Origin of the sequence: Streptomyces sp. NPDC091387 (assembly GCF_044756945.1) — a bacterium.
Lineage (GTDB): Bacteria > Actinomycetota > Actinomycetes > Streptomycetales > Streptomycetaceae > Streptomyces.
Genome location: NZ_JBIVTZ010000003.1, coordinates 168,936 through 226,606 on the forward strand (window position 1 = coordinate 168,936; position 57,671 = coordinate 226,606).

The 57,671-nt window shown below is 71.1% G+C and carries 47 protein-coding genes and 2 pseudogenes (1 of these 49 only partly in view); 34 read left to right on the forward strand and 15 right to left on the reverse strand.

Going from position 1 to position 57,671, the window contains the following annotated elements; all coding sequences use genetic code 11:
* Positions 1–144: 144 nt before the first annotated feature.
* The 4 genes from ACIQM0_RS07630 to ACIQM0_RS07645 all read right to left on the reverse strand — a co-directional run bounded on the left by ACIQM0_RS07630 (position 145) and on the right by ACIQM0_RS07645 (position 5,817).
* Positions 145–2,556, reverse strand: coding sequence for a DUF3488 and DUF4129 domain-containing transglutaminase family protein (locus ACIQM0_RS07630; RefSeq protein WP_401284399.1), 2,412 nt, complete (start codon positions 2,554–2,556; stop codon positions 145–147).
* A 10-nt stretch (positions 2,557–2,566) separates the two neighbouring features.
* On the reverse strand, positions 2,567–3,952 hold the full coding sequence (locus ACIQM0_RS07635; protein ID WP_401284401.1) for a DUF58 domain-containing protein: 1,386 nt from the start codon (positions 3,950–3,952) through the stop codon (positions 2,567–2,569).
* Positions 3,952–5,001, reverse strand: coding sequence for an AAA family ATPase (locus ACIQM0_RS07640; protein ID WP_401284403.1), 1,050 nt, complete (start codon positions 4,999–5,001; stop codon positions 3,952–3,954). The genes ACIQM0_RS07635 and ACIQM0_RS07640 overlap by 1 nt, the downstream gene beginning before the upstream one ends.
* 252 nt (positions 5,002–5,253) lie before the next feature.
* Positions 5,254–5,817, reverse strand: a complete 564-nt coding sequence (locus ACIQM0_RS07645; protein WP_401284405.1) for a beta-class carbonic anhydrase — start codon at positions 5,815–5,817, stop codon at positions 5,254–5,256.
* Between the two features lie 401 nt (positions 5,818–6,218).
* On the opposite strand from ACIQM0_RS07645, the gene rsmH reads away from it, so the two are divergent.
* The 16 genes from rsmH to ACIQM0_RS07725 all read left to right on the forward strand — a co-directional run bounded on the left by rsmH (position 6,219) and on the right by ACIQM0_RS07725 (position 24,222).
* The gene (gene rsmH / locus ACIQM0_RS07650; protein ID WP_385028965.1) at positions 6,219–7,184 is read left to right on the forward strand and encodes a 16S rRNA (cytosine(1402)-N(4))-methyltransferase RsmH; all 966 of its coding nucleotides are present in this window, start codon (positions 6,219–6,221) and stop codon (positions 7,182–7,184) included.
* Positions 7,185–7,233: 49 nt separating this feature from the next.
* Positions 7,234–7,836 carry a septum formation initiator family protein gene (locus ACIQM0_RS07655; protein WP_401284407.1) on the forward strand — a complete coding sequence of 201 codons (603 nt, stop codon included), beginning with the start codon at positions 7,234–7,236 and terminating at the stop codon, positions 7,834–7,836.
* Between the two features lie 4 nt (positions 7,837–7,840).
* Entirely contained in the window at positions 7,841–9,826 is a 1,986-nt protein-coding gene (locus ACIQM0_RS07660) for a peptidoglycan D,D-transpeptidase FtsI family protein (RefSeq protein ID WP_401284409.1), read from the forward strand.
* Positions 9,827–9,844: 18 nt separating this feature from the next.
* The gene (locus ACIQM0_RS07665; RefSeq protein WP_401284411.1) at positions 9,845–11,563 is read left to right on the forward strand and encodes a UDP-N-acetylmuramoyl-L-alanyl-D-glutamate--2,6-diaminopimelate ligase; all 1,719 of its coding nucleotides are present in this window, start codon (positions 9,845–9,847) and stop codon (positions 11,561–11,563) included.
* 4 nt (positions 11,564–11,567) lie between these two features.
* Complete coding sequence (gene murF, locus ACIQM0_RS07670) at positions 11,568–12,974, forward strand: UDP-N-acetylmuramoyl-tripeptide--D-alanyl-D-alanine ligase (protein ID WP_401284412.1); 1,407 nt, start codon at positions 11,568–11,570, stop codon at positions 12,972–12,974.
* Positions 12,971–14,041, forward strand: coding sequence for a phospho-N-acetylmuramoyl-pentapeptide-transferase (gene mraY / locus ACIQM0_RS07675; RefSeq protein ID WP_123469991.1), 1,071 nt, complete (start codon positions 12,971–12,973; stop codon positions 14,039–14,041). Before murF ends, mraY begins: the two co-directional genes overlap by 4 nt.
* A complete protein-coding gene (gene murD / locus ACIQM0_RS07680; RefSeq protein WP_401285073.1) occupies positions 14,038–15,465 on the forward strand; it encodes a UDP-N-acetylmuramoyl-L-alanine--D-glutamate ligase in 1,428 nt (475 codons plus the stop codon). The genes mraY and murD overlap by 4 nt, the downstream gene beginning before the upstream one ends.
* A gap of 115 nt (positions 15,466–15,580) precedes the next feature.
* The gene (gene ftsW, locus ACIQM0_RS07685; RefSeq protein ID WP_401284414.1) at positions 15,581–17,023 is read left to right on the forward strand and encodes a putative lipid II flippase FtsW; all 1,443 of its coding nucleotides are present in this window, start codon (positions 15,581–15,583) and stop codon (positions 17,021–17,023) included.
* 6 nt (positions 17,024–17,029) lie between these two features.
* A complete protein-coding gene (gene murG / locus ACIQM0_RS07690) occupies positions 17,030–18,124 on the forward strand; it encodes an undecaprenyldiphospho-muramoylpentapeptide beta-N-acetylglucosaminyltransferase (RefSeq protein WP_123469986.1) in 1,095 nt (364 codons plus the stop codon).
* A 50-nt stretch (positions 18,125–18,174) separates the two neighbouring features.
* Entirely contained in the window at positions 18,175–18,969 is a 795-nt protein-coding gene (locus ACIQM0_RS07695) for a cell division protein FtsQ/DivIB (RefSeq protein ID WP_401284417.1), read from the forward strand.
* A 275-nt stretch (positions 18,970–19,244) separates the two neighbouring features.
* Positions 19,245–20,459 carry a cell division protein FtsZ gene (ftsZ, locus tag ACIQM0_RS07700; protein WP_363021379.1) on the forward strand — a complete coding sequence of 405 codons (1,215 nt, stop codon included), beginning with the start codon at positions 19,245–19,247 and terminating at the stop codon, positions 20,457–20,459.
* The gene (pgeF, locus tag ACIQM0_RS07705; RefSeq protein WP_401284419.1) at positions 20,456–21,214 is read left to right on the forward strand and encodes a peptidoglycan editing factor PgeF; all 759 of its coding nucleotides are present in this window, start codon (positions 20,456–20,458) and stop codon (positions 21,212–21,214) included. The genes ftsZ and pgeF overlap by 4 nt, the downstream gene beginning before the upstream one ends.
* A 6-nt stretch (positions 21,215–21,220) precedes the next feature.
* Complete coding sequence (locus tag ACIQM0_RS07710; RefSeq protein ID WP_401284421.1) at positions 21,221–21,940, forward strand: YggS family pyridoxal phosphate-dependent enzyme; 720 nt, start codon at positions 21,221–21,223, stop codon at positions 21,938–21,940.
* A gap of 125 nt (positions 21,941–22,065) precedes the next feature.
* Positions 22,066–22,671, forward strand: coding sequence for a cell division protein SepF (locus tag ACIQM0_RS07715; RefSeq protein WP_145763010.1), 606 nt, complete (start codon positions 22,066–22,068; stop codon positions 22,669–22,671).
* A gap of 71 nt (positions 22,672–22,742) precedes the next feature.
* Complete coding sequence (locus ACIQM0_RS07720; protein ID WP_363021382.1) at positions 22,743–23,027, forward strand: YggT family protein; 285 nt, start codon at positions 22,743–22,745, stop codon at positions 23,025–23,027.
* 49 nt (positions 23,028–23,076) lie between these two features.
* Positions 23,077–24,222: a DivIVA domain-containing protein gene (locus tag ACIQM0_RS07725; RefSeq protein WP_401284424.1), complete on the forward strand. Its 1,146-nt coding sequence runs from the start codon at positions 23,077–23,079 to the stop codon at positions 24,220–24,222.
* A 252-nt stretch (positions 24,223–24,474) separates the two neighbouring features.
* On the opposite strand, the gene ileS is transcribed toward ACIQM0_RS07725, so the two are convergent.
* Positions 24,475–27,624 (reverse strand): isoleucine--tRNA ligase, encoded by a 3,150-nt coding sequence (gene ileS / locus ACIQM0_RS07730; RefSeq protein WP_401284426.1) that lies wholly within the window; start codon positions 27,622–27,624, stop codon positions 24,475–24,477.
* Between the two features lie 573 nt (positions 27,625–28,197).
* On the opposite strand from ileS, the gene ACIQM0_RS07735 reads away from it, so the two are divergent.
* From ACIQM0_RS07735 to ACIQM0_RS07750, 4 genes are read left to right on the forward strand one after another with little or no spacing between them, the layout of a single operon-like run.
* A complete protein-coding gene (locus ACIQM0_RS07735) occupies positions 28,198–28,968 on the forward strand; it encodes a TraR/DksA family transcriptional regulator (protein ID WP_401284427.1) in 771 nt (256 codons plus the stop codon).
* Positions 28,969–29,025: 57 nt separating this feature from the next.
* Positions 29,026–29,679 (forward strand): signal peptidase II, encoded by a 654-nt coding sequence (gene lspA, locus ACIQM0_RS07740; RefSeq protein WP_401284429.1) that lies wholly within the window; start codon positions 29,026–29,028, stop codon positions 29,677–29,679.
* A gap of 23 nt (positions 29,680–29,702) precedes the next feature.
* Positions 29,703–30,644: an RluA family pseudouridine synthase gene (locus ACIQM0_RS07745; RefSeq protein WP_401284431.1), complete on the forward strand. Its 942-nt coding sequence runs from the start codon at positions 29,703–29,705 to the stop codon at positions 30,642–30,644.
* A complete protein-coding gene (locus ACIQM0_RS07750) occupies positions 30,641–31,123 on the forward strand; it encodes a GNAT family N-acetyltransferase (protein WP_385034453.1) in 483 nt (160 codons plus the stop codon). Before ACIQM0_RS07745 ends, ACIQM0_RS07750 begins: the two co-directional genes overlap by 4 nt.
* A gap of 366 nt (positions 31,124–31,489) precedes the next feature.
* Here ACIQM0_RS07750 and ACIQM0_RS07755 read toward each other — a convergent pair.
* A pseudogene (locus ACIQM0_RS07755) lies at positions 31,490–33,103 on the reverse strand (glycosyl hydrolase family 95 catalytic domain-containing protein); the annotation flags it as partial.
* Between the two features lie 220 nt (positions 33,104–33,323).
* On the opposite strand from ACIQM0_RS07755, the gene ACIQM0_RS07760 reads away from it, so the two are divergent.
* Positions 33,324–34,910 carry a Na+/H+ antiporter gene (locus ACIQM0_RS07760; protein WP_401284433.1) on the forward strand — a complete coding sequence of 529 codons (1,587 nt, stop codon included), beginning with the start codon at positions 33,324–33,326 and terminating at the stop codon, positions 34,908–34,910.
* Between the two features lie 40 nt (positions 34,911–34,950).
* Here the strand turns inward: ACIQM0_RS07760 and ACIQM0_RS07765 are convergent, their stop codons facing one another.
* Positions 34,951–36,072 carry a mechanosensitive ion channel family protein gene (locus ACIQM0_RS07765; RefSeq protein ID WP_401284435.1) on the reverse strand — a complete coding sequence of 374 codons (1,122 nt, stop codon included), beginning with the start codon at positions 36,070–36,072 and terminating at the stop codon, positions 34,951–34,953.
* Positions 36,073–36,109: 37 nt separating this feature from the next.
* Between ACIQM0_RS07765 and ACIQM0_RS07770 the strand changes: the two genes are divergently transcribed.
* Positions 36,110–36,688: a dienelactone hydrolase family protein gene (locus ACIQM0_RS07770; RefSeq protein ID WP_363021577.1), complete on the forward strand. Its 579-nt coding sequence runs from the start codon at positions 36,110–36,112 to the stop codon at positions 36,686–36,688.
* Positions 36,689–36,751: 63 nt separating this feature from the next.
* On the opposite strand, the gene ACIQM0_RS07775 is transcribed toward ACIQM0_RS07770, so the two are convergent.
* From ACIQM0_RS07775 to ACIQM0_RS07785, 3 genes are all read right to left on the reverse strand, one after another.
* On the reverse strand, positions 36,752–37,567 hold the full coding sequence (locus ACIQM0_RS07775) for a DsbA family protein (protein WP_401284437.1): 816 nt from the start codon (positions 37,565–37,567) through the stop codon (positions 36,752–36,754).
* A gap of 49 nt (positions 37,568–37,616) precedes the next feature.
* Positions 37,617–38,348, reverse strand: a complete 732-nt coding sequence (locus tag ACIQM0_RS07780) for a hypothetical protein (protein WP_401285077.1) — start codon at positions 38,346–38,348, stop codon at positions 37,617–37,619.
* 68 nt (positions 38,349–38,416) lie between these two features.
* The gene (locus ACIQM0_RS07785; RefSeq protein ID WP_401284439.1) at positions 38,417–39,742 is read right to left on the reverse strand and encodes a DUF2252 domain-containing protein; all 1,326 of its coding nucleotides are present in this window, start codon (positions 39,740–39,742) and stop codon (positions 38,417–38,419) included.
* Positions 39,743–39,958: 216 nt separating this feature from the next.
* On the opposite strand from ACIQM0_RS07785, the gene dnaE reads away from it, so the two are divergent.
* A complete protein-coding gene (gene dnaE, locus ACIQM0_RS07790; RefSeq protein WP_401284441.1) occupies positions 39,959–43,495 on the forward strand; it encodes a DNA polymerase III subunit alpha in 3,537 nt (1,178 codons plus the stop codon).
* 96 nt (positions 43,496–43,591) lie between these two features.
* On the opposite strand, the gene ACIQM0_RS07795 is transcribed toward dnaE, so the two are convergent.
* Positions 43,592–43,771 carry a hypothetical protein gene (locus ACIQM0_RS07795; protein ID WP_123469948.1) on the reverse strand — a complete coding sequence of 60 codons (180 nt, stop codon included), beginning with the start codon at positions 43,769–43,771 and terminating at the stop codon, positions 43,592–43,594.
* 278 nt (positions 43,772–44,049) lie between these two features.
* On the opposite strand from ACIQM0_RS07795, the gene ACIQM0_RS07800 reads away from it, so the two are divergent.
* The 6 genes and pseudogenes from ACIQM0_RS07800 (at position 44,050) to ACIQM0_RS07825 (ending at position 49,513) form a co-directional block, all read left to right on the forward strand.
* On the forward strand, positions 44,050–45,357 hold the full coding sequence (locus tag ACIQM0_RS07800) for an NYN domain-containing protein (RefSeq protein ID WP_401284443.1): 1,308 nt from the start codon (positions 44,050–44,052) through the stop codon (positions 45,355–45,357).
* A 64-nt stretch (positions 45,358–45,421) separates the two neighbouring features.
* Positions 45,422–45,730 (forward strand): annotated as a pseudogene (locus tag ACIQM0_RS07805) (multiprotein-bridging factor 1 family protein); the annotation flags it as partial.
* Positions 45,731–46,002: 272 nt separating this feature from the next.
* Entirely contained in the window at positions 46,003–46,977 is a 975-nt protein-coding gene (locus ACIQM0_RS07810; RefSeq protein ID WP_401285080.1) for an ABC transporter ATP-binding protein, read from the forward strand.
* 85 nt (positions 46,978–47,062) lie between these two features.
* On the forward strand, positions 47,063–47,950 hold the full coding sequence (locus tag ACIQM0_RS07815) for an ABC transporter permease (RefSeq protein WP_401284445.1): 888 nt from the start codon (positions 47,063–47,065) through the stop codon (positions 47,948–47,950).
* 34 nt (positions 47,951–47,984) lie between these two features.
* Positions 47,985–48,791: an ABC transporter permease gene (locus ACIQM0_RS07820; protein ID WP_401284447.1), complete on the forward strand. Its 807-nt coding sequence runs from the start codon at positions 47,985–47,987 to the stop codon at positions 48,789–48,791.
* Positions 48,792–48,934: 143 nt separating this feature from the next.
* Entirely contained in the window at positions 48,935–49,513 is a 579-nt protein-coding gene (locus tag ACIQM0_RS07825; protein ID WP_401284449.1) for an SMI1/KNR4 family protein, read from the forward strand.
* 140 nt (positions 49,514–49,653) lie between these two features.
* On the opposite strand, the gene ybaK is transcribed toward ACIQM0_RS07825, so the two are convergent.
* The 4 genes from ybaK to ACIQM0_RS07845 form a co-directional block, all read right to left on the reverse strand.
* Entirely contained in the window at positions 49,654–50,157 is a 504-nt protein-coding gene (gene ybaK, locus ACIQM0_RS07830; RefSeq protein WP_401284451.1) for a Cys-tRNA(Pro) deacylase, read from the reverse strand.
* Positions 50,158–50,179: 22 nt separating this feature from the next.
* Positions 50,180–50,923, reverse strand: a complete 744-nt coding sequence (locus ACIQM0_RS07835; protein WP_401284453.1) for an LON peptidase substrate-binding domain-containing protein — start codon at positions 50,921–50,923, stop codon at positions 50,180–50,182.
* Positions 50,924–50,928: 5 nt separating this feature from the next.
* Complete coding sequence (locus ACIQM0_RS07840) at positions 50,929–51,966, reverse strand: hypothetical protein (protein WP_401284454.1); 1,038 nt, start codon at positions 51,964–51,966, stop codon at positions 50,929–50,931.
* Positions 51,967–52,211: 245 nt separating this feature from the next.
* The gene (locus ACIQM0_RS07845; RefSeq protein ID WP_401284456.1) at positions 52,212–53,813 is read right to left on the reverse strand and encodes an oxidoreductase; all 1,602 of its coding nucleotides are present in this window, start codon (positions 53,811–53,813) and stop codon (positions 52,212–52,214) included.
* Between the two features lie 177 nt (positions 53,814–53,990).
* Between ACIQM0_RS07845 and hisD the strand changes: the two genes are divergently transcribed.
* The 5 genes in view from hisD to hisH are tightly spaced (at most 8 nt apart) and all read left to right on the forward strand, a layout consistent with a single transcriptional unit that may run on beyond the window.
* Entirely contained in the window at positions 53,991–55,313 is a 1,323-nt protein-coding gene (gene hisD / locus ACIQM0_RS07850) for a histidinol dehydrogenase (RefSeq protein WP_401284458.1), read from the forward strand.
* Positions 55,310–56,455 carry a histidinol-phosphate transaminase gene (locus tag ACIQM0_RS07855; protein ID WP_401284460.1) on the forward strand — a complete coding sequence of 382 codons (1,146 nt, stop codon included), beginning with the start codon at positions 55,310–55,312 and terminating at the stop codon, positions 56,453–56,455. The genes hisD and ACIQM0_RS07855 overlap by 4 nt, the downstream gene beginning before the upstream one ends.
* Positions 56,452–57,054 carry an imidazoleglycerol-phosphate dehydratase HisB gene (gene hisB, locus ACIQM0_RS07860; protein ID WP_401284462.1) on the forward strand — a complete coding sequence of 201 codons (603 nt, stop codon included), beginning with the start codon at positions 56,452–56,454 and terminating at the stop codon, positions 57,052–57,054. Before ACIQM0_RS07855 ends, hisB begins: the two co-directional genes overlap by 4 nt.
* A complete protein-coding gene (locus ACIQM0_RS07865) occupies positions 57,051–57,218 on the forward strand; it encodes a hypothetical protein (protein WP_164494307.1) in 168 nt (55 codons plus the stop codon). Before hisB ends, ACIQM0_RS07865 begins: the two co-directional genes overlap by 4 nt.
* An 8-nt stretch (positions 57,219–57,226) precedes the next feature.
* On the forward strand, positions 57,227–57,671 hold the 5' portion of the coding sequence (gene hisH / locus ACIQM0_RS07870; RefSeq protein WP_401284464.1) for an imidazole glycerol phosphate synthase subunit HisH. 197 nt of this gene lie beyond the right edge of the window; 445 of the gene's 642 nt are visible here — the first part of the coding sequence; the start codon lies at positions 57,227–57,229; its stop codon lies off the right edge, out of view.

Below are 57,671 nucleotides of genomic sequence, written 5' to 3' on the forward strand. Positions count from 1 at the left end.
GCGGGTGGGGGGCGGACACCCGCCGCCGGGCGCGGTGGAGACACCCGCGGGGGGCCCCGGAAGGGCCCCCCCCCGCGCCCCCCCCCCGGGGGGCCCCCCCGGGGGGCGGGGGGGGCCCCCGCCCCCCCCCGCACGCCGGGGCGGTCAGCCCTCCTGGTGGGACGGGCGCCGCAGCCACGTGGGGCGTCGGGGCAGGTGCCACCGTGCGGTCAGGGCTGCCCGGCGCTCCGAGGCCGCCCACACCACCCGCACGGCCGATCGGGGTGCCACGACCGCGCGGAGCCGGGTGGACCGGCCGACGGAGGCCCGCAGCGCGGTCCGTACCGCCCGCACGTCCTCCGGGAGCCCTGCCCCGGGGCGCGGCTCCGGTGCGTAGAGCACCTGCTCCACCGCGCCCGCCACCCGGTGCACCGCCTCGGCCCCGTCGGTGCCGAGCTGCCCCAGCCGCACGATCCGGGCCGCGGCCTTGCGCGGGGTCAGGGACTCGTCCGGGACGATGCCGTGGTCCCACGCCGTGTCGGTGATCTCCCGCCAGGCCGCCAGCGTTCTGGCGACGGCGTCGCCCGGCGTACGCCCGGCGGAGAAGCTCAGCCTGCGGGCCCGCGCCCGGATCCGCCAGAGCATCGGCAGCGACGGCAGCAGGAGTACGAGCAGCACCAGCAGGATCACGCCGAGCACCGTGCCCGTCGGCGTCCCCGAATCCGTCGGCCCCACCGTTCCGGAAGCCACCGGGCTGCCGCACTCGCCCTGCTTGCGCAGCTGCGGCGGGCAGCTGTCCGAGGCGGACGGGGCGACCGGCGACGGTGCCGACGCGCCCGTCTCCGGGCGGGCCGGATCGGCCGGATCGCCGGAAGGCGCGTCCGGCAGGGTGTACGACGGCGTGGTGCCACGCGTCGGCGTCGGCTCGAAGCGGGTCCAGCCGATGCCCTCGAAATACAGCTCAGGCCAGGCGTGCGCGTCGCGCAGCCCGATCGACATCGAACCGTCCGACTGCGCGGTACCGGGGGTGAAGCCGATGGCGACCCTGGCCGGGATGCCGAGCGTCCGGGCCATCGCGGCCATCGTGAAGGAGAAGTGGACGCAGAAGCCCTCCTTGTCCTTGAGGAAGCGGCCGATCGCCGCGCTGCCGGTGCCGGAGTTCACCGAGGTGTCGTAGGTGAACCCTCCGTCGGAGGCGAAGTAGTCCTGCAGCTTCACCGCCTGCTCGTAGGCGTTGCGGGAACCCCTCGTCACCTCGTCGGCGGTCTCCTTGACCACCTTCGGCAGTGAGCCGGGCACCTGGGTGTACTCGCGCTGGAGGGCGGCCGGGGCCGGCCTCGCGTTGGCGAGCTGCTCCGATGTCGGCTGCACGAGCAGGCTGGAGACCTCGTACTGCGCACCCCGGGTCGTCTCCCCGTCGTCGCCGACGAGGGTGCGTCCCTCGGACTCGTACCGCCAGTGCCCGCCGACCCTGACCTCGGTCGCCGGATAGGGGAGGGGCAGATAGGTCTGCCGGTACGAGGGGGACGCGGAGATGTTCGAGCTGATCTCCGTGACCGCGACCTCCGGGGACAGCCCCCCCGGGCTCGGAAGCCGCTTCGGCACGTCCTTCAGCCGGCGGGTCGACGCCCGCCATTCGTTTCCGTTGAACTGGTCCAGCGCCAGGATCCGCAGATAGAAGTCCTGCGGACTGTTCGAGTTGGTGCGGTAGGACATCACCTGCCGGTTCTCCGGCTGGTTGAGGTTGTTCTGCAGGGAGACCAGCGGGTTCACCGCGGAGATGGTGCCGCCACCGCCCCCCCGGCCGTTGCCGGCCCCCGAACCGGCCAGCAGACCGCCGTCGAGAGCGGGCAGCGCCGCAGGCACGACCAGCGCGACACCCAGGGCCAGTGCGCCGATGCGGCGCCCCGTGCGTACCGGGGCGAGCGCTCCGCCGCCCGAGAGGTCGCCACCGGCCGGCCCGCCCCTGGACCTCCCAGTGGCACCGGCGAAGACCCGGCCCCACTGGGAGAGCCGGTCGCGCCCCTCGGCCAGCAGCAGGAGCAGATAGCCGCAGGCGGCGAGGAGGAACCACAGCCAGTCCGCACCGCCGTCCGACAGCCCGGCCGCGACGGAGTACAGGGCCAGCAGGGGCAGCCCGGCCGGCGCGGCACTGCGGAACGTCACCGCCAGCACGTCCACCGCGAGACCGACCAGCAGCACACCGCCCACCAGCATCAGCCGGATGCCCGCCGTGGCCGGTGCCGGGATCGCGTACCGGCCGACGTCATCGGCACCCGCCGACAGCAGATCCGCGAGCAGCCGCACGGCCTGCGGCCCCGGCAGGAACCCCGCCGGCGCCTGCTCCCGGGCGAACGTCACGGTCAGCAGCACCAGCGTGACCAGCATCTGCGCGGCGACGGTCAGCAGCCGGGGCAGCGGCATCCGGCGGCCGAGCGCACCCACCCCGCACTGGATGGCCAGCAGGAACACTGCCTGCATCATCCAGCTGACATGGTCGACCAGCGGCAGCATCGAACACGCCGCCATCAGCGTCGCCGCATAGGCGCACAGCGCCAGCCGACCACGACCGCTCATGCCCGTCCCCTCATGACCAACCACCGGAGAAACCTGTCGTACCGCCCGTCGCGCCGCCCACGGCGGCGGACTGCGTCAGCGAACCCAGATGACTCGCCTGCTGCCACAGCGGGGCGAGATCCGTTCCTGGCCTCACCGCGACCGCCGTCCACCCCGACTCGCGCAGCAGCCGCAGCCGCTGCTCGGAGGCCGCCTCGGCTGCGGGCGGCTCACTGTGCACCCAGGCCGCGCTGTCCAGCACGAACGCGACGGCGCCACCGCTGCGCTGCCGCATCCGGGCGGCCACGGCCGCCTGCTCCTCGTCCAGATCGCCGAGGAACGCGATCAGCAGGCCCTCGTTGCCGCCGCGCAGCACGTCGTACGCACGGGAGAGACCGCCCCCGTCGGAGTGGTCGACGACGGCGAGGGTGTCCATCATCAGTCCGGCCGCGGCCGCGGAGTCCTGGCCGGAGCCGGCGAATCCGTCCGGCCCCTCGCCCGGGAGCGGGCTGCCCTCGTCCGTCAGCAGCCGGACCGTGAAGCCCCGTTCCAGCATGTGCATCACCGCGGAGGCGGCCCCCGACACGGCCCACTCGAACGCCGAGTCGGGCCCCGTCCCCTGGTACGCGGTCTGCCGGGTGTCCAGCAGTACCGTGCATCTGGCCCGCTGCGGCTGCTCCTCGCGGCGCACCATCAGCTCGCCGTAGCGCGCGGTGGAGCGCCAGTGGACACGGCGCAGATCGTCGCCGTGCCGGTAGCCGCGCGGGATCACGTCGTCCTCGCCGGCCAGCGCCAGCGACCGCTGCCGCCCCTCGCCGTACCCGGAGGACTCGCCCGCCAGCCGCACCGGCGGCAGCGGTTCGGTGCGCGGGATGACGACGAGGGTGTCGTACGCGCTGAACGAACGTGTCAGCTCGCACATTCCGAACGGATCGCTCAGCCGCAGCTGCAGCGGGCCCAGCGGATAGCGCCCGCGCAGATCGGACTGCACCCGGTAGGACACCTCGCGGCGGCCGCCCGCCTCCACCCGGTCCAGGACGAAGCGGGGGCGTGGACCGAGCACGTACGGCACCCGGTCCTGGAGCATCAGCAGACCGGTGGGCAGCCGCGAGACGTTGTCCATCCGCAGATGGACCCTGGCCTCGGAGCCCGCGGGGACCCGGGACGGCGAGAGGCGCCGGGTGCCCGCGACCCGGTAGCGGGTCCGGACGAGCACCGTCACGCAGACCAGCGGCAGTACGGCGAGTAGCAGCCCGACGCGCAGCAGGTCCCCCTGGCCCAGCACATACGCGCAGACCGCGGCGGCGACACCGGCCGCGAGGAAGGACCGGCCGCGCGTGGTCAGCCCGCTCAGAGCGGCCCGCAGACCGCCTTTGCCGTCGCTGTCGTCCATCGCGGTGGGCCCCCCGGGGCTCATCAGAGCCGCCGTACGCCGGGCTGCTGCCGGCTGCCGTACGCGGCGCCCGGCTGGTGCTGCGGCGCCGGGACGCCCGCACCGCCCGCCGCCGTCGGCACCGGTGTCTGCTGGAGGATCTCCAGCACGACCTGCTCGGCGGTGCGGCGGTTCAGCTGGGCCTGCGCGGTCGGCAGCAGCCGGTGTGCGAGGACCGCGACCGCCAGCGCCTGCACGTCGTCGGGCAGGCAGTAGTCCCGGCTGCTCAGCGCCGCGGAGGCCTTCGCCGCGCGCAGCAGGTGCAGGGTGGCGCGCGGCGAGGCGCCGAGCCTGAGATCGGGGTGGCTGCGGGTGGCCCCGACGAGCTGCACCGCGTACCGGCGGACGGCGTCGGCGACGTGGACCGTCCGCACCGCTTCGATCAGCTTCACGATGTCGTGTGCGTGTGCCACCGGCTGAAGGTCGTCCAGGGGCGAGACACCGCCGTGCACGTCGAGCATCTGGAGCTCGGCCTCCGGGCTGGGGTAGCCGATCGACACCCTCGCCATGAACCGGTCGCGCTGGGCCTCGGGCAGCGGGTACGTGCCCTCCATCTCCACCGGGTTCTGGGTGGCCACGACCATGAAGGGGTCGGGCAGTTCGTAGGTGTGCCCGTCGATCGTGACCTGGCGCTCCTCCATCGACTCCAGCAGCGCGGACTGGGTCTTGGGCGAGGCGCGGTTGATCTCGTCGCCGATCACGATCTGGGCGAAGATCGCGCCCGGTTTGAACTCGAACTCGCGGCGCTGCTGATCGAAGATGGACACCCCGGTGATGTCCGAGGGCAGCAGGTCCGGGGTGAACTGGATGCGCCGCACCGAGCAGTCGATGGACCGCGCCAGCGCCTTGGCCAGCATGGTCTTGCCGACACCGGGGACGTCCTCGATCAGCAGGTGTCCCTCCGCGAGCAGCACGGTCAGCGAAAGCCGTACGACCTCAGGCTTGCCCTCGATCACACTCTCCACCGACTTGCGCACCCGCTCCGCTGTGGTGGTCAGATCTGTGAGGCTCGCTCGATCGTCATAGGTCGTCACCCGGCCCTCCTCGGCCCTGCCCCACGCTCACCAGGAGCACGGGATTCCCCAGTCACGGGCCGGTGCCCTCGTGCGGCCCGGCCCACCCCGAAATACGGACACCGCGGCGGACGGCGTCCGACGGGGTGTCACCCCCGCATTCTTGTTGCCGTTACCGCTTCGTGTCACTCGCCTGTGGATAACTGGTGCCGATATGTCGGGTTGGGGGTGTTTTTCGATGCCCGGCTGAGTCTTTCTGGGTCTTTCCGGAGGTCAGGAAGCCGGAAAGATCTCGCGCAGCAGACCGCTGGTCACATCGAAGACGAAACCGCGCACGTCATCGTTGTGCAGCAGGAACGGCGACGTGCGGACCCGCTGCATCGACTGCCGTACGTCCTGGTCCGCGTCGGTGTAGGCCTCCACGGCCCAGACGGGGCGCTGGCCGACCTCGCCCTCCAGTTGCTGGCGGAACTCCTCGGTGATCGACTCCATGCCGCAGTTCGTGTGGTGGATCAGGATCACGCCGCGGGTGCCGAGGGCCCGCTGGCTGATGGTCAGCGAGCGGATCACGTCGTCGGTGACCACGCCGCCCGCGTTGCGGATGGTGTGGCAGTCACCGAGCGCCAGGCCGAGTGCCTTGTGCAGGTCGAGGCGGGCGTCCATGCAGGCGACCACGGCGACGCGCAGCACCGGCTTCGCGTCCATCCCGGGATCGCTGAACTCGGAGGCGTAGTGGACGTTCGCCTCGACGAGGCGGTCGGTGACCGTGCCGCCGGTGCGGGCCTGGCCTTCGACGGGAGCGGACGGCTCGGCGGGGGAATGCGCGGAAGTCGACATGGACAAGACGTTAGCCCGCGAGGGCCGCTCCGGCGTGGCGTGGAAGCGGACAAAGAACATCAACGACGTTTGTTGTGAGGTAACCCACAAGCCTCACACCCGGTCGCCCGGCCGGGTGAACAAAGGGAGGGCCGACGCGCTGCCGGGTTGATTGATCGGGAATCGATCGAATGGCAGGGTGGAACAAGACCGACTGCCGGTCGGTCTAAAGTGACGGGAAGTTACCGACACCCTGCACATTCCGAAGTTTCCCCGTGTGTGCGGCGTACGTACGGCCCGGCCCTCTCCCGCTCGCCGGTCGGCTGACGCCCCTTCCCCGGCGCCGGCGGACCTCCCCTTCGCGAGCGGGCGGGGACCAGGCCGTACGTACAGCCACCCGGGACCTGAGCCTGAGAGGGCGCATGAGCCAGACCCGACACGTCCCGGTGATGCTCCAGCGGTGCCTGGACCTGTTGGCCCCGGCTCTCGAGGCACCGGGGCCGCAGCCGCCCGTGGTCGTCGACTGCACGCTGGGCCTCGGCGGACACAGCGAGGCACTGCTCGCCGCCTTTCCCACCGCCCGGCTGATCGCGCTGGACCGGGACAAGGAGGCGCTGCGCCTCTCGGGCGAGCGCCTCGCCCCCTACGGCGACCGCGCCGAACTGGTGCACGCCGTCTACGACGAACTGCCCGAGGTGCTCGACCGGCTCGGCGTCCCCAAGGTCCAGGGGATCCTGTTCGACCTCGGCGTCTCCTCCATGCAACTGGACGAGGCCGACCGCGGATTCGCGTATGCCCAGGACGCCCCGCTCGACATGCGCATGGACCAGACGACCGGCATCGGGGCGGCCGAGGTGCTCAACACCTATCCGCCCGGCGAACTGGTCCGGATCCTGCGGGCCTACGGCGAGGAGAAGCAGGCCAAGCGGATCGTCTCCGCCGTCGTCCGCGAGCGCGAGAAGGAACCCTTCACCAACAGCGCCAGGCTCGTCGAGCTGATCCGCGACTCGCTGCCGCAGGCCGCCAAGCGCACCGGCGGCAACCCCGCCAAACGCACCTTCCAGGCGCTGCGCATCGAGGTCAACGGCGAGCTCACCGTGCTGGAGCGGGCGATCCCGGCCGCTGTGCGGAGCCTCGCCGTCGGCGGCCGCATCGCCGTCCTCTCGTACCACTCGCTGGAGGACCGGCTGGTCAAGCAGGTGTTCGCGGCGGGCGCGGCCAACACCGCTCCGGCCGGGCTGCCGGTCGTCCCCGAGCGCTACCAGCCGCGGCTGAAGCTGCTGACCCGGGGCGCGGAGCTGCCCACGGAGGAGGAGGTCGCCGAGAACCGGCGCGCCGCCCCCGCCCGGCTGCGCGGCGCCCAGCGGATCCGGGCGGAGGAGCGATGAGCCCCCGGAGCCCCGGCGTGCGAACGCGGCCGAGGGACGGGGCGGTGCGGTGAGCAAAGCGGCCGGGCAGTTGAAAGGGCGTGCCGCACGGCTCTCCCGGCTGATGCCGGCCGGGCCGAGCAACGCGGCCCGTGCCCCCTTCGTCCTGCTGGTCGTCCTGCTCCTGGGCGGCGGCCTGATCACCCTGCTGCTGCTGAACTCCGCGCTCAACGAAGGATCGTTCCGGCTGAGCGAGCTGAAGAAGCGCACCACCGACCTCACCGATGAGCAGCAGGCGCTCCAGCGTGACGTCGACCGCTCCGCGGAGCCCGACGCCCTGGCCCGGCGCGCCCGGGAACTGGGCATGGTCCCCGGCGGCAGCCCCGTCTTCCTGGCTCCCGACGGCACGGTCCGGGGCGTGCCGTCGACCGCGACCGCCGAGCCGACCGCCGAGCCGACCCCCACGCCGCCGCAGGAGACCACCGCGCCGCCGCAGGCCACCACGAGCCCGGCGGCGTCCTCCGGCCCGCCCGGCCCCACCCCTTCCGGCAGCACGACCGGCACCGCCGCCGCGCAGCCGAGTACGCCCGCGGCAGGGCCCGCCGCCGACGCGGCCGGACCGGCGACCCCCAGTACCCCGGCAGACCAGCCCTCCACGAGCCCCGGCAGGTGACGCAGTGCCTTCCAAGGAACCACCGCGCCGCCGGGTCCCCGGCCCGGCGCGCGCCCGTAAGGCGGCGCCCCGCTCCGGCCGCCCCCGCCCCGACGCGAAGCGGCGCTCCTCGTCCGCCGCGCGCGGGCAGGTGCCGCGCGGCCGCTCCGGCCGCCCGCTGCGGCTCGGCAGCCCGCGCCCCAGGCTGCGGCTCGTCAGCCTCGCCCTGACGCTCGTCATGATCGCGTTCGTCGTCCGGCTCCTCCAGGTGCAGGCCGTCGACGCCAACGCGTACGCGGCCAAGGCCGACCTGAACCGCTACCTCAGCTACACCGTCGCCGCCGAGCGCGGCGAGATCACCGACCGCAGCGGCATCGCGCTGGCCACCAGCGTCGACGCGTACGACATCACCGCCGACCCCAAGATGTTCACACCGGCCGACAGCAACGCCCCGGACGCCCCCCAGCAGGCGGCGGCCCTGCTCGCGCCCATCCTCGGCGTCGACGCCGCCGAGCTGACGAAGAAGCTGGCGAAGCCGAAGAGCCGGTACGCGTTGCTGGCCCGCCGGCAGACCCCGCAGGTCTGGAAGCAGATCAAGGACCTCAAGTCGGTCTTCGCGGAGAAGGCGGCGAAGGACGAGGCGGCCGGCGGCCCCGGAGCCAATGTGCTGGCCGGTGTCTTCCAGGAGGCGACCACCAAGAGGATCTATCCCAACGGCGGGCTCGCCGCCGGGATACTGGGTTACGTCAACGCGGAGGGCAAGGGCGCGGGCGGCCTGGAGTCGCAGCTGGACAAGGAACTGGCGGGCGAGGACGGCACGATCAAGTACGCCCAGTCCGGCGGCCGCCGGGTGCCCACCGCGGGCACCAAGGAGGTCCCGGCCGTCGCGGGCTCCGACATCGAGCTGACCATCGACCGCGACATCCAGTGGGCGGCCCAGAAGGCCATCTCCGAACAGGTGGCGAAGTCCAAGGCCGACCGCGGCTACGTGGTCGTCCAGAACACCCGGACGGGTGAGGTCTTGGCCATGGCCAACGCCCCCGGCTTCGACCCCAACGACCTCTCGCAGGCCGACGCGGCGTCACTGGGCAACGCCGCGCTCCAGGACGTGTACGAGCCCGGCTCCACCAGCAAGGTCATGTCCATGGCCGCGGTGCTGGAGGAAGGGGTCGCCACCCCCGGCACCCACGTCACCGTCCCGAACCGGCTGCACCGCGGCGACCGGCAGTTCAAGGACGACATCGACCACCCCACCTGGTACCTGACGCTCAACGGCGTCCTGGCCAAGTCCAGCAACATCGGAACCATCATGGCCACCGGGCAGCTCGGGAAGACCCAGGCCCAGGCCAACAAGACGCTCTACTCCTACCTGCGCAAATTCGGCATCGGCTCACCGACCGGACTCGGCTACCCGGGTGAGACCCCCGGCATCCTCGCCAAGCCGCAGGACTGGTCGACCTCGCAGCAGTACACGATCCCGTTCGGCCAGGGCCTCTCGCTCAACGCCGTGCAGGCCGCCTCGATCTACTCCACGATCGCCAACGGCGGGGTCCGGATCGCACCGACCCTCGTCCGCGGCACCAAGGGAGCCGACGGCCGCTTCACCGCCGCCGACGCCCCCGAGCAGACCCGGGTGGTCAGCGAGAAGACCGCCAGGACACTGTCGAGCATGCTGGAGTCGGTGGTCGGCGACCAGGAGGGCACCGGAACGCGGGCCAAGATCCCCGGCTACCGGGTCGCGGGCAAGACCGGTACGGCCAACCGGGTCGATCCGCTGCGCGGCGGCTACCACGGCTACACCGCCTCCTTCGCCGGCTTCGCCCCCGCCGACAACCCCCAGATCACCGTCTACTGTGCGATCCAGAACCCCACCAAGGGCGGCTATTTCGGCGGCCAGATCTGCGGACCCATCTACAAGCAGGTCATGGAATTCGCGCTCAAGACGCTTCAGACCGCACCGTCCGGCAGCGAGCCGGCCAGGCTGCCGGTGTCCTTCAAACCCGGCGAGTGAACTCGGGGAGACCCTCCAGTGACAACCATCACCCCTGATCCCGGGAACCGGAACGGGAACCACTACGACCCCGCCCCCTCACTTCGCGAGAGGCCGGGTGCTCCCGGTACGCTCACCGCCGTGCCCCACGCTGAACAGTCCCGAACCACCCAGAAGGACGCCCCTGTGAACTACCCGGGAGCGCCCCGCCCGGATCGGCTGCGGCCGACCTCCATGGTTACGCTGGCAGCCAGGCTGGGAGTCGAACCGCCCGGCACCGGCGAAGTCACCGGCATCACCCATGACTCCCGGGCCGTGCGCCCCGGAGACGTCTACGCGGCCCTGCCCGGTGCCCGCCTCCACGGCGCCGACTTCACCGCCCAGGCGGCCGGCCTCGGCGCGGCCGCCATCCTTACCGACCCGGCGGGCGCCGAACGCGCCGCCGCCACCGGACTCCCGGTGCTGGTCACCGAGGACCCGCGCGGCCGGATGGGGGAACTCGCCGCCGAGATCTACGGACACCCAGGCACCGACCTGCTCCAGATCGGCATCACCGGCACCTCCGGCAAGACCACCACCGCCTACCTCATCGAGGGCGGCTTCCGCGGCGCCGGACGCAGTACCGGTCTGATCGGCACCGTGGAGATGCGGATCGGCGACGAGCGCATCAAGTCCGAACGGACCACCCCCGAGGCCACCGATCTGCAGGCCCTGCTCGCCGTCATGCGCGAACGCGGTGCCGACGCGGTGACCATGGAGGTCTCCAGCCACGCCCTGGTGCTCGGCCGGGTCGACGGCTGCGTCTTCGACGTCGCCGTCTTCAACAACCTCAGCCCCGAGCACATGGAGTTCCACTCCGGCATGGAGGACTACTTCCAGGCCAAGGCGCGGCTGTTCACCCCGCAGCGCAGCAGGCAGGGCGTCGTGAACTTCGACGACGCGTACGGACGCAGGCTGATCACCGAGGCCTCCGTCCCGGTCACCACCTTCTCCGCCGAGGGCCACCCGGACGCCGACTGGCGGGCCGAGGACGTCGAGGTCGGCCAGCTCGGCTCCACCTTCACCGTCGTCGGCCCCAAGGACGAGCGGGCCACCGCCAGGGCCCCGCTGCCCGGACCGTTCAACGTCGCCAACACCCTCGCCGCGATCGTCACCCTCGCGGTCGCGGGCATCGACCCGCAGATCGCGGCCGACGGCGTCGCCGTCGTGCCCGGGGTGCCCGGCCGGCTGGAGCGGGTCGACGCCGGACAGCCGTATCTGGCGCTCGTCGACTACGCGCACAAGACCGACGCCGTCGAATCGGTGCTCCGCTCCCTGCGGAAGGTCACCGAGGGCAAGCTGCACATCGTCCTCGGCTGCGGCGGCGACCGTGACACCACCAAGCGCGGCCCGATGGGCGCAGCCGCGGCACGGCTCTCCGACACCGCCGTACTGACCTCCGACAACCCCCGCTCCGAGGACCCCCTGGGCATCCTCGCCGCCATGCTCGCGGGCGCCGCGGAGGTGCCCGTGCACGAACGCGGTGACGTCCTGGTCGACGCCGACCGGGCCGCCGCCATCGCCGCCGCGGTCGGCCGGGCCGGGCCCGGCGACACCGTCATCGTCGCGGGCAAGGGCCACGAGCAGGGCCAGGACATCCACGGAGTCGTGCGCCCCTTCGACGACCGGGTGGTCCTGCGCGAGGCCATCGAGCGGTCCCTGGGGCACGAGAGCTCCGTCCACCGTGCCGCCACCCACGAGAACAACAGTCAGGGATGACCAAGTGATCGCCCTTTCCCTCGCCGAGATCGCCGAAATCGTCGGCGGGCAGTCGTACGACATACCGGATCCGGCAGCAACCGTCAGCGGGCCCGTCGTCATCGACTCCCGCGCGGTGAAGTCAGGCAGCCTCTTCGTCGCCTTCGCCGGCGAACGGGTCGACGGCCACGACTACGCGCAGCGCGCGGTCGAGGCGGGCGCGGCAGTCGTCCTGGCCGCCCGCCCCGTCGGCGTCCCCGCGATCGTCGTGGACGACGTGGTGGCGGCGCTCGGCGCGCTCGCCCGCGCCGTCACCGGGCGCCTCGGCACCACCGTGGTCGCCCTCACCGGGTCCGCCGGCAAGACCTCCACCAAGGACCTGATCGCCCAGCTTCTGGAGCGCAAGGGCCCCACCGTCTACCCGCTGGGCAACCTCAACAACGAGATCGGGCTGCCGCTCACCGCGCTGCGCGCCACCGAGGAGACCCGGCACCTGGTCCTCGAAATGGGTGCCCGCTACATCGGGGACATCTGTTACCTCACCGGCCTCGTCCCGCCCCGGATCGGCCTCGTCCTGAACGTCGGCACCGCCCACATCGGCGAGTTCGGCGGCCGCGAGCAGATCGCCCAGGCCAAGGGCGAGATGGTCGAGTCGCTGCCCGAGGACGGCCTCGCCGTCCTCAACGCCGACGACCCGCTCGTACGCGCCATGACCTCCCGCACCAAGGCCCGCGTCCTGCTCTTCGGTGAAGCCGCGGATGCGGACGTACGGGGAGAGAACGTGCGGCTCACGGACGACGGACGCCCCGCGTTCCGCCTCCACACACCCACCGGGTGCAGCGATGTGACCATGCGCCTGTACGGTGAGCACCACGTGTCGAACGCGCTCGCCGCGGCCGCCGTCGCCCATGAGTTGGGCCTGTCCGCAGACGAGATCGCCGAGGCGCTCTCCGAGGCGGGCACCCTCTCCCGCTGGCGCATGGAGGTCACCGAGCGTCCGGACGGCGTGACGTTCGTCAATGACGCCTACAACGCCAACCCCGAATCCATGAGAGCCGCGCTGCGCGCGCTGGCCGCCATGGGGAAGGGGCGTCGTACGTGGGCGGTGCTCGGCCAGATGGCCGAGCTCGGCGACGCCTCGCTCACCGAGCACGACGCGGTCGGACGGCTCGCCGTCCGGCTCAACGTCAGCAAGCTCGTCGCGGTCGGGGGCAGAGAAGCCTCCTGGCTGCAACTGGGCGCATACAACGAGGGTTCGTGGGGTGAGGAGTCGGTGCATGTGTCCGACGCACAGGCTGCCGTCGACCTGTTGCGCAGTGAACTGCGCCCGGGAGACGTCGTGCTGGTGAAGGCGTCCCGGTCGGTCGGCCTGGAGCAGGTTGTCATGGCACTGCTGGATAACGCGACCGAGGGCGAGGTCGCCGGCCGATGAGGCAGATCCTCTTCGCGGGGGCCATCGGGCTCTTCCTGACCCTGGTCGGTACCCCGCTGCTGATCAAGCTGCTGGCCCGCAAGGGATACGGGCAGTTCATCCGGGACGACGGCCCGCGCAGCCACGGATCGAAGAAGGGCACGCCCACCATGGGCGGCATCGCCTTCATCCTGGCGACGATCATCGCGTACGTCCTGGCGAAGGTGATCACCGGCGAGGACATGCGCTTCTCCGGTGTACTGGTCCTCTTCCTGATGGCCGGCATGGGGCTCGTCGGGTTCCTCGACGACTACATCAAGATCGTCAAGCAGCGTTCGCTGGGCCTGCGGGCCAAGGCGAAGATGGCCGGTCAGCTGATCGTCGGCATCGCTTTCGCGGTGCTCTCGCTCCAGTTCGCCGATGCCCGCGGCAACACCCCCGCCTCCACCAAGCTCTCGTTCGTCGAGGACTTCGGCTGGTCGATCGGCCCGGTGCTGTTCGTGGTCTGGGCGCTCTTCATGATTCTCGCCATGTCCAACGGCGTGAACCTGACGGACGGTCTGGACGGCCTCGCCACCGGTGCGTCGGTGATGGTCTTCGGCGCGTACACCTTCATCGGGCTCTGGCAGTTCCAGGAGTCCTGCGCCAACGCGGCCACCCTCACCAACCCGAGCGCCTGTTTCGAAGTACGAGATCCACTCGACCTCGCGGTCGTGGCCTCCGCCCTGATGGGCTCCTGCTTCGGCTTCCTGTGGTGGAACACCTCGCCCGCCAAGATCTTCATGGGTGACACCGGTTCGCTCGCCCTCGGCGGCGCGCTCGCCGGTCTGGCGATCTGCTCCCGCACCGAGTTCCTGATGGCGGTGCTCGGCGGCCTCTTCGTGATGATCACGATGTCCGTCGTCATCCAGGTCGGCTCGTTCAAGATGACCGGCAAGCGGGTGTTCCGGATGGCGCCGCTCCAGCACCACTTCGAACTCAAGGGGTGGTCCGAAGTCCTTGTCGTGGTCCGCTTCTGGATCATCCAGGGCATGTGCGTGATCGTCGGTCTCGGCCTCTTCTACGCAGGATGGGCAGCCAAGAAGTGAGCAACACGGACTGGCAGGGCAAGCACGTCACGGTCGCCGGACTCGGGGTCTCCGGGATCCCGGCGGCCCGGGTGCTGCGCGGTCTCGGCGCCGTCGTCACCGTCGTCAACGACGGGGACGACGCGCGCTCCCGCGCCCAGGCAGCGGAGCTGGAGGCGCAGGGCATCACCGTGCGCCTCGGCGACGGGGCCACCCTGCCCGAGTCCACCGAGCTCATCGTCACCACCCCGGGCTGGAAGCCCGACAAGCCGCTGTTCGCCGCGGCCGCCGAGGCGGGCGTCCCGGTCTGGGGCGACGTTGAACTCGCCTGGCGGCTGCGCGGCCGGGACGGCCGGGAACCGGCCCCCTGGCTCGCGGTCACCGGCACCAACGGCAAGACCACGACCGTACGGATGCTCGCCTCGATCCTGGAGGCGGCCGGGCTGCGCACCGCGGCCGTCGGCAACATCGGCGTCTCGCTCCTGGACGCCGTCCTCGGCGAGCAGGAGTACGACGTCCTCGCCGTCGAACTCTCCAGCTACCAGCTGCACTGGTCGCCCTCGGTGCGCGCCCACTCCGCGGCCGTCCTCAACCTGGCCCCCGACCACCTCGACTGGCACGGCTCCATGGAGGCGTACGTCGCCGACAAGGGCCGGATCTACGAGGGCAACGAAGTCGCCTGCGTCTACAACGTCGCGGACCCCGCCACCGAGGAACTGGTGCGCGGCGCGGACGTCGAGGAGGGCTGCCGGGCCATCGGCTTCACCCTCGGCCCTCCCGGCCCCTCCCAGCTCGGCGTCGTCGACGGCATCCTCGTCGACCGCGCCTTCGTGACGAACCGGCAGAAGCAGGCCCAGGAGCTCGCCGAGGTCGGGGACGTGAACCCGCCCGTCCCGCACAACATCGCCAACGCGCTGGCGGCCGCGGCGCTGGCCCGCGCCTACGGCGTCGCACCGGCCGCCGTACGTGACGGGCTGCGGGCCTTCCGCCCGGACCCGCACCGCATCGAGCAGGTCGCGGAGGCCGGCGGGGTCACGTACATCGACGACTCCAAGGCCACCAACACCCACGCGGCCGAGGCCTCCCTCGCGTCCTACGACCCGATCGTCTGGATCGCCGGCGGCCTGGCCAAGGGCGCCACCTTCGACGAGCTGGTGACCGGGTGCGCGAAGCGCCTGCGGGGCGTCGTCCTGATGGGCGCCGACCGGGCCCTGATCCGCGAAGCCCTCGCGCGACACGCGCCCGAGGTCCCGGTGGTCGACCTCGACCGGACCGACACTGGGGCGATGTCGGAGGCGGTCCGCGAGGCGGCACGGCTCGCCCGGCCGGGAGACACCGTACTGATGGCCCCGGCCTGCGCCTCGATGGACATGTTCGTCAATTACAACAAGCGGGGCGAGGCCTTCGCGGACGCCGTCCGCGCAATCGTCGCCGAGAGCGCCTGACGGACCCGGCCTCCGCGCCGTACCGTCCCGGAACAACCGGGTACGTACGGCTGTGCCGCGGCCGCGGGCCCTCGGCACCGAAGCCCCGGGCACGAGCAGTGGAGGGGACAGGACCATGCCGGCCGAAGAGAGCTCTGCCGCACGCGGCAGGGAGCGCTCACGGGCGACCACGGCGATCAGCCGGGCGCTCCATCCGCCCCTCCTCGCGGCCGGGGGTGCCCCGCTGCCGGACGGACTCGCCCTGCGCGTCCGGTCGGCTCCCGGCTCCCGGCGGCCCCCCGCGGCCCGCTCCAGGAGCACGGGCGGACCCCGCACCCCGCGCGGCGGCGGTGTGCGGCGCTTCTACGAGCAGGCACGCCGGGCCTGGGACCGCCCGCTGACCGCGTACTACCTGATCCTGGGTGCCGGGCTGCTCATCACCGTGCTCGGGCTCGTCATGGTCTACTCCGCCTCGATGATCAAGGCGCTGGAACTCGACAAGCCGGGCACCTACTTCTTCCGCAAGCAGTTCCTGGCCGCCGTCATCGGGGCCGGGCTGATGGCGGTCGCCGCCCGGATGCCGGTGAAACTGCACCGCGCCCTGTCCTACCCGCTGCTGATGGGCGCCGTCTTCCTGATGGTTCTGGTCCAGGTGCCGGGGATAGGGATGTCGGTCAACGGCAACCGGAACTGGCTCTACCTGGGCGGCCCCTTCCAGCTCCAGCCCAGCGAGTTCGGCAAGCTCGCCCTCGTCCTGTGGGGGGCCGACCTGCTCGCCCGCAAACAGGACAAGCGGCTGTTGAACCAGTGGAAGCACATGCTCGTGCCGCTCGTCCCGGTCGCCTTCATGCTGCTCGGGCTGATCATGCTCGGCGGTGACATGGGCACTGCGATCATTCTCACGGCGATCCTGTTCGGACTGCTCTGGCTGGCCGGGGCCCCGACCCGGCTGTTCGCCGGAGTCCTCGCCACCGCCGGCCTGATCGGCTTCGTACTGATCAAGACCAGTCCGAACCGGATGGCCAGGCTCGACTGCATGGGCGCCAGCGAACCCGGACCGGGCGGCTCGTGCTGGCAGGCCGTACACGGTATCTACGCTCTGGCGTCCGGCGGCTGGTTCGGATCCGGGCTCGGCGCGAGTGTGGAAAAATGGGGTCAACTCCCCGAACCTCACACCGACTTCATCTTCGCCATCACGGGGGAGGAACTGGGGTTGGCGGGGACGCTGTCGGTACTCGCCCTCTTCGCGGCTCTAGGCTATGCGGGTATCCGCGTGGCCGGACGCACGGAGGACCCCTTCGTGAGGTATGCCGCGGGAGGTGTGACCACCTGGATCACGGCTCAGGCCGTGATCAACATCGGTGCGGTGCTCGGTCTGCTTCCGATCGCCGGTGTCCCGCTCCCGCTGTTCTCCTACGGAGGGTCGGCCCTGCTGCCGACCATGTTCGCTGTCGGGCTGCTGATCGCGTTCGCGCGAGCGGATCCCGCCGCGAAGGCGGCCCTGGCCATGCGGAGGCCCGGGGTGAGATGGAAGACGATGAGACGGCGCATCAAGAAGCGTCCGTCCGGAGAGCGGTGAATTTCGGTGCATGTCGTACTCGCCGGTGGGGGGACCGCCGGCCACATCGAGCCCGCGCTTGCCCTCGCGGACGCCCTGCGCAGGCAGGACCCGAGCGTGGGAATCACCGCTCTCGGCACGGAGCGCGGACTTGAGACAAGACTGGTACCCGAGCGGGGGTACGAACTCGCCCTGATCCCGGCCGTGCCGCTGCCGCGCAAGCCCACCCCCGAACTCATCACCGTCCCGGGGCGGCTGCGCGGCACCATCAAGGCCGCCGAGCAGATCCTGGAACGCACCAAGGCGGACTGCGTGGTCGGGTTCGGCGGCTACGTCGCGCTGCCCGGCTACCTCGCCGCCAAACGCGCCGGAGTGCCGATCGTGGTGCACGAGGCCAACGCCCGGCCGGGCCTGGCCAACAAGATCGGTTCGCGGTACGCGCACGGGGTCGCCGTCTCCACCCCCGACAGCAAGCTGCGCGGTGCCCGCTACATCGGCATCCCGCTGCGCCGCACCATCGCCACCCTGGACCGGGCCCGGGTCCGCCCGGAGGCGCGTGCCGCCTTCGGGCTCGACCCCAACCTGCCGACGCTGCTGGTCTCCGGCGGCTCGCAGGGCGCCCGGCACCTCAACGAGGTGGTCCAGCGGGTCGCCCCGCTGATGCAGCGCTCCGGAATCCAGATCCTGCACGTGGTCGGCCCGAAGAACGAAATGCCGCGCGTGGACAACATGCCCGGTATGCCGCCCTATATCCCGGTACCGTATGTGGACCGGATGGACCTCGCGTACGCCGCGGCCGACATGATGCTCTGCCGCGCGGGCGCGATGACCGTCGCCGAACTCACCGCCGTCGGGCTTCCCGCCGCCTACGTCCCGCTGCCGATCGGCAACGGCGAACAGCGGCTCAACGCCCAGCCGGTGGTCAACGCCGGCGGCGGACTGCTGGTGGACGACGCGGCACTCACTCCCGAGTGGGTCCAGGGCAACGTCCTTCCGGTGCTGGCGGATCCGCACCGACTGTATGAAATGTCCCGTGCTGCCGCCGAGTTCGGCCGCCGGGACGCCGACGACCTGCTGGTCGGCATGGTGTACGAGGCGATTGCCGCACGCCGAGGCGCGTGAGGCGGACGGGTCCGGGGGCGGCGCCCCCGGACCCGGCATAAGGAGCGAGCGTGGCCGGACCGACGACCGCCCAGCGCGGTGCAGGGCAGCAGGAGGACACCCCGGACCGGCCGCCGCGCCCGGACGCCCAGGGGCGCCGCATGTCCCGGCGGAGGCTGCTGATCGTGATCGCCGCTGCCGTGCTGGTGCTCGGCTCCGGCGCCGCCTGGGCGCTCTACGGCTCGTCCTGGCTCCGGACCGAACAGGTCCGGATCACCGGTGTCGACGTGCTGTCACCGGCCGAGGTGGAGGCCGCCGCGGCGGTGCCGATGGGCGCTCCGCTGATTTCCGTGGACACGGACTCCATCGCGAACCGGTTGCGCCAGAAGTTGCCTCGTATCGACTCGGTGGATGTCGTACGGTCATGGCCGCACGGCATCGGACTTAAGGTGACCGAACGAAAGCCGGTTCTGTTGGTGAAAAAGGGCGCAAAGTTCATTGAAGTGGACGCCAAAGGTGTGCGCTTCGCCACGGTGGACAAGGCGCCCCGGCGGGTACCTCTGCTGGAATTGACCCCTGGTCGGTCAGCGAGTCTGCACCGCTTCGGCAGCGACCGGCTGGTGCGGGAAGCGGTCCGGGTCGCGGGCGGCCTCCCGGACGGCGTCGCCAGGGACACCGAGGTCGTGCGGGTCACCTCGTACGATTCGGTCTCCCTGGAACTCACTCGGGACCGTGAGGTGATCTGGGGGAGTGGTGAAGAAGGTGCGGTGAAGGCGAAAGTGCTCATCGCGCTCATGAAAGCCGCTCCCAAAGCAGGACACTTCGACGTGAGTGCACCCACCGCTCCTGCGGTGTCGGGCAGTTGACGCACATTCGGCCTGGCCAGCACCCTGGTTGGTCAGCGCTACGGGTGATCACATAGGGTGAAAAGAAAAACGGGAGGTTCGGCGTGTTCGTTGAACGTGCGCCACTTGTCGACTTAGTGTCCTGTTCGGAAGAGTCCATGAAGCAGACACACTGGTAACCCTAAACTTCAACGTTAGGGTTCGGGTCGGCGTTCGGACCGTCCCAATCGGCATCCGTCGTCGCGGCGGGACTACCGCCAGCGACGACACGTAACTCGAGGCGAGAGGCCTTCGACGTGGCAGCACCGCAGAACTACCTCGCAGTCATCAAGGTCATCGGTGTCGGCGGCGGTGGTGTCAATGCCATCAACCGAATGATCGAGGTCGGTCTCAAGGGCGTCGAGTTCATCGCGATCAACACTGATGCGCAAGCCCTGTTGATGAGCGACGCCGACGTCAAGCTCGACGTCGGCCGTGAACTCACCCGTGGCCTCGGCGCCGGGGCGAACCCGGCCGTCGGTCGCAAGGCGGCAGAGGACCACCGTGAAGAGATCGAGGAGGTCCTCAAGGGGGCCGACATGGTCTTCGTCACCGCAGGCGAAGGCGGTGGCACCGGCACCGGTGGCGCACCCGTCGTCGCCAACATCGCGCGCTCGCTCGGCGCCCTGACGATCGGCGTGGTCACCCGCCCGTTCACCTTCGAGGGCAGGCGCCGCGCGAACCAGGCGGAGGACGGCATCGCCGAACTCCGCGAAGAGGTCGACACCCTCATCGTCATTCCCAACGACCGACTGCTGTCCATCTCGGACCGCCAGGTCAGCGTGCTCGACGCGTTCAAGTCGGCCGACCAGGTACTGCTCTCGGGCGTCCAGGGCATCACCGACCTCATCACCACCCCGGGGCTGATCAACCTCGACTTCGCCGACGTCAAGTCGGTCATGTCCGAGGCCGGATCGGCGCTCATGGGCATCGGCTCGGCGCGCGGCGACGACCGTGCGGTGGCAGCGGCCGAGATGGCGATCTCCTCGCCGCTCCTGGAGGCGTCCATCGACGGCGCCCGCGGTGTCCTGCTCTCCATCTCCGGCGGCAGCGACCTCGGTCTCTTCGAGATCAACGAGGCCGCCCAACTGGTGAGCGAGGCGGCGCACCCCGAGGCGAACATCATCTTCGGTGCGGTCATCGATGACGCACTGGGCGACGAGGTGCGGGTCACCGTGATCGCCGCGGGCTTCGACGGCGGACAGCCGCCGACCCGTCGCGAGAACGTCCTGGGCGCGAACTCCGCCAAGCGTGAGGAGTCGGCTCCGCCGGTCCGGGCCGCCGAGCCCGTGCGCCAGACGAGCGGACTGGGCTCCGTGCCCCCGCGCGAGGAGTCCCCGGTCCAGAACGAGCCGGTGCCGGTGGCCAATGAGAGCCACCTCCCGCCGGTCGCTCCGCCGCACGTCCCGCCGGCCCGTCCCTACCAGGACTCCCAGGCGGAAGAGCTGGATGTTCCGGATTTCTTGAAGTGATAGATCCGCAACACGCAGTGAACGCGAAGGACTCAGTTTCTTCAGGGGGCGGCGCCCACTTCTCCTTCACCGACAGGTGGGGAGGAGTGAGCGCCGCCCCGTATGCGGAGCTCAACCTCGGCGGCGCGGTCGGTGACGACCCCGCCGCCGTTCTCGCCAACCGCGAGCGCGCCGCCCGCAGCCGCGGTCTCGACCCGGCGCGGGTCGTCTGGATGAACCAGGTCCACGGCAAGGACGTCGCCGTGGTCGACGGACCGTGGGGCGACGCCCCCGGGATTCCCGCCGTGGACGCGGTGGTGACCGCGCGGCGCGGACTCCCGCTCGCCGTCCTCACCGCCGACTGCACCCCCGTACTCCTCGCCGACCCGGTCGCCGGGATCGTCGCGGCGGCACACGCGGGGCGTCCCGGTCTGGTCGCCGGAGTCGTGCCCGCCGCCGTCGGGGCCATGGTCCGGCTCGGCGCGGACCCGGCGCGGATCATCGCCCGCACCGGGCCGGCCGTCTGCGGACGGTGTTACGAGGTCCCGGCCGCCATGCGGGACGAGGTCGCCGCGAGCGTCCCCGCCTCCTGGTCCGAGACCAGCTGGGGGACCCCGGCCGTGGATGTCACGGCCGGAGTCCATGCCCAGCTCGATGCCCTCGGGGTCACCGACCGGCACATGTCGCCCTTCTGCACTCTCGAGTCGGGCGACCATTTCTCGTACCGACGCGACCGCACCACAGGGCGGCTCGCCGGATATGTCTGGTTGGACTGATAGGGCATGACGGACCGTAGGACACAACTCACAGCAAATCTCGCACAGGTGGAGGAACGCATTGCTTCCGCCTGCGCCGCCGCCGGCCGCAAGCGGGAAGAAGTGACCCTCATCGTGGTCACCAAGACCTACCCCGCGAGCGATGTGCGGATTCTGCACGAACTCGGCGTGCGCCATGTCGCGGAGAATCGCGACCAGGACGCGGCCCCCAAGGCCGCCGCATGTGCTGATCTGTCTCTCACATGGCATTTTGTCGGTCAATTGCAGACGAATAAGGTTCGTTCTGTGGTGAGTTATGCCGATGTCGTGCAGTCGGTGGATCGCGTCAAACTGGTGACGGCACTCTCCGCGGCGGCTGTGCGTGAGGGGCGTGAACTCGGTTGTCTCATCCAGGTTGCGCTCGACGCGGAAAGTGGTGAACGGGGAGAGCGGGGTGGTGTCGCGCCCGACGGGATCGAGGAGTTGGCCGCCGCGGTCGAATCCGCCCCGGGGCTGCGGCTGACCGGTCTGATGACTGTCGCGCCGCTCGCCGGTCCGTTCGCCGGCAGGCAACGGGCGGCGTTCGACCGGCTGATGGAAATCTCATCCCGGCTGCGCGGGAACCATCCGGCTGCGAACATGGTCTCCGCAGGGATGAGTGCGGACCTCGAGGACGCGGTTGCGGCCGGAGCGACACATGTGCGCGTCGGTACTGCGGTACTCGGAGTCCGACCCGGGCTCGGGTAACGTCGCCAAGCAAGTCGGACCACAGCAGAAAATATGGTCATTACCGCCCACGGCGGGTAGACCACAGTGGATCGCGGGCACTTGGTGACAGATGCCGATCCACCACAGAGCGGAGGACTCAGAGCATGGCCGGCGCGATGCGCAAGATGGCGGTCTACCTCGGCCTCGTGGAGGACGATGGGTACGACGGTCCGGGGTTCGACCCCGACGACGAATTCGAACCCGAGCCGGAACCCGAGCGGGACCGGCGCCGGCACCAGCCAGCCCATCAGGTGGAACGGGACGAACCGGTACGAGCGGTGCAGCCTCCGGCGCAGCGGGAGCCGGTTCAGATCCCGGCCGAACGAGAGCGACCCGCCCGAATCGCCCCCGTGGCATCCATCACACCTGAACGCTCGAACTTGGAGAAGAACGCACCGGTGATCATGCCCAAGGTTGTGTCCGAGCGGGAGCCCTACCGCATCACCACGCTGCACCCCAGGACCTACAACGAGGCCCGTACCATCGGGGAACACTTCCGTGAGGGCACTCCGGTGATCATGAATCTCACGGAGATGGACGACACGGACGCGAAGCGACTTGTCGACTTTGCCGCGGGACTTGTCTTCGGTCTCCATGGCAGCATTGAGCGAGTGACGCAGAAGGTCTTTCTGTTGTCGCCTGCTAACGTCGATGTCACGGCGGAGGACAAGGCCCGCATCGCAGAGGGCGGATTCTTCAACCAGAGCTGAGAACACGACACCGGGAACAACCCGGCCGCGAGGCCGGAGCTACGAGAGCCAGGGGAGAGGGAAGCGCGAGGATGGGCGTCGCTCAAAGTGTTGTCTACATCGCGTTGATGTGTTTCCTCATCGTGCTGATCTTCCGGCTTGTCATGGACTACGTCTTCCAGTTCGCACGTTCATGGCAGCCGGGCAAGCCGATGGTGGTCGTTCTTGAGGCCACTTACACGGTCACCGATCCACCGCTCAAGCTCCTGCGGCGGTTCATTCCGCCGCTGCGTCTCGGGGGCGTGGCACTCGACCTGTCCTTCTTCGTTCTGATGATCATCGTTTCCATCCTGATCAGCGTCGTGATCAAGGTGTGAGCGATACGGTCTTGCCGACTGCCGACGACTACGTAGAGGTGAAGAAGAGATGCCGCTGACCCCCGAGGACGTGCGGAACAAGCAGTTCACGACGGTCCGCCTCCGAGAAGGCTATGACGAGGACGAGGTTGACGCCTTCCTCGACGAGGTCGAATCGGAGCTGACCCGCCTGCTCCGTGAGAACGAGGACCTGCGCGCCAAGCTGGCCGCCGCCACGCGTGCCGCCGCGCAGAACCAGCAGCAGCAAGGTATGCGCAAGCCGGAGCAGCAGGACCGGCCCGGCGCACCGGTGCCGGCCGCCATATCTGGTCCGCCGGTCCAGCAGCAGCAGCCCCCGCAGATGGGTCCGCCCCAGCTGCCTGGTGGCGCGCCGCAGCTGCCCGCCGGTCCCAGCGGTCACGGGCCCCAGGGCCCGCACGGCCCCGGTCCGCAGGGCCCGCACGGCCCCGGCCCGATGCAGGGCGGTCCCATGGGTGGCCCGATGGGCGGCCCCATGGGCGGTCACAACCCCCAGCAGCAGCAGATGCAGCAGATGCAGCAGCAGCAGCCGCCGCAGATGCAGCAGCAGCAGGGCCCCGGCGGCGACAGCGCCGCCCGTGTCCTCTCCCTGGCGCAGCAGACCGCCGACCAGGCGATCGCGGAGGCCCGTTCCGAGGCCAACAAGATCGTCGGCGAGGCGCGCAGCCGTGCCGAGGGCCTGGAGCGCGACGCGCGTGCCAAGGCGGACGCCCTGGAGCGGGACGCGCAGGAGAAGCACCGCGTGGCGATGGGCTCCCTGGAGTCGGCCCGCGCGACGCTGGAGCGCAAGGTCGAGGACCTGCGCGGCTTCGAGCGCGAGTACCGGACGCGTCTGAAGTCCTACCTGGAGAGCCAGCTGCGTCAGCTGGAGACCCAGGCGGACGACTCGCTCGCTCCGCCGCGCACCCCGGCGACCGCTTCGCTGCCGCCGTCGCCCTCGCTGGCTCCGGCCGGTGCGGGTGCCATGGGTCACATGGGCGGCAACCACGGCGGTCACGGCAACCCGCAGATGGGCGGCAACCCGTCCATGGGCGGCGCGCCCTCGTACGGTGGCCAGCAGCAGATGTCCCCGGCGATGACTCAGCCGATGGCACCGGTGCGGCCGCAGGCGCCCCAGCCGATGCAGCAGGCGCCTTCGCCGATGCGCGGGTTCCTGATCGACGAGGACGACAACTGAGCGGCTGTCGCGCGATGAGCGCGTAGCCGTCGGCAGGCTGAGGGCCGGGCCCCGGGGTTTTCCCCGGGGCCCGGCCCTTTGCCGTGGGCGGCGGCCCCCGGGGGCTCCGCCCCCGGACCCCCGCTCCTCAATCGCCGGAGGGGCTTGAGGTTGCTCAGCAGCCGCCGGCGAGGCTGGATGTGGCTCGGCGTCGGGGGAACGCCGAAGGGCCCGGCCGGATGGTGTCCGGTCGGGCCCCTCAGGTGCTGTGGGTTACCGCTCCGTCTTGCGGAGGCGGAACGTCAGGGACAGGGCCTCGTCCTCGAAGGGCTCGCCGTACGCCGTGTCCGCCTCGCCCTGGGCGTAGTCCAGGGCCAGGACCTCGTCCGCGATCAGGGACGCGTGCTCGGTCAGGGCCTCGGCCGTCGCGGGCGACGTGGACGTCCAGCGGACGGCGATGCGGTCCGCCACGTCCAGGCCGCTGTTCTTGCGGGCCTCCTGGATGAGGCGGATCGCGTCACGGGCCAGGCCCGCACGCCGCAGCTCCGGGGTGATCTCCAGGTCCAGGGCGACCGTGGCGCCCGAGTCGGACGCGACCGACCAGCCCTCGCGCGGGGTCTCCGTGATGATGACCTCGTCCGGTGCCAGCGACACCGTCTCGCCGTCGACCTCGACCGAGGCCGTGCCCTCGCGCAGGGCCAGCGACAGCGCGGCGGCGTCGGCGTTCGCGACGGCCTTGGCCACCGCCTGGACGCCCTTGCCGAACCGCTTGCCCAGCGCCCGGAAGTTGGCCTTCGCCGTCGTGTCGACCAGCGAACCGCCGACCTCGGAGAGGGACGCCACCGAGGAGACGTTCAGCTCCTCGGTGATCTGGGCGTGCAGTGCGGGGGAGAGGCTCTCGAAGCCCGAGGCCGCGACCAGGGCCCTGGACAGCGGCTGACGGGTCTTGACGCCCGACTCGGCGCGGGTGGCCCGGCCCAGCTCGACCAGCCGGCGCACCAGCGCCATCTGCGTCGAGAGCGCGGGATCGATCGCGGCCAGGTCCGCCTTCGGCCAGTCGGAGAGGTGGACCGACTCCGGGGCGTCCGGGGAGACCGGCACGATCAGGTCCTGCCAGACCCGCTCGGTGATGAACGGCGTCAGCGGGGCCATCAGCCGGGTGACCGTCTCGATGACCTCGTGCAGGGTGCGCAGCGCCGCCTTGTCGCCCTGCCAGAAGCGGCGGCGGGAGCGGCGGACGTACCAGTTGGACAGGTCGTCGACGAACCCCGAGAGCAGCTTGCCGGCGCGCTGGGTGTCGTAGCTTTCCAGCGCCTGGGTGACCTGGTCGGTCAGGGCGTTCAGCTCGCTCAGCAGCCAGCGGTCCAGGACCGTGCGGTCGGCCGGGGCCGGGTCTGCCGCGGACGGCGCCCAGTTCGACGTACGGGCGTACAGCGCCTGGAAGGCGACCGTGTTCCAGTACGTGAGGAGCGTCTTGCGGACGACCTCCTGGATCGTGCCGTGGCCGACGCGCCGGGCCGCCCACGGGGAGCCGCCGGCCGCCATGAACCAGCGCACGGCGTCGGCGCCGTGCTGGTCCATCAGCGGGACCGGTTCGAGGGTGTTGCCCAGGTGCTTGGACATCTTGCGGCCGTCCTCGGCGAGGATGTGGCCCAGGCAGACCACGTTCTCGTAACTGGACTTGTCGAAGACCAGGGTGCCGATCGCCATCAGGGTGTAGAACCACCCGCGCGTCTGGTCGATGGCCTCCGAGATGAACTGCGCCGGGTAACGGCTCTCGAAGATCTCCTTGTTCTTGTGCGGGTAGCCCCACTGCGCGAACGGCATCGAGCCCGAGTCGTACCAGGCGTCGATGACCTCGGGGACGCGGTACGCCTCCAGCTGGCAGCTCTCGTGCGAGCACGTGAACGTGATCTCGTCGATGAACGGCCGGTGCGGGTCGAGGGCGGAGAGGTCGCTGCCGGTCAGCTCGCTCAGCTCGGCGCGCGAGCCGACGCAGGTGAGGTGGTCGTCCTCGCAGCGCCAGATCGGCAGCGGGGTGCCCCAGTAGCGGTTGCGGGACAGCGCCCAGTCGATGTTGTTGTTCAGCCAGTCGCCGTACCGGCCGTTCTTGACCGACTCGGGGAACCAGTTGGTCTTCTGGTTCTCCTCCAGGAGCCGGTCCTTGACGGCGGTCGTACGGATGTACCAGGACGGCTGCGCGTAGTAGAGCAGCGCGGTGTGGCAGCGCCAGCAGTGCGGGTAGCTGTGCTCGTACGGGACGTGCCGGAAGAGCAGGCCGCGGTCCGCGAGGTCCGCGGTGAGCGCCTCGTCGGCCTTCTTGAAGAAGACGCCGCCGACCAGCGGCAGGTCCTCCTCGAAGGTGCCGTCGGGGCGGACCGGGTTCACCACCGGCAGCCCGTACGCCTTGCAGACCAGGAGGTCGTCGGCGCCGAAGGCGGGGGACTGGTGGACCAGACCCGTACCGTCCTCTGTCGTCACGTACTCGGCGTTGACGACGTAGTGGGCGGGCGCGGGGAAGTCCACCAGGGCGAACGGGCGCTCGTACGTCCAGCGCTCCATCTCGCGGCCGGTGAAGGACCGGCCCGTGAGCTCCCAGCCCTCGCCCAGCGCCTTCTCGACGAGCGGCCGGGCGACGACGAGCTTCTCCTCGCCGTTCGTCGCGACCACGTAGTCCACCTCGGGGTGCACGGCGACGGCGGTGTTGGAGACGAGGGTCCAGGGGGTCGTCGTCCAGACCAGGAGGGCGGCCTCGCCGGCCAGCGGGCCGGAGGTGAGCGGGAAGCGCACGAAGACCGACGGGTCGACGACCGTCTCGTACCCCTGGGCCAGCTCGTGGTCCGAGAGGCCGGTACCGCAGCGCGGGCACCAGGGGGCGACGCGGTGGTCCTGGACCAGCAGGTCCTTGTTGAAGATCTCCTTCAGCGACCACCACACCGACTCGACGTACTCGGGGTCCATCGTGCGGTAGGCGTCGTCGAGGTCGACCCAGTAGCCCATCCGGGTCGTGAGCTCGGTGAAGGCGTCGGTGTGCCGGGTCACCGACTCCCGGCACTTGGCGTTGAACTCGGCGATGCCGTACGCCTCGATGTCCTTCTTGCCGTTGAAGCCCAGCTCCTTCTCGACCGCGAGCTCGACCGGCAGGCCGTGGCAGTCCCAGCCGGCCTTGCGGCCGACGTGGTACCCCTGCATGGTGCGGAAGCGCGGGAAGACGTCCTTGAAGACGCGGGCCTCGATGTGGTGGGCGCCCGGCATTCCGTTGGCGGTCGGCGGGCCCTCGTAGAAGACCCACTCGGGGCGGCCCTCGGACTGCTCCAGGCTCTTGGCGAAGACCTTGCTCTCGTGCCAGAAGTCGAGCACTGCGTGCTCCAGAGCGGGCAGGTCGACCTGGGCGGGTACCTGGCGGTACTGCGGCGATGTCATGTGCGGCTTCCTCCGGCGGACGTATTCCACTTCCGTCGGAGGGACGAGAACCGGTCGGGCTCCCGCGGTACCACCCTCCTTGGCCCCGGGCGTGCGCCCACGGCCCCCTCATTGGGGTGCGAAGCCGGTTCTACTCGCCTTGCGTCCGGGGGCGGGGCCCACGGTCCAAAGCTTTCCTCCGACGGCTCCGGGTGATCTTCACGACGCGCTCGCCCCCGGGCTCCCACCGTCCCCGGGTCGCTCCTGGCTGCGTACGACGCTACTCGTCCCATCCACGCCTCTCGCTGCCGTCAGTGTACGGGCCCAGGGGTGTGACGGCCGACCGGTTTAACGACGGGCTCCGGCATGACCCGAATGGCCAGACCCGGCGTACGGGGTCCTGGTGGGGCCCGGCGGGGGAGCGGAAGGCGGATTACCGGGCGGGGAGCTGGGCACAACGGATTCAGGCGCGCTGTGATCCGGACACGGGGAGGGGCGATTCGGCGGCGTGCCCCGTTGCCGCGGGGCTGGGGTCGACTTATCGTCCCAGCACGACTCGCGAGCAAGATCACAATGCGTGAAGGGGCCGCGGCCATGGTGGCGAAGAAGACCGCCGTAAAGAAGACGGCGTCGGCGCAATCCACGGGCGCGGCCGCCGAGGAGACGGCGACGGAGAAGGCTGCCGAGAAGGCGGCGCCCAGGAAAACGGCGACCAAGAAGGCGGCGGCCAAGAAGGCGGTGGCGAAGAAGGCGGTGGCGAAGAAGGCCGCGCCGAAGAAGAGCGCGGCAGCGAAGTCCACGGCCAAGAAGGCTTCGAAGGAGGCCGCCGCGGCGGCCACGGGGGCGGCCGCGGCCGCCGAGCAGACGGGAGCCCACACGGTGGTAGCCAAGAAGAGCGCGGCCAGGACCCGGACAGCCGGCCGGAGCACGGCACCCGTGCCCCCGGCCCGCGCCGCCGCGACCACGCCGGGGGAGCTGGCCGTACGGCCGGGCGAGGACCCCTGGACGGCGGAGGAGGTCGTGGCCGCCCGGTCCGAGCTGACCGGCGAGATCACCCGGCTGCGCAACGAGCTGGAGACCTCGGGCGCGGCGCTGGCCGGGCTGATGCGGGACTCCGGCGACGGGGCGGGTGACGACGAGGCGGACACCGGCACCAAGAACATCACCCGCGAGCACGAGATGTCGCTCGCCGCCAACGCCCAGGAGATGCTGGAGCAGACCGAGCGCGCCCTCGCCCGCCTCGACGCCGGGACGTACGGGCTCTGCGAGATCTGCGGCAACCCGATCGGCAAGGCGCGGATGCAGGCGTTCCCCCGGGCCACCCTCTGTGTCGAGGACAAACAGAAGCAGGAGCGACGCGGCTGATCCCCGCCGGTGTGTCGTACCCTCGTCCTCAGTCGGGAACTAGGTTGAGGGACTCACGTGGCAGAGGCGGAGAGCATCATCGGTACGCCGGACATCCCTGAGGCTGAGGGACACGAAGGAGCCGAGCCGGAGCAGAACGACGGGGCCGGCGCCCCGGACGGGCAGGCGGCGGACACCACCGCGGCCGAGGACGGGGAAGCGGCGGTCGACCGTTCGCCGGCCACGCGCCGGCGCCGGATCATTCTGCTCTTCTGTGTCGCCGTCCTCGCCTACCTGCTCGACCTGGGCAGCAAGATGCTCGTGGTCGCGAAGCTGGAGCACCAAGAGCCGATCGAGATCTTCGGCAGCTGGCTCAGGCTCGACGCCATCCGCAACGCGGGAGCCGCGTTCGGTATCGGTGAGGCCTTCACGATCATCTTCACGATCATCGCGGCGACCGTCATCGTGGTGATCGCACGGCTCTCGCGCAAGCTCTACAGTCTGCCGTGGGCCGTCGCGCTCGGGCTGCTGCTCGGCGGTGCGCTGGGCAACCTCACCGACCGGATCTTCCGCGCGCCGGGCGTCCTGGAGGGCGCGGTGGTGGACTTCATCGCCCCCGCCCACTTCGCCGTCTTCAACCTGGCCGACTCCTCGATCGTCTGCGGCGGCATCCTGATCGTGATCCTCTCCTTCAAGGGCCTGGACCCCGACGGCACCGTGCACAAGGATTAGGACGCGCAAGGCATACTCAACAGGTGAGTACGCATCCCGAGATCCGAACCCTGCCCGTACCCGATGGCCTGGAAGGCGAGCGTGTCGACGCCGCCATTTCCCGGATGTTCGGTTTCTCCCGCACCAAGGCCGCAGAGCTGGCCGCCGCCGGGAAGGTACAGGTGGACGGTTCGGTGGCCGGTAAGTCGGAACGCGTGCACGGCGGCGCCTGGCTGGAAGTGGAGATGCCGCAGGCTCCCGCACCGGTGCAGATCGTCGCCGAGCCCGTCGAGGGCATGGAGATCGTCCACGACGACGACGACATCGTCGTGATCATGAAGCCGGTCGGCGTCGCCGCGCACCCGAGCCCCGGCTGGACCGGCACCACCGTCATCGGCGGCCTCGCCGCCGCCGGGTACCGGATCTCCACCTCGGGCGCCGCGGAGCGCCAGGGCATCGTGCACCGGCTCGACGTCGGCACCTCGGGGCTGATGGTCGTCGCCAAGTCCGAGCGCGCGTACACGCTGCTGAAGGCCCAGTTCCGGGACCGGGTCGTCGACAAGAAGTACCACGCGCTGGTCCAGGGCCACCCGGACCCGATGAGCGGCACCATCGACGCCCCCATCGGCCGCCACCCCACCCACGACTACAAGTGGGCGGTCGTCGCCGAGGGCAAGCCGTCGGTCACGCACTACGACCTGATCGAGGCGTACCGCGCCGCCAGCCTCCTGGACATCAAGCTGGAGACCGGCCGTACGCATCAGATCCGGGTGCACATGTCCGCCCACCGCCACCCCTGCGTCGGCGACCTGACCTACGGCGCCGACCCGACGATGGCCAAGCGGCTGGGCCTGGCCCGGCAGTGGCTGCACGCTGTCCGGCTCGGCTTCGAGCACCCCTCGGACGGCCGCTGGGTCGAGTTCTCCAGCACCTACCCGGAGGACCTCCAGCAGGCCCTGGACCGGATCGCGGCGGAGAGCGAATGACCGGTACGCCCCCCTCGTACACCACCCGCACCGCCGCCGGGGAGCAGGACCGCGCCGCCTGCTTCCAGGTCCGCAAGGACGTCTTCGTCGGTGAGCAGAACGTGCCGGAGGAGATCGAGTACGACGCCTACGACGCGGACGCGGTGCATGTCATCGCCGTCGCGGCGGACGGCACGGCGCTCGGCACCGGGCGGCTGCTGCACGGCCCCGGCGCGGTGGCGAAGACCGGCGGTGACCTCACGGTCGGCTCGCTGGGCCGGCTCGCGGTGACCAGCGGGGCGCGCGGCCTCGGGGTCGGCGCCGCGCTGGTGCGGGCCATCGAGGACGCGGGCCGCGACCTCGGTCTCGCCGCCGTCGACCTGCACGCCCAGACGCACGCGCTCGGCTTCTACGAACGGCTCGGCTACGAGGCCTACGGGCCCGAGTTCCCGGACGCGGGCATCCCGCACCGGGCGATGCGCCGCGCGCTGAACGGCTGAGATCTCCGGCGGCCGTCCCCGGGTCAGCCCGGCAGGCCCCACTTCGTCTACGCACCGTTCGACGGCACGTCGCGCGGGCCCGGCCCGGCGGGCCGGGCGCCCCGCGGGGTGATCACCGCCGTGGCGCCGCGCGGCAGGGCGACCGTGATCCGGCCCGGTCCCGTCTCCCGCCAGCGCAGCGGACGGCCGCGGCCGTCGCGTACGCGGTCGCGTAGCTGTAGCCGTGCCAGCTCCCGCATCGAGACCCAGTGGTCCATGGAGCGCCGCATCACGTCCCGGTCCCCGGCCCGGTCCCAGTCGCGCTCGCGCAGGGGGGTAGAGCCAGAGCAGGTGCGAGTGGTGGCGGTGGGAGCCGGCCAGCGGGACGCCCTTGCCGATCAGCACGCCGGACACGGGGTCCTCCGCGTACGGGGTGAGGCGCCGCTCGATGTCCTGCCAGCGCCCGAGCCGCGGATCGTTGTCGCGCAGCAGCTTCGAGGACGCGATCAGGGTGCGCACGCCCCAGCGCACGAGCGACAGGTCGTACGTGCAGTCCTCGGCGTTGGCGTACTCGGGGGAGCGGGTCTCCAGCAGGTGCAGCCTGCCGTCCGGGCCCTCGCGCAGGAAGTGCGCGTAGAAGGTGACGGCCTTCGCGAGGATCGGGTGCACCACGTCGCGCAGGACGGACAGGTCCATCGAGTGCCGGTAGGACTGCCAGACGTTGTGCAGCGCCCAGATGAGGTTGCCGAAGTTGTCGGATACGTGGTCCGAGCCGGGGGCGCCGACGTCGTACGTGTCGCCCGCGCGCAGCTGCCAGTCGGAGGGGTGGCCCAGCGCGTAGCTCTCGCCGTCGCGGTACGCGGCCGGGACCGACGTCGGGAGGTTGTGCTCGAAGCGGCGGAAGGTGCTGGTCACCGAGTCGAGTTCGGGGTGGTTGGAACCGTGGACGGGCGCCATGCCGATCTGGACGTTGAGATTCCACCAGACCGCGGTCCAGTTGTTGCCGGTCTCGGGGAACCAGGGGCCCCACTCGGAGATCGTCGGCCCGCCGGCCCTGGTCGACGCGGCGAGCTTGTAGAGCTGGATGAGGTAGAAGCTCTGCAGCCGCTTGTCCGGTACGGAGAGGAAGCTGCGCCGGTAGTACGCGTGCCACCAGCCGCGGTGACGGTCCACCAGCCGGTCCGGGGCCGTGGCCAGGGTGCGGTCCACGGCGCTCAGCGCGTCCGCCGTCGCCCGGGACACCCGGCCGGGGAAGCGGTACACGAGGTGGGCGGCGAGCAGCCGGCCGGTGCCCTCGCGCCGCTCGCGCCAGGCGGTGGTCCAGCCGCCGCCCGCGAGCAGCGGCTGCTCGACGAAGCCGTCGCCGGTCCGCGGGTCCGGGTTGGGCGTGTAGTCCTCGGGCTTGCCGCTGCTGCGGGTGGTGGCGGCCGGCAGCCACTGGAACGACCAGGCCGCGGACTCCTCGCCCGGGGTGGGCCGGGTGGAGACCAGCAGGGCGCTCGTGTCGTTCTGGACGAGGGCGGAGAAGGCCAGGGAGCCGCGGGTGGTGGTGACGGTCCCGCGCAGCTCGGCGTCGTACAGGTCCAGGGTCCAGCCGACGCCGGTGATCTCCCCGGCCAGGGTCAGGGTGAAGTACCCGACGGGGAGGCGGGAGAAGCCGATGCCGCCGCGCCACTGGCCGCGCTGGTCCTGCACCTGGCTGTGGCTCAGCATCAGCTTCAGGGTGTTGGCGGACCCGCCCGCGTACAGCTGGGCGCCGAGGTGGCCGTTGGCGAGGAACGGGGCCTGCTGCCAGCCGGTGGGGAGCGTGCGCCAGGTCATGGCGGCGTCCCGGACGGTCCTCTCGTGGACGTCGGTGTCCGGACGGCCCGCCGGGGCGGGGGAGGGGGCCGCCCACGCGGTGGGGGAGCCGGCGAGCCAGAACGCGGAGGTGCCGGCAGCGGCGGCGCCGACGAAACGCCTTCGGGAGAACGCGGTCACGTGGCCTCTCCTGCCAGTCATGTATGTGGTGAGAGTTCTCGTCCCTGAATGACGCACGCCGCATACCGCCCGCCCGGAGCGGGCAGCGGAAGAGGGCCGACTGTAGAAACATCGGAGGAATGATCGGTCAGGAGGGGTGTGTGGTGGGGGTGTTACCGGGTTTGCGTGACGTGCATGGCAGGCTGGAACCCCGAATCGGCCGATCACCGAGGCCGGCTCGCCGCGCTCCGGAAGGCACCTCGTGGACCAAATGGCCCTGTTGCTCCTGTTGTTGCTGGGGGCGGTGGTCACCGTGCCGCTGGGGGACCGGCTGGGGCTCCCCGCGCCGGTGCTGATGACGCTCGCGGGCGTCGGGATGGCGTTCCTCAGCTTCGTGCCGAATGTGGACATCCCGCCTGAGATCATTCTGCCCGCGCTGCTTCCGCCGCTGCTCTACGCCTCCGTGCAGCGCACCTCCTGGCGGCAGTTCGCCGCCAACAAACGACCGATCTTTCTGCTGGCCGTGGCGCTGGTCTTCCTGACGACGGCGGCCGTGGCCGCGGTGGCGAACGCCATCGTCCCCGGGCTGCCCATCGCCGCCGCCGTCGCACTCGGCGCGCTCGTCGCACCGCCCGACCCGGTCGCGGCGACCGCCGTAGCGGGTTCGGTCGGGCTGCCCCGCAGGCTCGTCTCCATCCTGGAGGGCGAGGGGCTGTTCAACGACGTGACCGCGATCGTGCTCTACCACGTGGCGATCGCGGCCGCGGTGAGCGGTACCTTCTCGCTGCCGGAGGCGTTCGGGCTGCTGATCCTCTCCGCCGTCGTCGCCGTGGCGGTGGGCGTCGCGCTCGGCTGGCTCACCATCAAGCTCATGGGCCTGCTCGGCGATGCCACGCTCCAGGTCGGGCTCACCCTGCTGGTGCCGTTCGTCAGCTACGTTCTCGCCGAGGAGCTGATGGGCTCGGGCGTCCTCGCCGTCCTCACCACCGCGCTCTTCCTCGCCGAGCACACCGCCGACGCCGACGACGTCCTGGGCCGGCTCACCGGACGTACCTTCTGGGAGATCGTCGACACCCTCGTCACCGGGGTCGCCTTCGGGCTGATCGGCCTCGAACTGCACAACGTCTTCGGGACCGCCGACGGGCGCGAACTGGAGATGGCCGGCTGGGCCCTGGCCGTCGTCGCGGTCGTCGTCGGCGTCCGGCTGCTCTATCTGCTGCCCGCGACCTGGCTGGCCAAGCGGCTGCACACCCGCCGTGACGTCAGCGAGGAGATCCCCACCGGCTGGCGGGAGACCGTCGTCATGTGGTGGGCCGGGATGCGCGGGGTGGCGTCGGTCGCGCTGGCCCTCGCGATCCCGCTGAAGACGGACGACGGAAAGCCCTTCCCGGGCCGGGACGAGATCGTCTTCATCGCCTTCGCCGTGATCATGGTCACCCTGGTCTTCCAGGGCCTGACCCTGCCGTGGCTGGTGCGCAAGCTGCGGGTCAAGGCGGACACCGACGCCGAGGAGGCACTGGAGAAGGACCTCGCTATCCGGGCCGCCAGGGCCGCCAAACAGCGGCTCAAGGAGATCCAGGAGGTCGAGGACTTCCCCGAGGACGTCGTGGAGCGCCTCCACCGGCTGGCCTACGACGTGGGCGCGCGGATCAGCCCCGACATGGTCGACGACGAGCGGCGCGAGGCGTACGCGAAGCGCGCCGAGCGATTCAAGGAGATCAGCCGCATCCAGCGCGAGATGCTGTCGGCCGCCCGCCACGCGGTGCTCTCCGCGCGCAGCGAGGCCGGCGCCGACCCCGAGATCGTCGACCGGGTGCTGCGGCAGCTGGACGTACGCAGTCTGCGCTGACCCGCCCGTTCCCGGGCCGGGTCGGGCCGGGCCGGGCCGGTCAGCCGCGCCCGGTGCGCGGCGCCCGGTCCCGGCTCCCCGGCTTCCCGTTCGGGTGGGACCCGAGCGGCCACTCGTCCTCGGGCGGCAGCGCCGCGGGCGCCGTCGCGATGCGCGGAAGGGCGTACGGGTGGTGGTCGCTCAGCCAGCCGATCAGCTGCTCCCGGACCGCGCAGCGCACGGTCCAGATGTCGTCCGCGTCCTTCGCCGTGACCACCGCGCGCACCACGACCGTGGACGGGGTGGTGTCGGTGACGGCCAGCGACCAGTTGCGGCCGTCCCACGCGGCGCAGTCGCCCAAGATGTCCCGCAGCTGTTCGCGCATCGCGGCGACCGGCGCCGAGTGGTCCAGGTGGAAGAAGACCGAACCGGTCATCTGGGCCCCGCCGCGCGACCAGTTCTCGAAGGGCTGGCTCGTGAAATACGAGACCGGCATCGTGATCCGCCGCTCGTCCCAGGTCCGTACGGCGAGGAAGGTCAGCGTGATCTCCTCGATCGTGCCCCACTCGTCGTCCACCACCACCGTGTCACCGATCCGCACCATGTCGCCGAAGGCGATCTGCAGGCCCGCGAAGAGGTTGCCGAGCGTGGACTGGGCGGCGACACCCGCGACGATGCCGAGGACACCGGCCGAGGCCAGCATCGAGGTGCCCACCGCCCGCATGGCCGGGAACGTCAGCAGCATCGCGGCGACGGCGACCGTCGTCACGACGGCGGTGACCACCCGCTGGATCAGCGTCACCTGCGTCCGTACCCGCCGCACCCGCGCCGGGTCCCGGGTGTTCGCCGCGTAGCGCGCGTACACCGAGTCCACCACCGCGATGGCGATCCGCAGCACCAGCCAGGCCGAGGCGCCGATCATCACCAGCGTCAGCACCTGCCCGATGCCCGTGCGGTGGTCCTTGATCAGGTCGAGCCTGGTGTGGGTGTAGCTGGCCCGCAGCAGCGCCGTGCACAGCGTGAGCTGGAGCGGTATCCCGCAGCGCCGCAGCAGACCCCACAACGGGGTCTCGTGATGCCGCCCGTCGGCCCGTCTGAGCAGCAGATCGACCAGCCACCCGATCACCAGCGTGATCACTACCGAACCGCCGACGACGATCAGCGGACGCAGTAGGTTCTCCATCCTGTCGCTCTCCAAGCTCTCGACGGCAACTGGCACCATGGGCCTCATGAACATCATGCTTTTCCACTCGACGTACGGTCTGCGCCCCGCGGTGCACGCGGCCGCCGAGCGGCTGCGTGCAGCCGGGCACGAGGTGCGCGTGCCCGATATCTTCGCTGGCCACACCTTCGAAACCATCGAGGAAGGACTGGCCTTCCAGCAGGAGACAGGCAAGGAGGAGCTGCTGAAGCGGGCCGTGCTGGCCGCCGCACCCTACTCGGACTCCGGACTGGTCTACGCCGGCTTCTCGCTCGGCGCGTCCGTCGCCCAGACGCTGGCGCTCGGGGACGCGAAGGCGCGCGGGCTGCTGCTCTTCCACGGCACCTCTGACATCGCCGCGAACGCCTCGGTGGACGAGCTGCCCGTCCAGCTGCACGTCGCGGACCCGGACCCGTACGAGACGCACGACTGGCTGAACTCCTGGTACCTCCAGATGCGGCAGACCGGCGCGGACGTCGAGATCTACCGCTACCCCGGCGCGGGCCACGTGTTCACCGACGCGGAACTGCCGGACTTTGACCAGGCCTCGGCCGAGCTGGCCTGGAAGGTCGCGATCGGCTTCCTCGCCACGCTGTGAGCACGCGAAGGGCCCCGCGCGCACGGAAGCGGCGCGCGGGGCCCTTCGGGGGTGCGGAGCGGATCAGCCCTTCAGCGCCGCGGTGATCGCGGTGTTGAAGTCGTCGGCCGTCATCGGGGCGTTCTTCTTGTCCGAGCCGGTCAGCGTCTTGCCGTCCATCTTGAGCGTCGGGGTGCCCTGCACGCCGCTCTTCTCGAAGGCCCCGGACATCTTCATCGCCCAGGCGTCGTACGTGCCGTCCTTGACGCTCTTCTGGAACGCGGCGTTGCCCTTCAGCGCGTCCACCGTGTCGGCGACCTTGATCAGGTACGAGTCGTCCTTGAACTTGTCCTCGGTCTCCTGCGGGTGGTACTTCGCGGAGTAGAGGGCGTACTTGTAGTCGAGGAAGGCCTCGGGGCTGACGTCGAGGGCGGCGCCCAGCGCGCTCAGGGCGTTCTTCGAGCCCTCGCCGTTGTCGCTGTTGTCGATGAACGTGGCACCGATGTACTTGACCTTGTACTTGCCCGCGTCGACGTCCTTGTGGACCGTCTCGCCGACCGTCTGCTCGAACGTGGCGCAGATCGGGCAGCGGGAGTCCTCGTACAGCTCCAGCGTCTTCTTGGCCGTCGACTTGCCGACGACGACGGTCGTGCCGTCCTTGCCCGAGGTGTTCTTCGGGGCGGTGACGCTCGTGGCGTCCTTCGCCTCGTCCCAGTGGCCGGGCTTGTTCAGCTGCATCACGCCGTAGCTGACACCTGCGGCGATCGCCAGGACGGCGACGATCGAGACGCCGACGACGACCTGGCGGCGGGTCTTGTCCTTCTTGGCCTGGCGGTCGCGCTCGGCGCGCAGCCGCTCGCGGGCGGCGGACTTGTTGGCCTGGCTGTTGCGGTTGCTCATGGTCGGTTCTCCGTGGGGTGTGGTGGTGCGTGGTCAGGGACTCGTGTGCTCAGGCGGTGGCGCGGGCCGAGCGCGGCGGTCCCCTCCGTCCCACGGAGTGCACGAGGAGGCGGGCGGTCGCGTGCGCGTGGGGGCCCCGGGCCACGGGCCGTGCCGCGCGGCGCACGCGGTGACGGGCCGTGCCCACCACCGCGACCGCGACCAGCAGCGGCCGGAACGCCAGCAGCGCGAAGGCGCCCAGCAGACCGGTGAGCGCCAGCTCGCCCCGGTGCAGCCAGGCCGCGGCGAGCAGCCCGACCGTGACATGGGCGGCCAGCAGCAGCCACGGCACCAGGGGGCCCGGCGAGGCCAGCAGTGCGGCGGTACCGTGCCCGGCGCCCGTCACCGAGGCCAGCGGGGTGCCCAGCGCGCCGACGCTGCCGAACTCGGTGGCGCCGGCGCCCAGGTCTCCGCCGCCGCAGAACACGTCGACGCCCACCGAACGCAGCGGACCGGCGATCGGGCCGCCCGCAGCGCCGTAACAGAGGTGCTGACCGGTGGTGAAGACGGTGTCCGCGGCCAGTTCCAGCGGCACCAGCAGCCCGGCGATGGCCCCGAAGCCGCGCTCCCGGCCGGCCAGCGCGTACGCGACGGCGAAGACCCCGCCGGCCAGTACGGCGACGAGGGTCAGCGGCAGCGGGACCCGGGAGAGCAGCACATGGGACGCGGCGGAGAGCGTCACGACGAGCGCCGTGAAGAGCGCCGCGCGTACGACTCTGAGCTGCGTCCCGGATATGTCCATCGTCGAGGAGTGTCGCATGCGAACCTGTATGCGAGCCCTCAAGGGGCCCGCCCCTGTGAGCGAGGCCGCTACAGCCCCGGAATGCGGCCGTTGCGGAACAGGTCCACGAAGATCTGGTGGTCCGCGCGCGCCCTGGCACCGTAACGGTGGGCGAAGTCCACCAGCAGGTCCTCGAACCCCTCCTCGTCCGCCGCGATGGCCGCGTCGATCGCCCGCTCGGTGGAGAACGGCACCAGCGAGTGGCCGCTCTCGTCGTCCGCCGCGGAGTGCATCGTGGCCGTCGCCCGGCCGAGGTCGGCGACGACCGCCGCGATCTCGTCGGGCTCGTCGATGTCGGACCAGTCCAGATCGACCGCGTAAGGCGACACCTCGGCTACCAGCTGACCGGACCCGTCCAGCTCGGTCCAGCCCAGCCACGGGTCGGCGTGCGCCTGGAGCGCGCGCTGCGAGATCACCGTGCGGTGCCCCTCGTGCTGGAAGTAGTCCCGTACGGCGGCGTCCGCGATGTGCCGGGAGACCGCGGGGGTCTGCGCCTGCTTGAGGTAGATCACCACATCGTTCTCCAGGGCGTCGCTGTTGCCCTCCAGGAGGATGTTGTACGAGGGCAGGCCGGCCGATCCGATGCCGATCCCGCGCCTGCCGACGACGTCCTTGACCCGGTAGGAGTCGGGGCGGGTCAGGCTCGACTCCGGCAGCGTCTCCAGGTAGCCGTCGAACGCGGCGAGGACCTTGTAGCGCGTCGCCGCGTCCAGGTCGATCGCGCCCGCGCCGTCCGCGAAGCGGCGCTCGAAGTCACGGATCTCGGTCATCGAGTCCAGCAGCGAGAACCGGGTCCGCGACCGCGCGTCACGCAGCGCCCCCAGCAGTGGGCCATCGGCGGTGTCCAGGGTGAACGGGGGCACCTCGTCGTTCTTCGCGCCCGTCGCCAGCGCGTGGATCCGCTCGCGGTAGGCCGCCGCGTAGACCCGGACGAGCTCGGTGATCTGGTCGTCGCCCAGCGCCTTCGCGTAACCGATCAGGGCGACCGACGCGGCGAAGCGCTTGAGGTCCCAGGTGAACGGGCCGACGTACGCCTCGTCGAAGTCGTTCACATTGAAGACCAGCCGGCCGTTGGCATCCATGTACGTGCCGAAGTTCTCCGCGTGCAGATCGCCGTGTATCCACACCCGGCCGGTGCGCTCGTCGAGATACGGGCCGCCGTGCCGCTCCTGCTCCAGGTCGCCGTAGAACAGGCACGCCGTGCCCCGGTAGAAGGCGAAGGCCGAGCCCGCCATCTTGCGGAACTTGACCCGGAACGCAGCCGGGTCGGCGGCCAGCAGCTCCCCGAAGGCGGTGTCGAAGACCTCAAGGATCTGCTCCCCGCGCTGCGCTGCGCCGGTCTGCGTTTCCGACATCTCTGGGTGCCTCCTGGTACCTGGCGTGCGTGACGACGTACATGACAAATGGGACGGGCGTCCCAGCTCTTCCAACGCGCGACCGTATCCCGGAGTGCCCGCCGGTTGTCACCTCGGAGACGTAGACTTCCACGCTGTCCCCCCTCGGTCGTGTCCCGTCGATCAGGGCCGGACGCCCCAGCCCGCCACGCTCAGTTTTCCCGGAGGCACAGCGCCGTGACCAAGCCGCCTTTCACGCACCTTCACGTCCACACCCAGTACTCGCTGCTGGACGGTGCCGCGCGGCTCAAGGACATGTTCGAGGCGTGCAACGAGATGGGCATGTCCCATATCGCGATGACCGACCACGGCAACCTGCACGGCGCGTACGACTTCTTCCACTCGGCGGCCAAGGCGAACGTGACGCCGATCATCGGGATCGAGGCGTACGTCGCCCCGGAGTCGCGCAAGCACAAGCGGAAGATCCAGTGGGGGCAGCCGCACCAGAAGCGCGACGACGTCTCCGGTTCCGGTGGTTACACCCACAAGACGATCTGGGCGTCGAACGCCAAGGGACTGCACAACCTCTTCAAGCTGTCCTCCGACGCCTACGCGGAGGGCTGGCTGCAGAAGTGGCCGCGCATGGACAGGGAGACGATCTCCCAGTGGTCCGAAGGGCTGATCGCCTCCACCGGCTGCCCCTCCGGCGAGGTGCAGACGCGGCTGCGGCTCGGGCAGTTCGACGAGGCGGTGCAGGCGGCCTCCGACTACAAGGACATCTTCGGCGAGGGCAAGTACTTCCTGGAGCTGATGGACCACGGCATCGAGATCGAGCGCCGGGTCCGTGACGGGCTCCTGGAGATCGGCCGGAAGCTCGACATCCCGCCGCTGGTGACGAACGACTCGCACTACACGTACGCCAACGAGGCGACCGCGCACGACGCCCTGCTCTGCATCCAGACCGGCAAGAACCTCTCCGACCCGGACCGCTTCCGCTTCGACGGCACCGGCTACTACCTGAAGACGACGGACGAGATGTACGCCGTCGACTCCTCGGACGCCTGGCAGCAGGGCTGCGCCAACACCCTGCTCGTCGCGCAGCAGATCGACACCACCGGGATGTTCGAGAAGCGCGACCTGATGCCGAAGTTCGACATCCCCGAGGGCTTCACGGAGATCACCTGGTTCCAGGAGGAGGTCCGGGTCGGGATGAACCGCCGCTTCCCGGGCGGGGTCCCGGAGGACCGGCAGAAGCAGGTCGAGTACGAGATGGACATCATCATCCAGATGGGGTTCCCGGGGTACTTCCTGGTCGTCGCGGACTTCATCATGTGGGCGAAGAACAACGGCATCGCGGTCGGCCCCGGCCGTGGCTCCGCCGCCGGATCGATCGTGTCGTACGCGATGGGCATCACCGACCTCGACCCGATCGAGCACGGCCTGATCTTCGAGCGGTTCCTCAACCCCGAGCGCGTCTCCATGCCCGACGTCGACATCGACTTCGACGAGCGCAGGCGCGTCGAGGTGATCAGGTACGTGACGGAGAAGTACGGCGCCGACAAGGTCGCCATGATCGGCACCTACGGCAAGATCAAGGCCAAGAACGCGATCAAGGACTCCGCCCGCGTCCTCGGCTACCCGTACGCGATGGGCGACCGGCTCACCAAGGCCATGCCCGCCGACGTCCTCGGCAAGGGCATCGACCTCAACGGCATCACCGACCCCAAGCACCCGCGCTACAGCGAGGCGGGCGAGATCCGGGGGATGTACGAGAACGAGCCGGACGTCCAGAAGGTCATCGACACCGCGAAGGGCGTCGAGGGCCTGGTCCGGCAGATGGGCGTGCACGCCGCCGGCGTCATCATGTCCAGCGAGCCGATCGTCGACCACGCCCCGCTCTGGACGCGCCACTCCGACGGCGTCACCATCACCCAGTGGGACTACCCGCAGTGCGAGTCGCTCGGCCTGCTCAAGATGGACTTCCTGGGGCTGCGCAACCTGACGATCATGGACGACGCCATCAAGATGGTGAAGTCCAACAAGGGCGTCGACCTGGAGATGCTGGCCCTCCCGCTGGACGACCCCAAGACGTACGAGCTGCTCTGCCGGGGCGACACGCTCGGGGTGTTCCAGTTCGACGGCGGGCCGATGCGTTCGCTGCTGCGCCAGATGCAGCCCGACAACTTCGAGGACATCTCCGCCGTCTCGGCCCTGTACCGGCCGGGCCCGATGGGCATGAACTCGCACACGAACTACGCCGAGCGCAAGAACGCCCGCCAGGAGATCACTCCGATCCACCCGGAGCTGGAGGAGCCGCTCAAGGAGGTCCTCGGCCTCACCTACGGCCTGATCGTCTACCAGGAGCAGGTCCAGAAGGCCGCCCAGATCGTCGCCGGGTACTCGCTCGGCGAGGCCGACATCCTGCGCCGCGTGATGGGCAAGAAGAAGGCCGACGAGCTGGCGAAGAACTTCGTCCTCTTCGAGGCCGGTGCCAAGAAGAACGGCTTCTCCGACGCCGCGATCAAGGCCCTGTGGGACGTACTGGTCCCGTTCGCGGGATACGCCTTCAACAAGGCGCACTCCTCCGCGTACGGCCTGGTCACCTACTGGACCGGCTACCTGAAGGCGAACTACCCGGCCGAGTACATGGCGGCGCTGCTGACCTCGGTCAAGGACGACAAGGACAAGTCGGCGGTCTACCTCAACGAGTGCCGCCGCATGGGCATCAAGGTGCTCCCGCCGAACGTGAACGAGTCCGAGTCGAACTTCGCCGCACAGGGCGACGACGTGATCCTCTTCGGGCTGACGGCCATCCGCAACGTCGGCCAGAACGTCGTCGACTCGATCATCCGGTGCCGCAAGACGAAGGGGAAGTACAGCAGCTTCCCCGACTTCCTCGACAAGGTCGAGGCGGTCGTCTGCAACAAGCGGACCGTGGAGTCCCTCATCAAGGCCGGCGCCTTCGACGAGATGGGCCACACCCGCAAGGGGCTCGTCGCCCACCACGAACCCATGATCGACAACGTGGTGCAGGTCAAGCGCAAGGAGGCCGAGGGGCAGTTCGACCTCTTCGGCGGCGGTGAGGAGGACAGCGACGAGCCGGGCTTCGGGCTCGACGTGGAGTTCTCCGACATCGAGTGGGAGAAGTCCTACCTGCTGGCCCAGGAGCGCGAGATGCTCGGGCTGTACGTCTCCGACCACCCGCTCTTCGGTATCGAGCACGTGCTCAGCGACAAGTCCGACGCCGCGATCTCCCAGCTCATGGGCGGCGAGCACAGCGACGGCGCGATCGTCACCGTGGGCGGCATCATCTCCGGCCTCCAGCGCAAGATGACCAAGCAGGGCAACGCCTGGGCCATCGCCACCGTCGAGGACCTGGCCGGCTCCATCGAGTGCATGTTCTTCCCCGCCACCTACCAGCTGGTCTCCACCCAGCTCGTCGAGGACACCGTCGTCTTCGTCAAGGGACGGCTCGACAAGCGGGAGGACGTGCCCCGGCTCGTCGCCATGGAGATGCAGGTCCCCGACATCTCGAACGCGGGCACCAACGCCCCCGTGGTGCTGACCATCCCCACGGTCAAGATCACCCCGCCCATGGTCAGCCGGCTCGGCGAGGTGCTCAACAGCCACCGCGGCGACACGGAGGTGCGGATCAGGCTCCAGGGCCCCCGCAAGACCACGGTGCTCCGGCTCGACCGGCACCGGGTGAAGGCCGACCCGGCGCTCTTCGGGGACCTGAAGGTGCTGCTCGGCCCGTCCTGCCTGGCCGGCTGAGACCCCGGACGACCGCACACGCACGAGAGGGGCGCCCCGCGGAAGCGGGAACGCCCCTCTCGGCTACCGGCCTGTGGCCGTACCGGAGGAGTCCGGTCAGTTGTGGCCGAAGCGCCGCTGATGCTTACGCGCAACATCGGCAGGGCTGCCCTGGGACTGAGCCTGGGGCTGGTTCTGCGACTCGAAAGCCGTCGACCGTGCCTCCTGCTCGCCGCGCTCCGACTCGGTAGCGCGGTCCTGCTGGCTGCCCTGCTTGCGGTTCTTGTTCTTGGCCATGGTGTTCCTCCTAGGGGGACTCTCGGGGCCAGGACCGCTGTCAGATTCACATAATCGGATAAACATCGCATGTTGGATCATTACCGTGCGTAGCGAGGGGGTATGATGCGCCGTTTTCCGGATCCGCCACGCCGATGATCGAGTTCCGGCCGTCAACCCCCGCGCGGTCGGGCAGACTCGAAGGAAACCCTGAGTAAGCGGGTCCGGTCAGCGGAGGGCGCGACACCGCGCTCCGAACGCCGGGCCCGCTGAACCCGTTCCCGAATTCCTGGAAGAGGGTGGAACGCGTGGACCGTTGCGTCGTCCTGGTGGACGCCGGCTACCTGCTGGGCGCAGCCGCGAGCCTGTTGGCCGGAGAGCCCGCCCGTTCCCGCATCACCGTCGACCATGCGGCCCTGATCCAGGGGCTCAGAGAACGGGCGGAGGCCGATACGGAACAGCCGCTGCTGCGGATCTACTGGTTCGACGGGGCCCCCGACCGCGTACCGCAGCCCGAGCACCGCAGACTGCGCGTCATGCCGCGGGTCACGGTGCGCCTGGGCGCCCTCACCCGCAGTGACGGGCGGTGGGCGCAGAAGGGTGTCGACGCGGCGATGCACGCCGAGCTCACCGAGCTCGCGCGGAACCGGGCCTGCTCCGACGTGGTCCTGGTGACCGGCGACGGCGATCTGCTGCCCGGACTGATGTCCGCCAAGGAACACGGCGTCGCCGTCCACCTCTGGGCGGTCCAGGCCGCCGACGGCGACTACAACCAGTCCGAGGACCTCGTCGCCGAGGCCGATGAGCGGCGCGTGCTGGACCGGGCCTGGATCACCCGTGCCGTCCGCGCCAAGGAGACCGGCGGCCCGTGCGCGCCGCCGCCCGCCGCGCGGAATTCCGAGATCGCCGCGATCCTCTCCGCACCGCTGCCCGAGGCGGCCCTCGCGGCCTCCGCCGAGCGGGGCTCCCAGGCCCAGGCCGAGGCCGCCCGCGACGGCGCGGCCGAACCGTCCGACGACTCCTCCGCCCCCACCCCGCACAGCCCCCCGGGCCGCGGCGTCCCCACCCCGAAGGACCTCGCCGGCACCCTGCGCGGCCCCGGCGCCCAGCACCCCACCCCACCGCCCGCCAACGCCACCCTCCGCTGGTCCTCCGACCGGGGCTGGGTGGAACGCGGCGGCCCCCTCGGCGAGCCCCCGGAAACCGCGTCCCTCCCGACGCTGGCCCAGATCACCAGCGCCGAGCAGCGCTGGGCGGACCGCGAGGAGGACATCACGACGGTGGGCGGCGACCCGTTCGAGGTGGGGCAGGTCTTCGCCCGCCGCTGGATGGAACGCCTGCCGGAGACCGTCCACCTCCAGAAGCTGTCCACGATGTACCCCCGCGTCCCGCACCGCATCGACGGCGAGCTGCTGCGGTACGCCGCCCGGTTCGGGCTGCTCGCGCACAAGGACGACCAGATCGACGAGCACGACCGGTACGCGATCCGGGCGGGGTTCTGGCGCGAGATCGATGTGCGGGCAGCCGCGGAGCACACGCCGCCACTGCCCGAGAAGCACGCTCCGCCGGTGGGACGGACGGAGAAGCCGGTGCAGGCCGGGGACTGAGGCCGCCCCTGTCCGGCTCATTCGGCAGCGAAGCAGCCGGACAGGAGCGGCGTACCGTGGCCGCGTGGCGAACGAAGACCTGGGCAGGACGCTGCGCCGCTTGCGTCGTCTGGCCGCCCTGACACAAGAGGACTTGGCCGAGAGTTCCAGCGTGTCCGTCGATGTGATTTGCCGGCTCGAACAGGGACGGAAGCACTCGGCCCGCCTCCCCACACTGCACGCACTGGCGAACGGCCTGGGTGTGGAGCTGACCATCCACCGGCGGTGTCCGCCACGGGGGAGAACGACGGGCCCCGGTTCGTGGCCGTGCGCCGCGCCCATCATGCCCGTGCTCGTGGGGGAACTGGCCGAGAGCTGGGGCACTGAGCTGTTGCCCTGGGGCAAGCGGGTGTGGGCGGAGCTGTACGGGGAGGGGGCGGGACGGACGTGCGGGGCGGCGCCGTGTGGGTGTTGCGGCCCGAGTGCGGCTACGGCCGGTGTACCTCCGACCGGCCTGACCGCCTGACCGGGGTGACGCCGCGCGAGGAGATGCGGCACCGGCTGTAGGTACGCGTAAAGCCCCGGGCGTAATGGGGCCGCCCGCACCCCGTACTCTCGTACCTCGTGAGTACGGGCACAGCACAGGCGCAGTCGGCGAACGGCACCGTGTGCGCGGTGCGTGACCTGGTCAAGACCTATCCCGCGGCCCGGGGCCGGCGCGGTACACCCGCCACCCCCGAGGTGCGTGCCACCGACGGCATCAGCCTGGACATCGGGCGCGGCGAGATCTTCGGACTGCTCGGCCCCAACGGCGCCGGCAAGTCCACCCTCGTACGGCAGCTCACGGGGCTGATGCGGCCCGACTCCGGCAGCGTCGACATGCTCGGCCACGACCTCGTGCGCCACCCCGAACGGGCCTCCCGGCTGATCGGCTACCTCGGCCAGGAATCCACCGCGCTCGACGAGCTGACGGTGGCGCTCGCCGCCGAGACCACCGGACGGCTGCGTGGCCTGCCGGTACGGGAGGCCCGCGCCGAGCGTGACGCGGTACTCGACGAACTCGGCCTCGGCGAGATCGCCGGCCGCCCCCTGAAGAAGCTCTCCGGCGGGCAGCGGCGGCTCGCCTGTGTCGCGGCCGCGCTGGTCGGGGAGCGTCCGGTGCTCGTCCTCGACGAGCCGACGACCGGTATGGACCCCGTCGCCCGGCGCGCCGTCTGGGCAGCCGTCGACCGGCGGCGTGCCGAGCGCGGTGCGACGGTCCTGCTGGTCACCCACAACGTCATCGAGGCCGAGACTGTCCTGGACCGGGTCGCCGTCATCGACCGCGGCAAGGTCATCGCCTGCGACACCCCGGCCGGGCTCAAGGAGCAGGTGGCGGGCGAGGTCAGGGTGGAGCTGGTGTGGCGCGAGCGGGCACCGCTGGACTTGCCCGAGGTCGCGGCGCTGCGGGCGTCCGCGCAGGAGTCCGGACGCCGCTGGGTGCTGCGGCTCGGGCCCGACGAGGCGCGTGCGGCGGTCGCCGCGGTGACCGGTGGCGCGGCCTTCGCCGCGCTCGACGACTTCACCCTGGCGACGCCCAGCCTGGAGGACGTGTATCTGGCGCTCGGCGGGGGCGCGACCAAGGGGCTGGTGAAGTCATGACCGCGACACGTGCGACGAGCGGCGCGGCCGGAGCGTACCGGTGCGGGCGCGCGGCCGGGCAGGGACCGAACAGGAGCAGCGCCAGGTGACGAGCATCGTTCCCGCGGAGGCGGTGTCCGGGCACACCGGGCGACCGGCACACTCCGAGCCGTCGGGCAGGTCCGGCAGGTCCGGCCGGGCCGGCCCGGCCGGTTTCGCCGACGGCCGGAGCACCGAGGCCGCGGAGCTCGCCCCGAGGGCCCGGCTGTTCCCCTCGCTCGCGGCGGTCTACCGGGCCCAGCTCTCCCGGGCCAGGGTCGCCCGCATCCCGCTGCTCTTCGTGGCGACCTTCCAGTCCGTCGGGATCATGGTCCTGATGCGCGGGGTCGTCGACGGCGGGTCCGAGGCGCGGGCCGTAGTCGCCGGTTCCAGCGTCCTGGTCGTCGCGTTCGTCGCGCTGAACCTGCTGGCCCAGTACTTCGGGCAGCTGCGGGCCGGCGGGGGGCTCGACCACTACGCGACCCTGCCGGTGCCGCCCGCCGCCGTGGTGCTCGGGGCGGCCGGGGCGTACGCCTCGTTCACCGTGCCGGGCACGATCGTCACGGCGGTGACGGGCAGCGTGCTCTTCGGGCTGCCGATGACCCACCTGTGGGTGCTCGTCGCCGTCATCCCGCTCTCCGGCGCGGCCCTCTCCGGACTCGGCGCCGCGCTCGGGCTGCTCGCGCCCCGGCAGGAGCTGGCCACGCTGCTGGGCCAGCTCGGCATGTCCGCGGCGCTGCTGCTGGGCGTGCTTCCGGCGGACCGGCTGCCGGAGCCGATCGGCTGGGCCCGCGATCTGCTGCCCTCCACGTACGGGGTCGAGGCGCTCGCCCGCTCCTTCGACGCCCACCCGAACTGGGCCGTCGTCGCCCTGGACCTGGCTGTCTGCGCCGTCGTGGGCGTGCTCTCGCTGGCCGTGGCGACCTGGGCGTACCGCAGGGCAGCGGTCCGGTGAGGCGCGGCACAGGGACGCCTGGCACGATGGCACGGTGACCGCACCTCTGACGCCGCCGCACCAGCCCTCGCCCCACGACCCGTGGCAGACGCCGCCGAGCGGGGGCGGCCCCGGCGGCTCCCGTCCCGGGACCCTGCTGGAGGCGCCGGAGGAGAAGGATCTCCGTGCTGACCTGCGCCGGGCCGCCGTCGTCGGTGCGGTGGTGACGGTCGCCGGTGTCGGGCTCGGGCTGCTGTGGCTGTGGCTGGCACCCCGGGTGCCGCTGGTCTCCGACAACACGGCCGTCTTCCTGAGCGACAGCGAGGGCGAGGAGGCGATCGGGGCCGACGGCACGTTCGCGCTGCTCGCGCTGGCCTTCGGAGCGGTCTCCGCGGCGCTGGTCTTCTGGTTCCACCGGCGGGGCGGTGTAGCGCTCGTGGTGGGGCTCGCGGTGGGCGGGGTGCTCGGCTCGGTACTCGCGTGGCAGCTGGGGACCCGGCTGGGGCCGACCGGCGACGTGGTCGCCCACGCCCGTGAGGTCGGGAAGGGCGTGATCTTCGACGCGCCGCTCGAACTCCACGCCAAGGGGGCGCTGCTGGCGTGGTCGCTGGCGGCGATGGCCGTGCATCTGGGGTTGACGGCGATGTTCGGGCCGCGGGATCCGGAGCCGGACTGGGGGGTCTACCACGCGCCGGGTCAGGCGCCGGTGTACGGCCCCGCGCCGGTGTCCGGGCCTGCGGACGGCCCCGCGGACGGTCCTGCGCCGTCCTCCGGCCCCGCGCCGTCCTCCGGCCCCGCGGACGGCCCCGCGCCGTCCGGGCCGCCGTCGCCCGAGCCGCCTGCCCCGTCGTCGGGCTCGTAGCGGCGGGTGCGGCCCGCCAAGGAGATGGGCGACCGATGACCGCATCGGATACCGGGACCGGCGGCTCGCCGACCTCCGGGTTCGCGGGTGGGCGGTGTGGCCACCATGCGGGCGAACCGTGCCAGGACGGGCCTGTGGAGCCGGTGGAGCAGCCACGCGTCCCGGCCGCGATATCCACCTGCAGCGGCTTGAGCGACGGTGACCTGAACCATCTCGAGAGCACGTATCTGGAGTACCGGCTCCCGGAGAGCTACCGCACCTTCATGATCGAGAACGGTGGCGGTGCGCCGGTCCACCCGGTCGTGCATCCGCGTCACGGGTTCGTCCTCGATCAGCAGTTCTTCAACCTCTACGGCGACCCTGACCCGTATGACCTGCTCGACAACATGGTGCTGATGGCCGACCGTCTGACCGGCGACCACCTGGCGATCGCGTGGGTCCAGGGCGGTGCGCCGGTGCTGAGGATCCAGGGCGCCGGGAGCGGTTCGATCCTGTACTGGGACAACGACGACCGCAGGACCCGGCAGGGGGACACCCCCGAGATCTCCGTGTCGCGGCTGGAGCACCTGGCCGACGACATCGTCACCCTGCTGGAGGACGAGCTGGTCCAGGTTCCGGCCGAGCTGGAGAAGGTCTCCCGATCGGCGGTCTCCGGCGGCTTCTTCCGCCCGGTCACCCCCGACAACGCAGGCGCCGGACTGCCGGCCGGCCTGCGCGCGTAGCGCCACGCCGACGGGAGAACTGACGCTCATCGAACCGACCCCCCGGGGATCCCTCTCCGAGGAAGCGCTGCGCGAGCTCGAACCACAGCGGGCCCGCCCGCACGAGGCGATGTGCGCCCGCCAGGCTTACGGGACTGCCCTCAGCCCCGGCCGATCGCCGCGAACACCGCCCCCGTCAGGGACGCCAGGTCCGCCGGGGACAGCTCGACCTCCAGGCCGCGGCGGCCTGCCGAGACGCAGACCGTGCCGTGGTCCCGTGCCGACGCGTCCAGCACCGTGGGCAGCCGCTTGCGCTGGCCCAGGGGGGAGATGCCGCCCAGGACGTAGCCCGTGGTCCGTTCCGCCGCCGCCGGGTCCGCCATGGCCGCCCGCTTGCCGCCGACCGCCGACGCGAGGGCCTTCAGATCCAGGGAGCCGGCGACCGGGACGACCGCGACGGTCAGCCGGCCGTCCACGTCGGCGACCAGGGTCTTGAACACCCGGTCGGGGGAGACGCCCAGCGCCTCGGCCGCCTCCTCGCCGTAGGAGGCCGACGCCGGGTCGTGCTCGTAGGCGTGCAGCGTGAAGTCCGTGCCGGCGGCGGTCAGCGCGACCGTGGCCGGGGTACCGCCGGACTGGTGCTGCTTCTTCGGCTTCTTCGCCACGGGGGAGTGGCCCTCCGGTCGCTCAGTTGGGGTGGGTCGGGGCGCGGGTCAGCTCCACCGCGGGCAGCGACGGCAGATGCCGGATGACGGCCGTCTCGGAACGCAGCAGCGTGAGCTCCTCGCGGAGCCGGGTCGCGGTGTCCGGGGCCTGGAGCAGACGCTGCTTGGCGGGGATGTCCAGTACGGCCGCGGCGGCGACCAGGTACGACACGACGGACGGGTCGTCGGGCAGCTCCGCACCGGTGGTGAGGGAGCGTTCGCTCGCGCCCGCCAGCCGCTTCTGGTAGCTGCGGAAGGCCCGCAGGACGCCCTCGGCGAGCGCACCGGCGTCCTCGCCCGGGTCCTCCTCCAGCTCTTCGAGCTCGGCCGTCAGGCAGGGGCCGCTCGCGTCCACCGAGAGCAGCCGGACCCGGGTGGTGCCGGTCGCGAGGACCTCGAAGCTGCCGTCCGCCCGCTCCCGGATCTTCGCCGCGTCGGCGATACAGCCCACCCGGTGGAACGTCTGGAGGGGATCGGGACCGAAGCCGTCCGCCGGGCCGCGCTCGACGGGAACGCGCCCCGGGTCCGGCATTCCGGCAGCCGTCGGGGCGGTCTCGCGGCCGTCGCGGATGGCGACCACGGCGAAGCGGCGCGGTTCGTCCTCATCGGTCTTCAGCAGTTCGCGCATCATGGCGCGATAACGCTCCTCGAAGACGTTCAGCGGCAGCACGAGGCCGGGGAACAGCACCGCGTTCAGCGGGAACAGAGGCAGGCGAGCGGTGGTCACAACGGTCAAGCGTAATGGCCGCGGGTCCGTCCCCGGTCGGCCCGGTGTCGCAAGGGCGTCACAGACGCCACCTGGAGCCGGGTGCCGTCGCGTGTGTCGAGGAACCTGCCGAGCGGGTCCTCGGACACCGAGGACCACGGGAACGAGGCGGCGTGGGGTCCGATCTGCCGGAACTGTTCCAGCGCCTCGTCCCAGCGGCCCCGTGCGACCAGCACGTACGCGAGCAGATTGCGGACCTCGGCCGGCCACGGGTCACCCGGCTCGAAGGAGACGGAGAGGGAGATCGCCAGATCCGCCGCCCGGTCGATCCGTTCCACCTGCACCGAGGTGGTCCGGGTGTCCGGCCCCTCGGCCAGCACGGCGAAGGCCGCCCGCAGCGGCAGCGCCTGCACCAGGGAACTGGGCAGCGAGTCCTCCGCGGCCCGCTCGGCGAAGTCGAAGCACTCGCGGTGCGAGCCGTACCAGGCGGCGGAGAGGTACTGGAGGGCGGCGACATGGCAGCCGTAGTGGTGCGTGGAGCGCTGTATGGCCTGCTCCCACAGCGTCTCGAACGTGGTGTGCGTCGCATGGGTGCCGCGGGCGTGGTCGAGCGCGAGGCGCCAGGGCACCGGATCGCGCGGATCGCACTCCGCCGCGGCCGTGATCATCGGCCCCACGTCGCGCAGCTGCTCCGCGCGGGCGGGCGACTCCCAGGCGCGCAACACGGCGAGCTGGGCCTTGACGAGCAGCGCGTCGGGGTCGTGCGGGGCGGCGGCCAGCCAGTCGCCCAGCCAGCCGTCCCGGCTGCGGGCGAAGGCCACGATCCGCTTCAGATAGCGGTCCCGGCTCTCCCACTCGGCCGCGTCCCTGGTGGTGGCCAGCAGCTTCGCGGCCGGCTCGTACTCCCCGAGCGCGGCGGCGACCAGCGCGGGCGACAGTCTCTCGTCGGGGGCGTCGAGCATCACCGCATGGTCCGCGGGCAACCCGGTCGACAGCTCCGGGGTGTGCCGGATCATGCGCGCGGTACGGAGCAGAGCGCGGAGGAAAGGCATGGTGCAGACCATTGAAAAGCGCTGGTCGGGGCGGCGCCAGAGGGGCGCTGTGAAACTTTGGTGCCGAGTGAATGGGTTGCCCTCGGTGTGGTCAAGAAAAAGTAAAGGAAAGTGCGGAATCTGGCCTGTTCCTGTCGTTCCAGGGGTAGCGGTCGAGTGGTGTGCCCGAAGCGGCGGGTGGGCGTTCGGTGACCGCTCCACCCGTTCGTGGAGCGGGTGGAGGTCTCTTGGTCCGCCGCTTCCGGGCCGCTCCGCGGTCAGCTGCGGCGCAGCAGCCGTGAGGCGCCGGCCGCGACGGTGGTGGCCAGTATCCAACCCAGCAGGATCAGGGCGGCCGCCACCCACTGCCAGCCGCCCTCCATGAGCCAGTAGCCGTCCTGGCCGAGGTTGATCACCGGCACCAGCAGATCCAGCGCGTACAGCGAGGGATTCCACTCCGGATGCTCGCTCCCCTTGATCGCCGCCGGGTGGTAACGGGAGAAGGCCACCGCGCCCGCCGCCCACAGCACCGCCATCCACACCGCGGCCCGCCCCGGCCGGTAGCCGTACGCCACCGTCCAGTCCTGGAGGTAGCCCCAGAGCTTCGCGGCGGGCGGCAGGGTCTCGCGGCGCCGCCGCTGCTTGGCGAGCAGCACCTCGCGGGCGTCCGCGTCCTCGCCGCTGCTGCGGAGCACGGCGGCGAGCCGTTCGTACGGCTCCGGCACGTACTCGGGGGTCGCCGCGGCCACCCACTCCAGGCGCCGGGAGAGCGGGAAGTGCCCGTACGGGACGAGGTTCTCGTACACGAACCCGCCCATCGCCAGACCGCCGGGACCCGGCCAGCTGGTCGACACGTCGATCAGCGTGCCGATCTTCGCCCCGTTCAGCACCACCCGGCCCTGCGCCGGGCGCTCCGGGTTGAACCTCAGCTCGGGAGCCACTATCCGGCGCAGCGACAGCTCCTCGTGGCCGACGAGGACGAAGACGGCCTTGTGCAGGTCGACCGCGTCACCGAACCGCCCGTCGTCCAGCCGCACCCCGCCCCGGCACCGGAAGACCTGCGCGCGGGTGCCGTGCGCAGGCGTCGGGGACGTGACGATGCCGTACGGGGGTGTGTTGCCCTGGTTGCCGGTGTCCACGCTGACCCACGCCTCGCTCATGTACAGCGTCCGCTCCACGCTCAGCTGCGGGGCGTTCAGCGCGCGGAGCCCCTGCGTGGCCCGGAGCCTGCTGCCGCGCAGGCTCAGCGAACCGCCGACCTTCGCGCCGCGCAGGCTCAGCTCGCCGAGCAGCTCGATCATCTCGGCCTGGAGGTCCTGGGCGACCGTGAGCCCGTCGCCGATGAACGCCCGGCCCTGCCGGTCGGGGCCGATGTCGATCTGGTTGAGCAGCAGATCCGTGCCGATCTGCGCGTCCGTGAGGCGGATGCCCCGCTCGACCCGGCAGCGCGGCAGGTGCAGATCGCCCTCGGTGCGCAGCCGGGCCGCCTCCAGCCGCGGGATCGCGCACCCGACCATCCGCAGGGTCGTGAAGTGGCACTCGGGCAGCACCACCTCCTCCTCGAAGCGGCAGCCGGTCAGCTCCACGTACGGATCCACCCGCCCGCCCGCGAGATCCAGCTTCCCCGTGACGCGTAAGCCCCGGAGCTTCAGCGCGGCCACCCGGCCGGGCCTGGCCTTCGGGCCGCTCAGCAGCAGCCGGGCGACCACCCGGGCGTCCACACTGCGCTCCAGGCCCCAGGCGAGCGGGGCGAACGGATCGTTGAGTGCTGCGTCACGGGAGCGCAGATCGTAGGTGGACCCGTTCCTGAAGGACTGCCACATGCCCAGCTCGGCCGCGCTGAGGCCGTCCGGGAAATCGCCGTCGTGCGGTTCGGTCACCGATGCCCCTTTCACTCGGAGCCCTGGACCGACCGGCACAAGTGGGGTCGGTCGGTATTCCCGTTATTCCCTCTGAGTGACCGAATGAACGCTAATAGTCAGCCGTGACAGCGAGGGCATGTATCAGCCAGTGATACGGGCGTCCGGGCGCCTGTGGCGGTCTGAGAGAATTGCGGTGTGATCTCTCGAATCGATCTGCGCGGCGGTGCCCTCCCCGAGGGCGGCGACCTGCGCGACCTGCTGCCCCGTGCCGAGTTCGACGTGGAAGCCGCCCTGGAGACGGTGCGGCCCATCTGCGAGGACGTACGCCATCGTGGCTCGGCGGCAGTGATCGACTGGGGGGAGAAATTCGACGGTGTGCGGATCGACTCGATCCGGGTACCGGCCGGCGCGGTCACCGAGGCGCTGGAGCGGCTTGATCCCGCCGTGCGCGCAGCCCTGGAGGAGTCGATCCGCCGTGCCCGGCTCGTCCACCGCGAGCAGCGCCGCACCACGCACACCACCCAGGTCGTGCCCGGCGGCACCGTCACCGAGAAGTGGGTGCCGGTCGAGCGCGTCGGGCTGTACGTGCCGGGCGGGCGCTCGGTGTACCCGTCGTCCGTCGTGATGAACGTCGTCCCGGCCCAGGAGGCGGGCGTCGAGGGCATCGCCGTCTCCTCCCCGCCGCAGAAGGAGTTCGGCGGACTGCCGCACCCGACGATCCTGGCGGCCTGCGCCCTGCTGGGCGTCGACGAGGTGTACGCGGCCGGCGGCGCCCAGGCCGTCGCGATGTTCGCGTACGGCACCGAGGACTGCCTGCCGGTGAACCTCGTCACCGGCCCCGGCAACATCTACGTCGCCGCCGCCAAGCGCCTCCTCAAGGGCCGCATCGGCATCGACGCCGAGGCCGGGCCCACCGAGATCGCGATCCTCGCCGACTCCACCGCCGACCCGGTGCACGTCGCCGCCGACCTGATCAGCCAGGCCGAGCACGACCCGATGGCCGCCGCGGTGCTGGTGACCGACTCCGAGGAGCTCGCCGCCGCCACCGAGGCCGAGCTGACGCCGCAGGTCGCCGCGACCAAGCACGTCACCGACCGGATCGAGCCCGCGCTGGCCGGCCGCCAGTCCGCGATCGTCCTGGTCAACGACCTGGAGGACGGCCTGAAGGTCGTCGACGCGTACGCCGCGGAGCACCTGGAGATCCAGACCGCGGACGCCGCCGCCGTCGCGGACCGGGTCCGTAACGCCGGGGCGGTCTTCGTCGGCCCCTGGTCCCCGGTCTCGCTCGGTGACTACTGCGCCGGCTCCAACCACGTGCTGCCCACCGGCGGCTGCGCCTGCCACTCCTCGGGCCTGTCCGTGCAGTCCTTCCTGCGCGGCATCCACATCGTCGACTACACCCGCGACGCGCTCGCCGAGGTCACCCACCACGTCGTGACCCTCGCCGAGGCGGAGGACCTCCCCGCCCACGGCGCCGCACTGAAGGCCAGGTTCGGCTGGAAGGTTCCGCAGCAGTGACGAACGACAGCCCCACGCCGGCCCGTATCCCCGAGCCGACCCGCATCGACGACCTCCCCATCCGGGACGAACTGCGCGGCCAGTCCCCGTACGGCGCGCCCCAGCTCGACGTACCGGTCCGGCTGAACACCAACGAGAACCCCTACCCGCTCCCCGAGGCCCTGGTCGACCGGATCGCCGAACGGGTCCGCGAGGCCGCCCGCGACCTCAACCGCTACCCCGACCGCGACGCCGTCGAGCTCCGCACCGAGCTGGCCCGCTACCTCAGCCGCACCGCCGGGCACCAGGTGGGCCACGCCAACGTCTGGGCGGCCAACGGCTCCAACGAGGTGCTCCAGCAACTGCTGCAGACCTTCGGCGGCCCCGGCCGCACCGCGATCGGCTTCGAGCCCTCGTACTCGATGCACGCCCTCATCGCCCGCGGCACCGGAACGGGCTGGATCTCCGGCCCGCGCAACGACGACTTCACCGTCGACGTCGACGCCGCCCGCGCCGTCATCGCCCGGGAGCGCCCCGACGTCGTCTTCATCACCTCGCCCAACAACCCCACCGGCACCGCCGTCGACGCGGACACCGTCCTCGCGCTGTACGACGCCGCGCAGGCGGCCAAGCCGTCGATGGTCGTCGTCGACGAGGCGTACGGCGAGTTCAGCCACCACGCCTCGCTGCTCCCGCTGATCGAGGGCCGCCCCCACCTGGTGCTCTCGCGCACCATGTCGAAGGCGTTCGGCGCCGCCGGACTGCGGCTCGGCTACCTCGCCGCGGACCCCGCCGTCGTGGACGCGGTCCAGCTGGTGCGGCTCCCGTACCACCTGTCCTCCGTCACCCAGGCCACCGCGCTCGCCGCCCTGGAGCACACCGATACGCTCCTCGGATACGTCGCCCAGCTCAAGAGCGAACGCGACCGTATCGTCACCGAGCTGCGCGCCCTCGGCTTCGACGTCACCGACTCGGACGCCAACTTCGTCCAGTTCGGCCGCTTCGCCGACAGCCACACGGCCTGGCGGCACATCCTCGACCGGGGCGTCCTGGTCCGGGACAACGGCGTACCGGGATGGCTGCGGGTCTCCGCAGGGACCCCGGCAGAGAACGACGCGTTCCTCGATGCGGTACGCGAACTGAAGAAGGAGCACGACGCATGACTCGCGAGGCCCGCGTAGGAAGAGTGGAGCGGACCACCAAGGAAACCTCCGTGCTCGTCGAGATCAACCTCGACGGCACCGGCAAGGTCGATGTCGCGACCGGGGTCGGCTTCTACGACCACATGCTCGACCAGCTCGGCCGCCACGGACTCTTCGACCTCACGGTCAAGACCGACGGCGACCTGCACATCGACTCGCACCACACCATCGAGGACACCGCCCTCGCCCTCGGCACCGCCTTCAGGCAGGCCCTCGGCGACAAGGTCGGCATCTACCGCTTCGGCAACTGCACCGTCCCGCTCGACGAGTCGCTCGCCCAGGTCACCGTGGACCTCTCCGGCCGCCCGTACCTGGTGCACACCGAGCCCGAGAACATGGCGCCGATGATCGGCGAGTACGACACGACGATGACCCGGCACATCCTGGAGTCGTTCGTCGCCCAGGCGCAGATCGCCCTGCACGTCCACGTCCCGTACGGGCGCAACGCCCACCACATCGTGGAGTGCCAGTTCAAGGCGCTCGCACGCGCCCTGCGCTACGCCAGCGAGCACGACGGGCGCGCGGCCGGCATCCTCCCCTCCACGAAGGGCGCGCTGTGACCGGCCTCAACACCATCCTGATCCTGGTCGGCCTCTTCCTGGCCGGCGGGGTCTACTCCTTCTCGAAGCAGGGCATGCCCAAGGGCGTCATCGTGCTGCTCGGCATCGGCTCCGTGATGTGCCTGGTCGCAGGCGTCATGCGGATCCAGGGACTCTGGGACTAGGGGCGGGCGTGGACAGCAAGAAGAAGGTCGTCGTCTTCGACTACGGCTTCGGCAACATCCGCTCCGCCGAGCGCGCCCTCGCCCGGGTCGGCGCAGATGTCGAGATCACCCGCGACTTCGACACGGCGATGAACGCCGACGGGCTGCTGGTCCCCGGCGTCGGCGCGTTCTCCGCCTGCATGGAGGGCCTGAAGAAGGCCCGCGGGGAATGGATCATCGGCCGCAGGCTCTCCGGCGGTCGCCCCGTCATGGGCATCTGCGTCGGTATGCAGATCCTCTTCGAGCGCGGCATCGAGCACGGCGTGGAGACCGAGGGGCTCGACGAGTGGCCGGGCACCGTCGGCCCGCTCAAGGCCGACGTCGTCCCCCACATGGGGTGGAACACCGTCGAGGCCCCCGAGGACTCCCGGCTGTTCGCCGGACTCGACCCCGAGGCCCGGTACTACTTCGTGC

Excerpts from the sequence above, each read along its gene's own strand:
- ileS (WP_401284426.1), bottom strand. The coding sequence starts at position 27,624 with ATGACATCGCCGCAGTACCGCCAGGTACCCGCCCAGGTCGACCTGCCC.
- ACIQM0_RS07710 (WP_401284421.1), top strand. The coding sequence starts at position 21,221 with ATGACGGACCGTAGGACACAACTCACAGCAAATCTCGCACAGGTGGAG.
- ACIQM0_RS07840 (WP_401284454.1), bottom strand. The coding sequence starts at position 51,966 with ATGGTCTGCACCATGCCTTTCCTCCGCGCTCTGCTCCGTACCGCGCGC.
- ACIQM0_RS07720 (WP_363021382.1), top strand. The coding sequence starts at position 22,743 with ATGGGCGTCGCTCAAAGTGTTGTCTACATCGCGTTGATGTGTTTCCTC.
- mraY (WP_123469991.1), top strand. The coding sequence starts at position 12,971 with ATGAGGCAGATCCTCTTCGCGGGGGCCATCGGGCTCTTCCTGACCCTG.
- ACIQM0_RS07780 (WP_401285077.1), bottom strand. The coding sequence starts at position 38,348 with ATGGACATATCCGGGACGCAGCTCAGAGTCGTACGCGCGGCGCTCTTC.
- ACIQM0_RS07735 (WP_401284427.1), top strand. The coding sequence starts at position 28,198 with ATGGTGGCGAAGAAGACCGCCGTAAAGAAGACGGCGTCGGCGCAATCC.
- ACIQM0_RS07750 (WP_385034453.1), top strand. The coding sequence starts at position 30,641 with ATGACCGGTACGCCCCCCTCGTACACCACCCGCACCGCCGCCGGGGAG.
- ACIQM0_RS07630 (WP_401284399.1), bottom strand. The coding sequence starts at position 2,556 with ATGAGCGGTCGTGGTCGGCTGGCGCTGTGCGCCTATGCGGCGACGCTG.
- ftsW (WP_401284414.1), top strand. The coding sequence starts at position 15,581 with ATGCCGGCCGAAGAGAGCTCTGCCGCACGCGGCAGGGAGCGCTCACGG.
- ACIQM0_RS07795 (WP_123469948.1), bottom strand. The coding sequence starts at position 43,771 with ATGGCCAAGAACAAGAACCGCAAGCAGGGCAGCCAGCAGGACCGCGCT.
- ACIQM0_RS07645 (WP_401284405.1), bottom strand. The coding sequence starts at position 5,817 with ATGTCGACTTCCGCGCATTCCCCCGCCGAGCCGTCCGCTCCCGTCGAA.
- hisB (WP_401284462.1), top strand. The coding sequence starts at position 56,452 with ATGACTCGCGAGGCCCGCGTAGGAAGAGTGGAGCGGACCACCAAGGAA.
- rsmH (WP_385028965.1), top strand. The coding sequence starts at position 6,219 with ATGAGCCAGACCCGACACGTCCCGGTGATGCTCCAGCGGTGCCTGGAC.
- ACIQM0_RS07635 (WP_401284401.1), bottom strand. The coding sequence starts at position 3,952 with ATGAGCCCCGGGGGGCCCACCGCGATGGACGACAGCGACGGCAAAGGC.
- ACIQM0_RS07765 (WP_401284435.1), bottom strand. The coding sequence starts at position 36,072 with ATGGAGAACCTACTGCGTCCGCTGATCGTCGTCGGCGGTTCGGTAGTG.
- ACIQM0_RS07775 (WP_401284437.1), bottom strand. The coding sequence starts at position 37,567 with ATGAGCAACCGCAACAGCCAGGCCAACAAGTCCGCCGCCCGCGAGCGG.
- ACIQM0_RS07725 (WP_401284424.1), top strand. The coding sequence starts at position 23,077 with ATGCCGCTGACCCCCGAGGACGTGCGGAACAAGCAGTTCACGACGGTC.
- ACIQM0_RS07770 (WP_363021577.1), top strand. The coding sequence starts at position 36,110 with ATGGGCCTCATGAACATCATGCTTTTCCACTCGACGTACGGTCTGCGC.
- ACIQM0_RS07715 (WP_145763010.1), top strand. The coding sequence starts at position 22,066 with ATGGCCGGCGCGATGCGCAAGATGGCGGTCTACCTCGGCCTCGTGGAG.
- ACIQM0_RS07785 (WP_401284439.1), bottom strand. The coding sequence starts at position 39,742 with ATGTCGGAAACGCAGACCGGCGCAGCGCAGCGCGGGGAGCAGATCCTT.